The organism is Enterococcus sp. DIV1767, assembly GCF_050542585.1.
GTDB classification, from domain to species: domain Bacteria; phylum Bacillota; class Bacilli; order Lactobacillales; family Enterococcaceae; genus Enterococcus_D; species Enterococcus_D innesii.
The window spans coordinates 2,879,638-2,937,308 of record NZ_CP172936.1; the positions used below are offsets into that span (position 1 = coordinate 2,879,638).

52 protein-coding genes and 2 other annotated features (2 of these 54 only partly in view) are annotated in these 57,671 nt (G+C 43.4%); of the genes, 16 read left to right on the plus strand and 36 right to left on the minus strand.

All coding sequences use genetic code 11. The features are described from left to right. The 6 genes from IGI78_RS13580 to pfkB form a co-directional block, all read right to left on the minus strand. A protein-coding gene (locus IGI78_RS13580; protein ID WP_195266160.1) for a BglG family transcription antiterminator crosses the window boundary here: on the minus strand, positions 1-1,686 show its 5' portion. The gene continues 177 nt to the left of window position 1, outside the view; only the first 1,686 of its 1,863 coding nucleotides appear in the window; it begins with the start codon at positions 1,684-1,686; its stop codon lies beyond the left edge, outside the window. 15 nt (positions 1,687-1,701) lie between these two features. After that, on the minus strand, positions 1,702-2,502 hold the full coding sequence (locus IGI78_RS13585) for an SDR family oxidoreductase (protein WP_081119282.1): 801 nt from the start codon (positions 2,500-2,502) through the stop codon (positions 1,702-1,704). 567 nt (positions 2,503-3,069) lie between these two features. Then, positions 3,070-4,047, minus strand: a complete 978-nt coding sequence (gene lacD, locus IGI78_RS13590) for a tagatose-bisphosphate aldolase (RefSeq protein WP_195266161.1) — start codon at positions 4,045-4,047, stop codon at positions 3,070-3,072. Positions 4,048-4,051: 4 nt separating this feature from the next. Then, positions 4,052-4,501, minus strand: coding sequence for a PTS sugar transporter subunit IIA (locus tag IGI78_RS13595; protein ID WP_195266162.1), 450 nt, complete (start codon positions 4,499-4,501; stop codon positions 4,052-4,054). Beyond that, on the minus strand, positions 4,498-5,904 hold the full coding sequence (locus IGI78_RS13600; protein ID WP_195266163.1) for a PTS fructose transporter subunit IIC: 1,407 nt from the start codon (positions 5,902-5,904) through the stop codon (positions 4,498-4,500). The genes IGI78_RS13595 and IGI78_RS13600 overlap by 4 nt, the downstream gene beginning before the upstream one ends. Beyond that, a complete protein-coding gene (gene pfkB, locus IGI78_RS13605) occupies positions 5,901-6,839 on the minus strand; it encodes a 1-phosphofructokinase (protein WP_195266164.1) in 939 nt (312 codons plus the stop codon). The genes IGI78_RS13600 and pfkB overlap by 4 nt, the downstream gene beginning before the upstream one ends. Before the next feature lie 154 nt (positions 6,840-6,993). Between pfkB and IGI78_RS13610 the strand changes: the two genes are divergently transcribed. Continuing rightward, positions 6,994-7,743 carry a MurR/RpiR family transcriptional regulator gene (locus IGI78_RS13610; protein WP_081119287.1) on the plus strand — a complete coding sequence of 250 codons (750 nt, stop codon included), beginning with the start codon at positions 6,994-6,996 and terminating at the stop codon, positions 7,741-7,743. Between the two features lie 159 nt (positions 7,744-7,902). On the opposite strand, the gene IGI78_RS13615 is transcribed toward IGI78_RS13610, so the two are convergent. The 6 genes from IGI78_RS13615 to IGI78_RS13640 form a co-directional block, all read right to left on the minus strand. Continuing rightward, complete coding sequence (locus IGI78_RS13615; protein WP_195266165.1) at positions 7,903-8,841, minus strand: 2-dehydropantoate 2-reductase; 939 nt, start codon at positions 8,839-8,841, stop codon at positions 7,903-7,905. Between the two features lie 266 nt (positions 8,842-9,107). Beyond that, positions 9,108-10,070 carry a rhodanese-related sulfurtransferase gene (locus tag IGI78_RS13620; RefSeq protein WP_005228186.1) on the minus strand — a complete coding sequence of 321 codons (963 nt, stop codon included), beginning with the start codon at positions 10,068-10,070 and terminating at the stop codon, positions 9,108-9,110. Positions 10,071-10,177: 107 nt separating this feature from the next. Further along, positions 10,178-10,927 carry an alpha/beta fold hydrolase gene (locus IGI78_RS13625; RefSeq protein ID WP_010749998.1) on the minus strand — a complete coding sequence of 250 codons (750 nt, stop codon included), beginning with the start codon at positions 10,925-10,927 and terminating at the stop codon, positions 10,178-10,180. 99 nt (positions 10,928-11,026) lie between these two features. Then, positions 11,027-11,899, minus strand: coding sequence for a fructokinase ScrK (gene scrK, locus IGI78_RS13630; RefSeq protein WP_010749999.1), 873 nt, complete (start codon positions 11,897-11,899; stop codon positions 11,027-11,029). Positions 11,900-11,918: 19 nt separating this feature from the next. Further along, positions 11,919-12,416 carry an LURP-one-related/scramblase family protein gene (locus IGI78_RS13635; protein ID WP_195266166.1) on the minus strand — a complete coding sequence of 166 codons (498 nt, stop codon included), beginning with the start codon at positions 12,414-12,416 and terminating at the stop codon, positions 11,919-11,921. A gap of 3 nt (positions 12,417-12,419) precedes the next feature. Then, a complete protein-coding gene (locus tag IGI78_RS13640; protein ID WP_005228179.1) occupies positions 12,420-13,295 on the minus strand; it encodes an SPFH domain-containing protein in 876 nt (291 codons plus the stop codon). A 165-nt stretch (positions 13,296-13,460) separates the two neighbouring features. On the opposite strand from IGI78_RS13640, the gene IGI78_RS13645 reads away from it, so the two are divergent. Then, positions 13,461-13,817, plus strand: coding sequence for a hypothetical protein (locus IGI78_RS13645; protein WP_005228172.1), 357 nt, complete (start codon positions 13,461-13,463; stop codon positions 13,815-13,817). A 39-nt stretch (positions 13,818-13,856) separates the two neighbouring features. Here IGI78_RS13645 and queG read toward each other — a convergent pair whose 3' ends face one another. Further along, positions 13,857-15,032 (minus strand): tRNA epoxyqueuosine(34) reductase QueG, encoded by a 1,176-nt coding sequence (gene queG, locus IGI78_RS13650; protein ID WP_195266167.1) that lies wholly within the window; start codon positions 15,030-15,032, stop codon positions 13,857-13,859. Between the two features lie 258 nt (positions 15,033-15,290). Between queG and IGI78_RS13655 the strand changes: the two genes are divergently transcribed. From IGI78_RS13655 to dhaL, 4 genes are all read left to right on the plus strand, one after another. Continuing rightward, positions 15,291-17,615 (plus strand): HAD-IC family P-type ATPase, encoded by a 2,325-nt coding sequence (locus IGI78_RS13655; protein WP_195266169.1) that lies wholly within the window; start codon positions 15,291-15,293, stop codon positions 17,613-17,615. Between the two features lie 204 nt (positions 17,616-17,819). Further along, positions 17,820-18,224 carry a dihydroxyacetone kinase phosphoryl donor subunit DhaM gene (gene dhaM / locus IGI78_RS13660; RefSeq protein ID WP_005228160.1) on the plus strand — a complete coding sequence of 135 codons (405 nt, stop codon included), beginning with the start codon at positions 17,820-17,822 and terminating at the stop codon, positions 18,222-18,224. After that, positions 18,221-19,204 carry a dihydroxyacetone kinase subunit DhaK gene (gene dhaK / locus IGI78_RS13665; RefSeq protein WP_010750002.1) on the plus strand — a complete coding sequence of 328 codons (984 nt, stop codon included), beginning with the start codon at positions 18,221-18,223 and terminating at the stop codon, positions 19,202-19,204. The genes dhaM and dhaK overlap by 4 nt, the downstream gene beginning before the upstream one ends. 14 nt (positions 19,205-19,218) lie before the next feature. Further along, the gene (dhaL, locus tag IGI78_RS13670) at positions 19,219-19,824 is read left to right on the plus strand and encodes a dihydroxyacetone kinase subunit DhaL (protein WP_195266171.1); all 606 of its coding nucleotides are present in this window, start codon (positions 19,219-19,221) and stop codon (positions 19,822-19,824) included. 77 nt (positions 19,825-19,901) lie between these two features. On the opposite strand, the gene IGI78_RS13675 is transcribed toward dhaL, so the two are convergent. From IGI78_RS13675 to hisS, 4 genes are all read right to left on the minus strand, one after another. Further along, a complete protein-coding gene (locus IGI78_RS13675) occupies positions 19,902-21,770 on the minus strand; it encodes an acyltransferase family protein (RefSeq protein WP_096741702.1) in 1,869 nt (622 codons plus the stop codon). A gap of 198 nt (positions 21,771-21,968) precedes the next feature. Further along, positions 21,969-22,844 carry a YitT family protein gene (locus IGI78_RS13680; RefSeq protein ID WP_010750004.1) on the minus strand — a complete coding sequence of 292 codons (876 nt, stop codon included), beginning with the start codon at positions 22,842-22,844 and terminating at the stop codon, positions 21,969-21,971. 155 nt (positions 22,845-22,999) lie between these two features. Then, positions 23,000-24,775: an aspartate--tRNA ligase gene (aspS, locus tag IGI78_RS13685; RefSeq protein WP_195266172.1), complete on the minus strand. Its 1,776-nt coding sequence runs from the start codon at positions 24,773-24,775 to the stop codon at positions 23,000-23,002. 11 nt (positions 24,776-24,786) lie between these two features. Next, the gene (gene hisS, locus IGI78_RS13690; RefSeq protein WP_034857522.1) at positions 24,787-26,085 is read right to left on the minus strand and encodes a histidine--tRNA ligase; all 1,299 of its coding nucleotides are present in this window, start codon (positions 26,083-26,085) and stop codon (positions 24,787-24,789) included. Between the two features lie 316 nt (positions 26,086-26,401). Then, positions 26,402-26,606: a binding site (T-box leader), on the minus strand. A 189-nt stretch (positions 26,607-26,795) separates the two neighbouring features. On the opposite strand from hisS, the gene IGI78_RS13695 reads away from it, so the two are divergent. Together IGI78_RS13695 and IGI78_RS13700 are read left to right on the plus strand one after the other, a co-directional pair. Continuing rightward, on the plus strand, positions 26,796-27,230 hold the full coding sequence (locus IGI78_RS13695) for an acyl-CoA thioesterase (protein WP_008379539.1): 435 nt from the start codon (positions 26,796-26,798) through the stop codon (positions 27,228-27,230). Positions 27,231-27,320: 90 nt separating this feature from the next. Continuing rightward, on the plus strand, positions 27,321-27,491 hold the full coding sequence (locus IGI78_RS13700) for a hypothetical protein (RefSeq protein ID WP_008379536.1): 171 nt from the start codon (positions 27,321-27,323) through the stop codon (positions 27,489-27,491). Between the two features lie 68 nt (positions 27,492-27,559). Here IGI78_RS13700 and IGI78_RS13705 read toward each other — a convergent pair whose 3' ends face one another. The 6 genes from IGI78_RS13705 to IGI78_RS13730 form a co-directional block, all read right to left on the minus strand. Continuing rightward, positions 27,560-28,198, minus strand: coding sequence for a PepSY domain-containing protein (locus IGI78_RS13705; protein ID WP_430618085.1), 639 nt, complete (start codon positions 28,196-28,198; stop codon positions 27,560-27,562). A gap of 107 nt (positions 28,199-28,305) precedes the next feature. Next, positions 28,306-29,664, minus strand: coding sequence for a sensor histidine kinase (locus tag IGI78_RS13710; RefSeq protein WP_195266174.1), 1,359 nt, complete (start codon positions 29,662-29,664; stop codon positions 28,306-28,308). Continuing rightward, positions 29,654-30,361, minus strand: coding sequence for a response regulator transcription factor (locus IGI78_RS13715; RefSeq protein WP_244353106.1), 708 nt, complete (start codon positions 30,359-30,361; stop codon positions 29,654-29,656). The genes IGI78_RS13710 and IGI78_RS13715 overlap by 11 nt, the downstream gene beginning before the upstream one ends. A 140-nt stretch (positions 30,362-30,501) precedes the next feature. Further along, positions 30,502-31,938: an ABC transporter ATP-binding protein gene (locus IGI78_RS13720; protein ID WP_195266178.1), complete on the minus strand. Its 1,437-nt coding sequence runs from the start codon at positions 31,936-31,938 to the stop codon at positions 30,502-30,504. Then, the gene (locus IGI78_RS13725; RefSeq protein WP_142964538.1) at positions 31,935-32,636 is read right to left on the minus strand and encodes an energy-coupling factor transporter transmembrane component T; all 702 of its coding nucleotides are present in this window, start codon (positions 32,634-32,636) and stop codon (positions 31,935-31,937) included. Before IGI78_RS13725 ends, IGI78_RS13720 begins: the two co-directional genes overlap by 4 nt. Continuing rightward, on the minus strand, positions 32,633-33,232 hold the full coding sequence (locus IGI78_RS13730) for an MptD family putative ECF transporter S component (protein WP_087628020.1): 600 nt from the start codon (positions 33,230-33,232) through the stop codon (positions 32,633-32,635). Before IGI78_RS13730 ends, IGI78_RS13725 begins: the two co-directional genes overlap by 4 nt. Before the next feature lie 552 nt (positions 33,233-33,784). On the opposite strand from IGI78_RS13730, the gene IGI78_RS13735 reads away from it, so the two are divergent. Then, a complete protein-coding gene (locus IGI78_RS13735) occupies positions 33,785-34,360 on the plus strand; it encodes a helix-turn-helix transcriptional regulator (RefSeq protein ID WP_252708868.1) in 576 nt (191 codons plus the stop codon). Between the two features lie 25 nt (positions 34,361-34,385). On the opposite strand, the gene IGI78_RS13740 is transcribed toward IGI78_RS13735, so the two are convergent. The 5 genes from IGI78_RS13740 to nox all read right to left on the minus strand — a co-directional run bounded on the left by IGI78_RS13740 (position 34,386) and on the right by nox (position 39,010). Next, complete coding sequence (locus IGI78_RS13740) at positions 34,386-36,005, minus strand: ABC transporter ATP-binding protein (RefSeq protein WP_195266182.1); 1,620 nt, start codon at positions 36,003-36,005, stop codon at positions 34,386-34,388. A 194-nt stretch (positions 36,006-36,199) separates the two neighbouring features. Continuing rightward, positions 36,200-36,559, minus strand: coding sequence for a 50S ribosomal protein L20 (gene rplT, locus IGI78_RS13745; protein WP_010749133.1), 360 nt, complete (start codon positions 36,557-36,559; stop codon positions 36,200-36,202). Between the two features lie 63 nt (positions 36,560-36,622). Beyond that, positions 36,623-36,823: a 50S ribosomal protein L35 gene (gene rpmI, locus IGI78_RS13750; protein WP_003128650.1), complete on the minus strand. Its 201-nt coding sequence runs from the start codon at positions 36,821-36,823 to the stop codon at positions 36,623-36,625. A gap of 60 nt (positions 36,824-36,883) precedes the next feature. Further along, positions 36,884-37,405, minus strand: coding sequence for a translation initiation factor IF-3 (infC, locus tag IGI78_RS13755; protein ID WP_005228103.1), 522 nt, complete (start codon positions 37,403-37,405; stop codon positions 36,884-36,886). Positions 37,406-37,452: 47 nt separating this feature from the next. Further along, positions 37,453-37,576 (minus strand) — a sequence feature (ribosomal protein L20 leader region). 99 nt (positions 37,577-37,675) lie between these two features. Beyond that, complete coding sequence (nox, locus tag IGI78_RS13760; RefSeq protein WP_368255450.1) at positions 37,676-39,010, minus strand: H2O-forming NADH oxidase; 1,335 nt, start codon at positions 39,008-39,010, stop codon at positions 37,676-37,678. A 333-nt stretch (positions 39,011-39,343) separates the two neighbouring features. On the opposite strand from nox, the gene IGI78_RS13765 reads away from it, so the two are divergent. Then, complete coding sequence (locus IGI78_RS13765) at positions 39,344-39,979, plus strand: pentapeptide repeat-containing protein (RefSeq protein WP_430618089.1); 636 nt, start codon at positions 39,344-39,346, stop codon at positions 39,977-39,979. Here IGI78_RS13765 and IGI78_RS13770 read toward each other — a convergent pair. After that, positions 39,976-40,881, minus strand: coding sequence for a magnesium transporter CorA family protein (locus tag IGI78_RS13770; RefSeq protein ID WP_086291675.1), 906 nt, complete (start codon positions 40,879-40,881; stop codon positions 39,976-39,978). The genes IGI78_RS13765 and IGI78_RS13770 overlap by 4 nt on opposite strands. A 90-nt stretch (positions 40,882-40,971) precedes the next feature. Further along, entirely contained in the window at positions 40,972-41,616 is a 645-nt protein-coding gene (locus IGI78_RS13775) for a deoxynucleoside kinase (protein WP_008379503.1), read from the minus strand. 305 nt (positions 41,617-41,921) lie between these two features. Here IGI78_RS13775 and mvk point away from each other — a divergent pair, with 305 nt between their 5' ends. From mvk to IGI78_RS13800, 5 genes are all read left to right on the plus strand, one after another. Further along, positions 41,922-42,854 carry a mevalonate kinase gene (gene mvk, locus IGI78_RS13780; RefSeq protein WP_015510390.1) on the plus strand — a complete coding sequence of 311 codons (933 nt, stop codon included), beginning with the start codon at positions 41,922-41,924 and terminating at the stop codon, positions 42,852-42,854. Continuing rightward, positions 42,847-43,845 (plus strand): diphosphomevalonate decarboxylase, encoded by a 999-nt coding sequence (gene mvaD, locus IGI78_RS13785; protein ID WP_195266183.1) that lies wholly within the window; start codon positions 42,847-42,849, stop codon positions 43,843-43,845. The genes mvk and mvaD overlap by 8 nt, the downstream gene beginning before the upstream one ends. A 36-nt stretch (positions 43,846-43,881) precedes the next feature. Beyond that, positions 43,882-44,964, plus strand: coding sequence for a phosphomevalonate kinase (locus tag IGI78_RS13790; RefSeq protein WP_016609860.1), 1,083 nt, complete (start codon positions 43,882-43,884; stop codon positions 44,962-44,964). Next, complete coding sequence (fni, locus tag IGI78_RS13795) at positions 44,961-46,001, plus strand: type 2 isopentenyl-diphosphate Delta-isomerase (protein ID WP_096741741.1); 1,041 nt, start codon at positions 44,961-44,963, stop codon at positions 45,999-46,001. Before IGI78_RS13790 ends, fni begins: the two co-directional genes overlap by 4 nt. Positions 46,002-46,295: 294 nt before the next feature. Next, positions 46,296-48,218, plus strand: a complete 1,923-nt coding sequence (locus tag IGI78_RS13800; protein WP_195266184.1) for a heavy metal translocating P-type ATPase — start codon at positions 46,296-46,298, stop codon at positions 48,216-48,218. Positions 48,219-48,300: 82 nt separating this feature from the next. Here IGI78_RS13800 and celB read toward each other — a convergent pair whose 3' ends face one another. From celB to rpsO, 4 genes are all read right to left on the minus strand, one after another. Further along, on the minus strand, positions 48,301-49,641 hold the full coding sequence (gene celB / locus IGI78_RS13805) for a PTS cellobiose transporter subunit IIC (RefSeq protein ID WP_195266185.1): 1,341 nt from the start codon (positions 49,639-49,641) through the stop codon (positions 48,301-48,303). A 2-nt stretch (positions 49,642-49,643) separates the two neighbouring features. After that, on the minus strand, positions 49,644-51,044 hold the full coding sequence (locus IGI78_RS13810) for a glycoside hydrolase family 1 protein (protein ID WP_077452225.1): 1,401 nt from the start codon (positions 51,042-51,044) through the stop codon (positions 49,644-49,646). A gap of 218 nt (positions 51,045-51,262) precedes the next feature. Next, complete coding sequence (pnp, locus tag IGI78_RS13815; protein ID WP_229045639.1) at positions 51,263-53,380, minus strand: polyribonucleotide nucleotidyltransferase; 2,118 nt, start codon at positions 53,378-53,380, stop codon at positions 51,263-51,265. 557 nt (positions 53,381-53,937) lie between these two features. Continuing rightward, positions 53,938-54,207, minus strand: coding sequence for a 30S ribosomal protein S15 (gene rpsO / locus IGI78_RS13820; protein WP_005228072.1), 270 nt, complete (start codon positions 54,205-54,207; stop codon positions 53,938-53,940). A 216-nt stretch (positions 54,208-54,423) separates the two neighbouring features. On the opposite strand from rpsO, the gene IGI78_RS13825 reads away from it, so the two are divergent. Continuing rightward, entirely contained in the window at positions 54,424-55,284 is an 861-nt protein-coding gene (locus IGI78_RS13825; RefSeq protein ID WP_005228070.1) for a MurR/RpiR family transcriptional regulator, read from the plus strand. Positions 55,285-55,356: 72 nt separating this feature from the next. On the opposite strand, the gene IGI78_RS13830 is transcribed toward IGI78_RS13825, so the two are convergent. Next, positions 55,357-56,742, minus strand: a complete 1,386-nt coding sequence (locus IGI78_RS13830; protein ID WP_195266187.1) for a glycoside hydrolase family 1 protein — start codon at positions 56,740-56,742, stop codon at positions 55,357-55,359. After that, positions 56,739-57,671, minus strand: the 3' end of a protein-coding gene (locus IGI78_RS13835; protein ID WP_430618090.1) for a glycoside hydrolase family 3 N-terminal domain-containing protein. 1,323 nt of this gene lie beyond the right edge of the window; 933 of the gene's 2,256 nt are visible here — the last part of the coding sequence; the start codon falls outside the window, past its right edge; the stop codon is at positions 56,739-56,741. Before IGI78_RS13835 ends, IGI78_RS13830 begins: the two co-directional genes overlap by 4 nt.

Consider the following 57,671-nt stretch of genomic DNA (forward strand, 5'->3'; position numbering starts at 1 on the left):
CAGTTTGATATTGCCCTCAGGAGTAACCAATTTCCTTTTGAACACACCTATCGACAGAACGATTTTATCTGTTTGATCATTGATCGCATGGGGAAAACCAATCTCAGAATCAAAAATCGTCGCATGTTTTTCCTCTCTTTGTCTGATTCGTTCCAAAAAGCACTCATCTACTATATGCTCCTTTGTTAATTCGGCGATCATTGACTCAACATTCTTTTGATAGGTCAAGTCAGGATCTAAGTGGTTAAAGTGTAAGAGGATCGACTGCTTCCCTACTGACTGCAAGCGTTCGGCTTTTTCCCACTCATTGCGCAACCAATGATCGTCAAATAAGTTGGTCAATTTAATGATTGGACTTTTCACTTGTTCTAAATTTTTTAATGGAATCGTCGTAAAAATAGCGAAGTAATCGGTCAGATTTTCCTGCTGATAGGCTTCCTCTGATAAATGGGTGATGCGAATATCATTGCCTAAGACTCGTTCCAATTGACGACGAATGATCATTGCCGTACCTCTGCCACTGTGACAAACTACAGCAATTTGCTTTTTGGCTGGTTCGTTTTGTTGGCTTTTCAAAGCAAGTTCAAAATAAAGTGCTAGATAACTGATTTCGACTGTGGGTATGGTTCGACCAACCACTTCTTCAATCTCTTGTAGACCGACTTTGGCTAATTCATAGGCAAAGGGATATTGTCGCTCGATTTCGCCGTAAAACAAATCGCTTAATTTTGCTTGGACCACGATTCGGTTGATCATATACTTTAAGTGTTCTTTCATTTCTAAAAATAAAACTTTCTCATTGATATCCAAAACGAGCGTGCGATGGATACGCTTTAGCATTGCTTTAAAGTACTGTTCGACTGCTGTCGGGACAACTGTACGCTCAATTAAGGAATTTGCAGATAAATTTAACGGGAACCAGAGAAAGTCTTGTTCTGTTTGACTTAAAGTCACTCGGTATTTGGTCTCTAGATGATAGATCAACTGCTCGATTTGTTCTTCTTCTTTGATGAAATTTGTATAACAATTCGGTATCGTCTCTAAATAATTCCCTTCAATGATCCTTTTCATGGAAATAGAAATCACTTTATACAGTAAACGACCATAATACTGCGGAATCCCTGAGAGAGAAATGATTTTTTGGATCATTGCTTGTGTATCGTTTTCTAAATAATTTTCATAAAAATAATCTTGTACATAATAGATGTAAAGCAAACGCAGATTAAATTCACTTCCTTTAATCTGAATTCCTCTGTTTGGCGTTCCGACTACTTCTGTATCAAAAGGCTTGAGTAGCTTTTTTAGCATCCGAAAATCATTATAGACAGTACTCCTACTGATCCCTAGCGCTTCAGACAGATCGTCAATTAAAATAAATGACTTTTCCTCGATCAATTGTTTTAGGATAAATGCCACCCGTTTACTCGCTGAGTTAAAATCGGTTTCTTTTTTTAACTTTCCAGCCAAAATGAGTTCAAATTCTTCAGCATCTTCTACCTCAATCGAATAGCTCTTTTTCCTTTGCACGATTTTCGCAATACCAATTAGTTCTTCATTAAGCAGATCAATACTACTCTTTACTGTTTTTGAACTACTGCTCAACTTTTTCTGTAAATCAATGATTGAAATATCCTTATGAGTTATTAACAAGTCTAAGATTTGATACCATCGATTTACGAATGCCATTTTATCCCCCTATTTCTATCCCCTAGTTTTTCCTCCCGCTACATTTGTTGTCACTCCTGTAATATAACTGGATCGGTCAGACAGGTAATAGCAGACCAAGTCAGCTACTTCTGTCAATTTGCCACTCCGACCTAGAGGAATTGTACTCGTTTTTGTGTATCCTTCTCGCAGTTTTTTAACTGTCGTCCCTCTTGTGTAAGCCAATGCCTCCTCATAGGCAGGCGTTCTCAAACCTGTTTCTTCCATGATACCGGGTGCAATCCCCACCACTCGAACATTTGATTTTCCTAATTCTTTTGCCCATGATCTTGTATAGCTATTGAGTGCCGCTTTGGTAGCAGCATATGCACTTTGCCCTTCAGATCCTTCAAGCCCTGATTCTGATGACATATTGATGATGACTCCAGATTTTTTATTGACCAATTCTCGGGCTACTGTTTGCGTCATTAGGAAAACGCCCTTTTGATTGATTGCACTCATCTTGTCAAAAATAGGATCTGATAATTCATATTTCCCATGAGGGTCTTTCTTATCTACTAAAAGACGTGGAATATTGATCCCTGCATTGTTCACTAAACCATCGACAGTTCCAAACCGCTCAATGACCTTTTCTACACCTGACTCCACCTCTTCCCTTATTGAAATATCCGTTTCAACAAACAACAAATTGTCATGTTGTTGCGTAGCTTCTGTAAGGTCAAAGTTTGCCACATTCACCCCTTGCTCTAATAAACTTTCAACAATCCTCTTTCCGATTCCTGAAGAACCCCCTGTTACGATCACGGTTTTTCCAGCTATATTTAACCAGTCTTTCATACGTTCCCTCCTACAATTTGATTACGCTTTCAGTATAAGCGTTGACCAATAATAATTAAGACAGGATTTTTTCAAAGATCTGGAAAAAAAGTGTACGAATTCACTGAATAATCTTCAGACCGTTTGCCTTATAAAACAATGCAATTTTATTTTGCAGCCGAAAGAATCATGTTGAAGCGAGTTCTATTCTATCCTATCTTCTCCTTAGATGGAGTCATCCGCTCTTTTTTTAAAGGACGGTTTGTGAAGACGACTTAATTAATTGCTCTCGATTTTTCCACAACAAAGCCACTCCAATAACAAGCAGTCAAAGAAAGAAAAACTCCTACCTTTTTCTTCCACAAAAAAAGCTTAGGAAAATTCCCTAAGCTAATTGAAACGATTGAAATTAGAGTGTATTAAAAGGCGGAGATTGGTTAGTACGCTCCTTAAGAATGACCCAAATCGTTGACTTTTTCAAATAAAGACTTCGGCGAAAGTCAATCTCAGATATCCGTTTAACCGTCTGGAAGCCAGCATATGTTGACACCTTATTTCCCCAAGTTCAGATATTCCCATTGAAAGAAATCATTCAGTTGTTGCCTGACAAGAAGAAGCTGTTTCCATTAGCACTTCATTCAATGTTTCGATGTTTTTTCTACCGTCTGTTTGCATCCATTGTCTTGCAGCAGCTTCTCCTTTAGTGGCAAATACCTTAACACCATCTGCCCAAGTTGCTCGCCCGCATAATACACCATTGAAGGTTGAACCAGCTGCTTTGGCAAAGCGGAGAGTTTCTTGAAAAAGCTCCGCACTGACGCCCCCGCTAAGAAAAATAAATGGACAAGCAGCCATCTGGCTTTGTTCTTTAAAGAATGCTGCAGCCTCTTTTTGTGTATAGACAACCTCATTCCCGAACCCTTCAACAAACTTCATATTGACAGGAACTTCTACTTTCAAAACAGCCACGTTATAGCGCGGCTCTGCAAAAACCTTCATCATTTGATTGACTTTATGTGGTTTGACCGTTGCGTATTCTTTCGATGTGTTATCCGAAATGGTCGCATCATAGGAGACTAGCTCTAAGAAAAAGGGCAGCCCTTCCGCCAGACATTCAGAACCGATTCGTTCTATATAAGCTTTCTTTTGATCGTTGATCGCATCGCTTTCGTCTAAATCATAGTAGAGTAAAAACTTACAGGCATCTGCTCCTGCCTCTTTGAGCTTCTTGACTGACCAATAATTTAACGAGTCTGGGAGTCTCCCTGGCGTCGTTGCGTCATACCCCGTTTTTTCATAAGCCATCAAAAGACCAGTTTGCTGAGCGCGTTGTTTTGCTGCCGGAAGTCCGTATTCTGGATCCAATAAAATAGCCGATGCATAGGGTGTTAGTTCTTCAGAGACGATGGTTTTAAATTGCTCGATAGCTACATCCGACACTTCTTTTTTATATTGACTTAGCATCCGCTTTAATGCGCCTCTTTGATCGATCGCTAATGCACTGATGATTCCTTTTGAATTACAAAGTTTTGTTACTGCTATCGGTTGCTTCATTGTCGTAGTCATTTTTTCAATTCCCTTCTAGATACTGATTCATTACTTGTAGTAAAGCTGTTTTAGAAGTAGTTGCTTGGATCGCTTTTTTAAAATCTTCTTTCATCAACATCCTTGCCACTTGAGATAAAATCGTAAGGTGGGTACTCCCAGCTTCATTCTCTGGTATAAACATAGCGATGATCGTATGGATTTTTTGTCCGTCTAAACTGTCCCAATCGATTGCTTCTCTAAGTTTGATTACACTAATAAATGGTCGTCTAATAACGCTGCTCTTCGCATGAGGAATGGCAAAACCATCCATCATGCCTGTAGAGCCTTGTTCTTCTCGAAGGATAAATGCTGCTTCCACTTCTGAAGCATCCGTAGCATCGTCTTGTCTCCGACTTTCTTTTGCTAGAAATGATAGAGCTTCTGCTTTATTTTTTAAGAGGGAATCGACAAAAATATATTCTTCCGTAATCATGCTTTCACGTCCATTCTCTGTTTGGCAACTTTTCTTTTTTGAACCAATCCTAGCAACAAACCACCTGCGATTGATCCTGCCAAAATCGCACTTACCCATAAAAGACCATGAGTAACAACGGGTAATACCAGAAAGCCACCATGAGGTGCAGGCACTTGCACTTTGAAGAGATAGGTCAGTACAGCAGCAATCGAAGAACCAAGCATCATGATCGGTAACACTCTCAGCGGGTCTTTCGCCGCAAAAGGAATCGCTCCTTCTGTAATATGTGTTGAGCCTAAGATAAAATTGACTAATCCAGCATTTTTTTCATTTGCATCAAAATACTTCCCAAAGAATAAAACGGCAAAACCTGTGATCAATGGTGGGGCAATGCACGCTGCCGAAACTCCTGCCATGAAACTAGTATTTCCTTGTGCCAATAAAGCAGTACCTGTTACATAAGCTGCTTTATTGATTGGTCCTCCCATATCGAATGCACACATACAGCCAACAATAATTCCTAATACAAAGGGACTAGAGTTTTCGAAACCAGCTAAGAAGGACATCATTGCTTCGTTGATCGTTGCCATTGGCCCTGACACAAAGTCCATAATCAATCCTGTAATCAAGACTCCTAAAACGGGATAAAGAAAAATTGCTTTCAAACCATCTAATGATTTAGGTAAAAGAACCAATGCCTTCATCAGCCCTAGCACGACATATCCGGCTAAGAAACCTGAAACGATCCCACCTAAAAAGCCAGTGCCGCCGTCTGCCGCGATCAAGCCCCCAACAAACCCAACCACTAGTCCTGGTCGTTTCGCGATACTCTCCGCAATAAATGCTGATAGGATCGGGACCATCATACTCATAGCAAAACCACCGATTCCATTGAGTCGCGCAGCAAATTCGTTGTACTGAGCGTTAGTTGGATCAGCCGAATAAATCCCCCAAAGAAATGAAATAGCAATCAAGACTCCCCCACTGACCACAAACGGTAACATATGGGAGACACCATTCATTAAGTTTTTGTAGATCGTATGTCCAATCCCGCTGACGGCTACTTCTTCTTTATTGGTCGGAACAGATTGCTTCGGCTGTTTGATTTTCCCTGCACCCTCTAAGGCATCAGCGATCAATTGATCCGCATTGCGAATGCCCGAAGCTACCGGGACATCAATGATTTTTTTGCCTGCAAAACGTTCGGCTTGAACATCTTTATCAGCCGCGATAATGACTGCGTCGGCAGCTTCGATCTCTTCAGCAGTCAACGCATTTTCAATCCCAATCTGTCCATGAGTCTCTACTTTGATCGAAATGCCTCGCTTCTTAGCGGCTTGCTCTAATGCTTCTTGTGCCATATACGTATGCGCGATCCCCGTCGGACATCCCGTCGCAGCTACTATCTGAAATTTTGTCATTTATGGACTTCCTTTCTATGAACATGTATTTGCGCTTCCAATTCAGGGATATCTAAAAAGTCAGTCAATCCCTTTTTAAAAGCAGTTGAACTTCCCGCAGCAATACTTCTTTTCAATGTATGAAAAACCGCCTCCTTGCGAACCATCCCAGCAATAAAGGTCCCTAATAAGCTATCTCCCGCACAGGCTGTATTTACCACTTTGCCTTTTGGGGCATTAGCGATCAGACAAGTTGCTTCATTTAAAAAAATCCCCCCCTCACTTCCTAAAGACAGCAACACATTTTGCGCTCCTTCTGCAATTAACATTTGACCGTATTTCTGATAATCTTCGGGTGCGATCGTGGCGACATCAAACAGTGTCGCTAACTCCTCTTCATTTGGTTTGATTAAGTAAGGACGATACTGCAAACATTCCCGAACTTCCTTATAACTAGTATCAATAATCAGCTTGACTTCTCGTTCCTGACAGATTTTACTGATCTCAATCAAAACCGTCGGCTGAACACCTTTTGGCAAACTCCCAGAAACACAGAGAAAATCACCTGGAACAAGAGTCTTGATTTTTGCTAACAATCGTTCCACATTTTCTGGACTGATCGCTGGTCCTTGATTGACCAATTTATATTCTTTGTTTTCTTCGTTGACTTGTGTAAAGACATTGATCCTGGTCATTCCATTAACCGCTACAAAATCGTTCTTGATGTGCTTTTCGCTTAAAAAATCTTCAATATATTTTCCTGTAAAGCCACCGCTAAATCCTAAAGCAGTGCTGGGAATACCTAGCATTTTCAAAATAAGAGAAACGTTCACCCCTTTGCCATTGGCTTGGATCTCATCATCTAGTGTACGATTGACAACTTGAGGCAAAAGCTGTTCTGTTTCAATAAATAAGTCAATCGCTAAATTCATCGTGCATGTGTAAATCGTTCCCATAATTGTTCCTCCTTGCTGTACCTTAAGTATGCACTGTTTCTGAATGTACATGTTTTCTAAAACGATCCATTCTGTTGAAAACATTTTCAATCTTGTTTGATTCCATTTGATTTTCAGATACAATCACACTAAAATAGCGATAAGAGGTGGCAAGATGGACAACAAATTAAGTGAAGCAGAACTATTTTTATGGAATTACATTACGCAAAACCTTTCAGAAATTCCGAGCCTTTCGATTATCAAACTAAGTGAACTGGCAAATGTTTCAACGACAACGATCGTCCGAACCATGAAGAAAAAGGGCTATGAGGGCTACACCTCTTTTAAACATCATTTAAAAGAGCAATCGAATATAACCTTGAATTTTTCAAACGTGGAAATGGTGGATGAAGAGATCCGTCGCTCCATTATTAAAAATGAACAAGAAGTCATTCGTACCTTAAATATGCTGGATACGGGCACTATTGAAGATGCGATCCAAAAAATATACAACGCGAAACGAATCGTTATTTTTGCACGGGGCTTTTCAGAATTGATTGGGGAAGAAATGAAGACAAAATTTCAACTGGTGGATAAATATTGTGAGTTGTACACTGATCCCAATATTATCACTACGATCAGTAAGCGTTTGCATAAAGAAGATACTGTGATTTTTGTTTCATTAAATGGGGAAACCGAAGAATTAGTCATCGCGGCTCAAAATTGTTACGATAAAGAAATCGGATCGCTTTTGATCACCGCCTCAAAAGAAAGCCGCTTGCTGGAATTAGTCGAGCTTTCTTTGATTGGCTTCAAATCAGAAATTTCCTTTTTCCCTGATTATGAAGTCCGCTCACGACTGCCCTTATCGGTCATTGCTCGAATCTTGTTGGATTCTTATGCGATTCGTATCAAGAAAAAATAAGCAGACTCACTCGAAATCAATAAAAAAAGTCTTTTCGCCCTCATAGTGTTTCTTCTATGAGTGAGCGAAAAGACTTTTTTGCTGAATGATTTGGATGCAGTCTCTTGATATCGCTACTGACTGCTAGCGATTTTACGAGTTATTACTTTCGCAGAAGTGTTATTCTGCTGCTAAAATATCTTCCTTAGCATGGATCATTTGAGTCAAAAAGTCGCAATAAGGCGTTGGCACTTGGTACTTGCGGCCTTTTCGTGAGATTGCGCCATTGATATAATCGATTTCGGTTTTACGATGATTATTGATCAAATCTTGATACATGGATGGATAGTGCATTCCGATGCCTTCTGGATCATAGGTTTCTTCAATATGGTGGACTACTTCGGATACATCCAGTTCAACAGATTCATGAGCAGCAACTGCCGCAAATTCTTCCACGATCGTTTGGACCATCGCACGCGCCGCTGAGGTTTGACCGAATTGGGCAATATTCACATTTAAAATCGAACACAAGCCATTTAGGGTGCCGTTGACACAGGCTTTGCGATAGATGGAGTAACGGATGTTCTCAGAATAAGACGCATTCAACCCAGCATCAGCCAAGACTGCCGCCAATTGACGGGCATCTTCTTCTTTCCCCGGTTCGATATTTTGCAGTTCTACAGAACCATCCCCAAACAAGCGAACGTTACCAGGACCAATCAAGTCCGCCGTCCAAATGGTATTTCCTAAAAAGATTTTATCCGTGCTGACATATTTTTCAATCGTGTCCTCATGACCGATCCCGTTTAATAAGCATAAGACTTTCGTTTGCTCTCCGATCATCGGTTTGATCGTTTGCATCATTTGATCCAGTTGCATCGCTTTAGTAAAGACCAGGATCAAGTCTGCTTGTACAGTCGTTGGGATCTCATTTTGCGAATAGATCGAAAAAGGGACTGCGATCTCTTCACCGTTTAAGTTCGCTCGTAATCCGTGTTCACGGATCGCTTCGATATGCGCAGGCCAGCCGTCGATTAACGTGACGTCATTTCCGCCTCTTTTTAGCATAATAGCAAAACGGCTGCCCATAGCACCTGCACCAGCAATAACAATTTTCATCTGAATTCCTCTTTCCTCTTCCACAATTAGGTATAGTTTACTCTAAAATCGTGAAATATGCGAGAGCCTTGCGTTTTTTCTCGATAGGAAAGAAAAAAGAACAATTGGAATAGTTAGATTTTTCAGATAATTAAAAAACAATCGTTTCCAATTCTGTCCATTCAAAAAAGCCGCACGGAAGGTGGAAAAACTGACTGAGCTAAGCCAGTTTTCGGACTCACGCGCGACTTTTTTAATCATTCATTTCCTGTGAAACAGTTGTCGGTTTAGGCAGTGACTGTTTCATTTTTTGTTGCAAAGTTTTTTAACCGTTCAGCTTTTTCTGTTTCTGTGATCCCATGTTGCTCCACATAACGGTTGTGTTCGTGGATGGCACAATCATAGCTGCAGGCACCTAAATGGGCAGCCTGATTTTCCTCAGAAGTTAAGAATTGGCGATTGCATTCTGGGTTGGCACAGTTTACATAGCGCTCGCAAGGTGTCCCATCAAACCAGTCGCGGCCGATGACTTTTTTATCTACATGATTGATTTCCACACTGATGCGTTCATCAAAGACGTACATTTTCCCATCCCAAAGCTCGCCTTGAACTTCTGGGTCATTCCCATAAGCAAAGATACCGCCATGGAGTTGGGCCACATCTTCAAAGCCTTCTCGCAGCAACCAGCCTGAGAATTTTTCACAACGGATACCACCAGTACAATAAGTAACGACTTTTTTATCCATGAATTTTTCTTTATTATCGATGATCCATTGCGGCAACTCACGGAAGCTGCGGATATCGGGACGAACGGCTCCTCGGAAATGGCCTAAATCATATTCATAATCGTTACGGGCATCGATCACCACGGTATCTTCATCTAACAACGCTTCTTTGAACGCTTTAGGATCTAAATATTTTCCAGTCATTTCTAATGGATCGATGTCGTCTTCAAGGTTCAATGAAACCAATTCTTTACGCGGACGAACGAATAGCTTTTTAAACGCATGTTCTTCTACTTCGTCAATCTTATAAAAAATCCCTTTAAAACGGGGATCAGCTTCCATTTTTTCCATATAGCGATCCGTTGCTTCAACCGTTCCAGAAAGTGTGCCATTGATCCCTTCATTGGCTACTAAAATACGGCCCTTGATGCCAATTTCTTTTCCAAATGCTAAATGCTCCTTGGCGAAGCTTTCCGGATCTTCAATTGTTGTATATTTATAAAATAATAAAACGCGGTATGTCAAACCAATTCCTCCTTTTTTTGCACCCTACAGTATAGGTTATCACGTGACAAAAAACGAGTTTTATGCTTGTACCTTTTCACACAATCTTTTTCCTTGCGCAAACAGTGTCATGGATTGGTTTGATTGAGCTCTGCCACGAAAAAAGCTGTGACTTGATCCATCGTTTCTCCACGTACCAGATGGCGTTCTTCTCGCGAGATAAACTGCAAATTTGCTTCTGGATTTTCTGCCACAAAGGCTTCCACATCACCATAAGGAATTTTCTCGTCTTGGGTACCATGCCAAAACAAAAGGGGACGCTGTCCTAATTTCTCTGGTTGAGAAGACAGGTCGTAAGCATCCATCCAGCTTAAAAGCTGACCATAATCCTCGGGTACAAAGAACCCAGCAGCGCCAGCGTGCATTTGGATGCGGTCACGGTATTTCAACATGGAAGGAGAACCCATGATACAAGCTGCCGCTGTGATTTCTGGATGCTGGCACAATAAACCGCACGTGGTCATCCCTCCCATGGAGACTCCGCCAACTGCGATTTGACCGTTGACCAAACCAAGGTTTTCAAAAAAATCGACTAAGTAAGAAAACTCAAATAGATTGGTTTGGATACTTTGCCAAAAAGTTAAAGAAGGAATCTCCGATAGCTGGGTCTTGCGCTCCCCATGATTGGCTGCATCTGGCAAGACCACCCGAAAACCTTCTCTAGCCAACTTTCTGCCTTGTGTCAACACTAATTCTTTACTCGTCTGCCAGCCATGATAGTAAATAATCAATGGCAGCGGCTCATAAATCATTTCTTCTGGTACGACTTCTAAGACCGGAATATTTCCAATTTTTCTTTTTCGAACAGCTAATTTCATTCTTTTCCACCTCAGCTTAAGTATACAAAAAGTCGCCAAAAGCGCCACTGATACGCTGTAAAAAAAGATCATACCCGAAGAGTATGATCCCTTTTTCGTTTATGAATGTAAGACCGCTTCTCGAGCCAATGCCAAACAACCGAGGGTTCCAGCGTTGTCTTCCAATGCTGGGGTCACGATATATTTGCTTAACTCAGGTGTTTCGACATACCCATTGACCAATTTTGCAAATGCGTCGTGGACGTTTTGCAGCATATGGCGTTGTTTCATCACACCACCGCCAAAAATGATCACATCTGGAGAAAACATCAAGGTTGTATTGTAGGCACATTGAGCAATATAGGAGGCTTCGATTTCCCAATAAGGATCATCTTCTGCAACCTCTTGACCTTTTTTCCCTAAGCGTTTTTCGATGGCGGGTCCAGCGGCCATCCCTTCTAAACAGTTGCCATGAAATGGACAGCTGCCAGCAAAGTCATCTTTTGGATGAGGGACGACCAGCATATGCCCCATTTCTGGATGACTAAACCCTTCGATAAAGCGCCCTTCTTGTAAGGCACCGCCGCCAACACCTGTACCGATCGTATAGTAAACGACACTGCTCAATCCTTTGCCACTACCGAAGACATACTCACCGTAGGCAGCCGCATTGACATCTGTTGTCCAAGAAATCGGGATCGGAAATTCTTTTTTCATGGTACCGATGAAATCAAAATTTTGCCATGCCAATTTCGGGGTCGAGGTAATGTACCCATAAGTGGCAGAATCGCGATGGATATCGATAGGCCCAAATGAGCCAATCCCAATCCCTGCTAAATCTGCTTGGTATTGTTTGAAGAAACCAATGACTAAAGGCATTGTTTCCTCAGGTGTCGTTGTCGGAAAGCTCACTCTTTCCTTGATCGTCATTTCTTCATCGCCAATGGCGCACACAAATTTTGTGCCGCCTGCTTCAATCGAACCATATAACATGCACATCGCTCCTTTTTTTCTAACTACTTGCTGAACTTGACGCTGCGGCATCATCTGCTTTGACGCGATCGATGGCTACCACTAATGCAATGATCAGGTCATCTAGATCTTCTTCATAGATCACAACTTCATAGGTATCGCCCCAAGAGATCCATTTTTTGTGGATCTCTGCGATCCGTTTGCCGTTGCGGTTGACCACAAAATCCATATCCCACCAATTGCCGTCCACATCGATGCCTTCTGCACTGATGGAATAGCGGGCTTTAAAAAATGTGAAATGTTTTTCTAAAACGATCGCTTCTTGGCCGTGGACTTCCACAAAAAATTTCGGTAATAAACTGAACACTTTTTTGGTGATCTCCGCGATCGGTCGCTGCTTCTCATTGAAGATCGTAAAACTTTTCGGGATCTTAAAAAAACTGCCTTCGACATAATAGCGAGGGTTTTGTAAATCATCAGTGACGGTAAATTTTTCACCGATGCTGAAAACCTTCTGTTTGATGTAAAGTTTCTTCAAATGCTACACTCCTTTCTCTTTGACATCGCCCGTATTGATCACCGGCTGCGTGCCTTTATCGGTAATGATCGACACCAATAAATTATTGATCAATTGGACTTTGCGGTCATCTGTGAAATTGATGTCCTGCCCGTCTTCGATTTGTTCTAACGCCATTTGTGTCATGGAGACGGCCCCTTCAACAATGATTTGTCGTGCAGATAAAATCGCTTTGGCTTGTTGGCGCTGCAGCATCGCACTAGCGATCTCAGTCGCATACGCCAAATGGTTTAAGCGAGTCTCCAAGACTTCGACCCCGGCAACAGCCAATCGTTCTTGCAATTCTTTTGCCAGTTCTTCTGAAACTTCATTGGTATTGCCTCGCAACGTCAGATCATCGTCATTGAACGTGTCATACGGGTATTGCGTCGCAATATGACGAATCGCTGTTTCACTTTGGATCTCAATGAAATCTTGGTAATAATCGACATCAAACAATGCTTTAGCGGTATCTACGACTTTAAAAACCACCACCGCCGAGATCTCGATCGGGTTTCCGTCTGAATCATTGACCTTCAACAGCGAACTGTTAAAGTTGCGGACTTTCAATGAAACATTGATTTTTTGGGTTAAGGGGGTTGTCACGAACAAGCCGTTGTCTTTAATGGTCCCTAAATACTGCCCAAAAAAGAGGATCGCTTTGGCTTGGTTGGGCTGTACGATCGTTAACGAACTAAGGAAAAGAAACGAAACGATCCATAAGAGAATGCTGAGAACGATTTCGAGAACGCTCTCATTTACGAACCCATGATAAAACAAATAACCACCGCCAACTAATAACCCGATCAGCACAACCAGTGCTAAATACCCATTCACATGAAATGTCTGTTTTTCTGTCATTTTTATTCCTTCCCTTCTTGCTCTTATCTTACCTTGGTTAAAGCCGCGGTGCAAATGTTCTTGCGCATATCAGGAACGATTCCCAATCAAGCTATTTTGTTTTCTGCAACTTTCCCGTTACAATTAAGGTAGGACAAAATTTTTCTCAAAAAAGGGGTAATTCTTATGGCACAAAAAATTGACTTAGAAACGAGTAAATGGTCGTTGGAATCGATCATTAAAACGGTCGGCACCGATCTTTCCTCTGTTGTAGAGGTACAAAACAAAGATGGCATTGACGTTGTAGTGATCTCGAAAGACGAGTGGCAACATCTTTTGGAATTACTCGATGCACGTCATGCAGAAGGCTATCGGTTGGAACAAGAGCTTCCTGAAGAAATTTTAGTTGACGTTGCCGATACCGACAACCAATACACCGAAGAAGGCGAGTTAGAAATGGAGCTGCCTGAGCGTGTGCATCCAGCACCCGATTTCGAACTCGATTCAGAAGAAATCGTTGAAAGTGATGACGTACTAGATTAAACAAAAAAGCAAAACGGCCACGGGCACGTTTTGCTTTTTTTATATCTCTTTTTCCTGCTTTTTGGTAATGACTGCTTGCAATCGTTCGATGGCAGGCTGCAATTCTTGTAGCGCCTCTTCTTCGGGTTCTAACTCTGCGCACCGTTGCAGTCGCTCTAACCACATCTCTGGTTCTTTGACGCCCAACTGGCCAATTGCCCAATAAGCCGTTCCTCGAATCACTGGGCGCACGTCTTCTGTCGCACAGCGCCAAATCGCTGGCAAGGCACTGCGGTCTCCCACATTGGCTAAGGCGATGATGGCATTACGCTGCAGCGGTTTTTTCCCCCGCCAAGAGCCAGATAGATGGCCAAATTGTTCTTTGAAGGCTTTGTTTGATAAAGACAGCATCGGTTGCAGTTTTGGATAAACGGTATCGACTTCAGGCTCCATCTCTTGATGAAAATGGAAGTCTTTCCCCCGATTATAAGGGCAGACCAGCTGACAAATATCGCAACCGTAAATCACGTTATGCATCTTTTTGCGGTACTCTTCTGGCATCATGCCCTTCGTCTGGGTTTGATAGGACAAACAGCGCTGGGCATTCATCCGACCATCGCCCAATAACGCTTTGGTGGGGCAAGCCGTAACACAACGCATGCAATCCCCACAACCAAACGGGACCTCTTCATCCGGTTCAAGAGAGATATTAGTGACGATCTCCCCGAGATAAACAAACGAACCAAATTCCTCTGTGATCAGCAAGCCATTACGACCGATAAAGCCAAGACCCGCCCGCTGCGCTGCCGCCACATCCACCAATTCCCCTGTATCGACTTGCGGTGCGAAACGCCATTCGACTTGTTCTTCCATCGTTTGTGCTTGTTCTTTGATAAAGGCGATCAAGCGATCCAACCGTTCTCGCAAAATATCATGGTAATCGATGCCCCACGAAGCCCGGGCAAACATGCCACGCTTTTCATCCCGGGGGACTTTCTCTTTGATTTTTGTCGGATAAGCTAAAGCGATCGCAATGATCGTTTGCGGATTTTCAAATGTCCGTTCAGGATAGATCCGCTCTTCGATCACGGGATGCTCAAAACCAGAGGTATGGCCTTTGGCTTTTTGTTCCCGCAAGGAAGGCTCCAATGCCAAAAACGGCTCCGCTGAAGCAAACCCGATCTTGTCGATGCCAAGCCGCTTGCTTTCTGCAATAATTTTTTCTTTTAAAGACATGCTCGCTACCCTCTTTTGTCCGCTAAGCATCTGCTTCTCGGCTTTTTCTCTTCCCCTATTATACGTAAGCACTTGAAAAAAGTCGATGGTGCGGTTTGTTCCCCCGTTTTTTTCTTTCTTTAAAAGAACACGTGTTGATTGTTTAAGATTTTAATTAATTTTATCGTTATTTTCCTCGCAACGATTGCATTGCCTTTTTCGAATGCTAGACTAGATAAAGGAATCAGAAAGAAATGAACAAATGAAATGGAGATGCTTATGACTCAATTACCCACCGGCTTGACTGCAGCAGAAGTCGCCAAGAAAACCCAAGAGGGGTTGCACAATGATTATGAAACAAAAACCAGTAAATCAACTGCTGCGATCATCAAAGACAATTTACTGACATTATTCAATTTTCTCAATCTATTGATTGGCGTTTTTTTATTTGCCGTAGGCGCCTATTCCAACATGTTCTACTTAGCGATTATTTTTGTGAATATCACCATTGGGATCAGCCAAGAATTGCACGCGCGTAATTTAGTAAAAAAACTCTCACTTGTTTCACCGCAAACGGTACGAGTGATTCGAGATGCCCAAATCCATGAGATTTCAGCCAAAGAATTGGTCTTAGAGGACGTAGTTATTCTTGGTGCTGGGGACCAAATCCCCGCTGATATGACGGTGCTTTCTGGACTAGTCGAAGTCAATGAAGCGATGCTGACTGGTGAAGCCGATCTGGTTGTCAAAGAAGCAGGTGCTTCCTTACTCTCAGGAAGTTTCATCGTCAGCGGTGAAGTGACAGGAAAAGTCATTCATGTCGGTGCAGAAAACTACGCAGCGAAACTAAGCAATGAGGCGAAGGTCCACAAACCGATCCGCTCTGAGCTGCTTGCTTCGATCCGTAGTGTATCCAAATTCACCAGCTATGTGATCGTTCCTTTAGGGGTGATTTTGTTCTTCCAAGCCTTTATGATGCGAGATGCTGGGATCAAGGAATCCGTCGTCGTTTCTGCCGCTGCCTTATTAGGAATGTTACCAAAAGGACTTGTCCTGCTGATCAGTATCGCCTTGACGACAGGTGTCATTAAATTGGCCAAAAAACGGATTTTGGTCCAAGACATGTATGCCGTTGAAACCTTAGCGCATGTCGATACCCTTTGTCTGGATAAGACGGGGACGTTGACGGAAGGCCATATGGTTCTCGAATCGATCGTTCCTCTCCAAGTCGACAGCGACCCTAACATGCTCTTAGGGAATTATTTGGCAGCCAGCACAGATAACAATTTGACGATGCAAGCATTGCGTCAAGGCTGCCCTGAGCTAACGGATCATCAGCCGATCGAAGTCGCTGCCTTTTCTTCACAGCGCAAATGGGGTGCTGTAGCTTTTGAACATCTAGGAAATGTCTATCTTGGCGCACCTGAAAAAGTCGCTGGCTCTGCTGCCTTGCCGCAAGTCAAAGAAGCGCAAGAAGCAGGTCTGCGGGTGTTGATTTTAGCTGTAGAGACCGATCCAAAAGCGCCAGCATCCTTTGACCCAAGCAATGCACAAGCGGTGGCAGTCTTGATTTTATCTGATATCATCCGCCAAAACGCTGAAGAAACCTTGGCTTACTTAGCCGATCAAGGCATCGATCTAAAGGTGATCTCTGGCGATAATCCAATAGCTGTCGCAGCGATCGCCCATCGTGCAGGTCTTGCGAATGCCGATCAAGCCATCGATCTTTCTACCTTAACGACCGAAGCAGAAGTCCGAGAAGCTGCGACACGCTATACGGTCTTTGGTCGTGTGACCCCTGAACAAAAGAAACTGCTTGTCCAAGAATTAAAAGCCAATCAACGGACCGTTGCTATGACGGGCGATGGCGTCAATGACGTGTTGGCGCTGCGGGAAGCCGATGTTAGTATTGCGATGGCTGCTGGCGACAGTGCGGCTCGTCAAATCGCTAACTTTGTCTTATTGGATTCTGACTTTACTACGTTGCCAGATGTTTTATTTGAAGGACGCCGCGTCGTCAATAACGTCACCAAAGCGTCGGGGATCTTCTTTATCAAGACGATTTACAGCTTCTTGCTCTCTTTGGTTTGTATCCTGACATCCAGCGCCTTTCCGTTCTTGCCAATCCAAATCACATTGATCGACTTAGCAATTGAAGGCTATCCTTCTTTCTTCCTTTCCTTTGAAGAAAACAAAGCACCGATCAAGGGGCGCTACTTGCCGACGGTCTTGCTCAATGCGTTGCCAAACGCCCTGTTGGTGTTAGTCAATTACTTTGCGATCCGCTTTTTACAAACCGACTACGGTTGGTCGCAATTTGATACGACGACCTTGTTGTACTATTTGTTGATCGGGATCAGTTGTATCGCTGTGATTCGCGCTTGCTTGCCATTAAATCCATTGCGATTGTTCTTAGCGATTACCACTACCGTGGGGATCTATGTCGCAGCAATGCTTTTCCACGGATTGCTGGAAGTCGGTTTCTTGACCGCCGTAACATTGCCTTACTTCCTTGGCATGATGGCATTGAACATCTGCCTGTACGTGGGGCTTTCTTTCCTAACGAAGCGCTTTTCAGCCAAAGTGCTCGTTAAACAATCCTAATTGATTTTGCAGCATCGCTCTTTCTTGCTTTGTCCAGAAAGACGATGCTGTTTTTTTGTCCTCTCCATAGGTGCAACCATACAAGAAGAAAGAAATTTGGTATACTGAACCTGTAGGCGGTTTCAACAAGGACGGTGTTTCTTTGGAAAAGGCAGCCCCCTTGTCAAACAGCCAAATTTAATCAGAAAGTGTTGGTGAAATTGGATGAAAAAAAGTATTTTACTCGTTTCTCACAGTCAGCAACTCACCGAAGGATTAAAACAGATGATCGAAGAAATGGCTGACGGCGAGTCAGTCACGATCTATTCTTTAGGCGGGACAGCAGAAGGAGAGCTGGGTTCTGACGCCACGAAAATCGTGGATGCCGTCAACGAATCCGCAGACGCTGAACTGATCTTAGTCTTTGCCGATCTAGGCAGTGCCGTTTTGAATGCCGAACTTGCATACGACATGCTGGAACCTCAGCAACAAGAACGCTATCACCTGATCGACGCGCCGCTGGTGGAAGGTGCCTTTGCTGCAGCGATCACCGCTGGTTTCAGTGATGATTTGGCACAAATCGTTGCAGAAGCAAAAAAAGCAGCCGAGAAAGGATGGCATGAAGCATGAAAAAAATCATTAATGATCCCTCAATGATCGTAGAAGAAATGTTGGCTGGTATCGTAGGCAGTTATCCTGAACTGGTCCATCAAGTCGCCGACTCACGGGTGATCGCTAAGAATAATCAAAAAGAACAAGTCGGTCTTGTTTCTGGTGGTGGGAGCGGACATGAGCCGGCCCATGCTGGCTTTGTCGGTGATGGGATGCTTAGCGCCGCCGTTTTAGGCGATGTCTTCACCTCCCCGACCCCCGACCAGATTTTGACGGCTATCCAAGATTCTGATCAAGGACAAGGCGTCTTGCTGATCGTCAAAAACTATACTGGCGATATCTTGAACTTTGAGATGGCCAAAGATATGGCAGAAATGGAAGAGATCACGACGGAGATCGTGGTCGTGGATGATGATATCGCTGTTGAAAATAGCACCTATACTGCTGGCAAACGAGGAGTTGCCGGTACGGTCTTAGTCCACAAGATTTTAGGCGCAGCTGCTCGTAATGGTGCCAGCTTAAGCGAATTAAAAACACTGGGCGATGCCTTGGTTGCATCGATCAAAACCATCGGGGTCGCATTAAAAGCGGCAACAGTTCCTGAAGTTGGGAAACCAGGTTTTGACTTAGCCGATGATGAGATCGAGTATGGCGTGGGCATCCACGGCGAACCTGGTTACCGTCGTGAAAAACTGAAACCCTCACGTGAACTAGCACAAGAGTTGGTGGAAAAAATCTTAGCGGATTATGAAAAGACCCCAGAAAAAGTCGGTGTCTTGATCAACGGTATGGGTGGTACGCCGCAAATGGAGCTGTTCGTTTTTGCCAATGATGTCGCGAAATTACTCGCAGAAAAAGACATCCCTGTCTCCTTCCATAAAGTCGGCAATTTCATGACTTCCATCGATATGCAGGGACTTTCACTGACCTTGATCGACTTCAGCGAAACGGATCACACCGATGCGTTAAATGAAGCCGTCACAACAATAGCCTGGTAAAGGAGCGAATAGAGATGCAATTGACAACAGAAACGGTGCAAGCATGGTTAGATACCTTCACAAAAGAAATCGAAGCAAACAAAGCCTATTTGAGCGATTTAGATACACCGATCGGCGACGGGGACCATGGCAACAATATGGCACGCGGCGTAGCTGCTTATCAAGAAGCTTATGCCAAACAACAGCCAACGACGATCAGTGATACCTTTAAAGTCTTCTCGATGGCAATGATCTCAAAAGTCGGCGGCGCTTCGGGTCCCCTTTATGGTTCGGCGTTTATGAATATGACCAAAGCAACGAAGGAACTAGAAACGATCGACTCCTTTGAACAATTAGGTACGATCGTTGAAGAAGGCTTGGCGGGCATCAAAATGCGGGGAAAAGCTGAGTTTGAAGACAAAACGATGATCGATGTTTGGCAACCTGTCGCAGAAGCCTTGAAAAAAGGTGAATTGACCAAAGACACGATCGAAGCAGCGAAAGAACATACCAAAGAACTTGTTGCTAAAAAAGGCCGTGCCTCTTATGTTGGTGAACGTGCCATCGGTCATATCGATCCCGGATCAGCTTCTAGTGCGATTTTGTTTGACTCACTGTTAACGGTGATAGAAAAAGATTAAAAAACGATGCTCTTTCAAAGCACCGTTTAAGACAAAAGACAAACCTTATGATTGCATAAGGTTTGTCTTTTTCTTGCCTATTCCTCTTGTAAAATCGTTTGGGCAACTAGCTTCACGTATTGATCCATGCCATCTGGATTTGGATGGACCCGATCTTCATAAAACCAGGACTCTTGGTCATTACTCAAATCATACCAATCGATCAAGGTCATATTGTCGTATTTTTCCGCCATGCGCTCCAACATCCGATTGACTTCATTTTGCCAACGCTGTGTCGGTACCCGCACATTGATCCAGTAGACTTTGCGATCACCGATCTCATTCATAAAGCTGTCAAATTGGGCTTCTGTAAAGGAACCATTCGTCCCTAGCCCCACAAGGACGGTATCCCGTAAAAGATTTTTTTCTTTCAAGTCTTTGATCAATTCAGGGCTCGCATACAGCTGGCGCCCAACATCCCCATCAACTACCGCTTGGGTAAAGACTTCTTTCAAGTCAGCCGTTGCATCCAGCATCACAGAATCACCAAAAGCCGTGATTTCAAGAGATTCTGCTTTTTTCACTTGGGCTGCTGTTAGATCATACTTTTCCATGATATTTTTTTCATCTTCACTCGTGTTCGCCTCATCGTCCGTTTCATTGCCTTCAGCGTTCGCATTCTTTTGCGATTGCTCAGCCGCTTTTTTATTGGCCGCAATGTTGTCTCTCAACTGCTGCTGCTGGGCATCGACATAATTCGTCGGTGCAGTCACGACGCCAAACAAAGCAACGAGGGTAATGAGTAAGCTGGGCACTAACCACGGTTTTTTCCAACTAAAAATTGGTTTACTGAACCAACCGCGGACCGTTCTGAATGTATCTTTGTACTGGAATTTACGCATTGGGTTTTCAATAAACCGATAGGACAATTCACTGATAAACAAGATCAAGAATAGTTCCACTAACGTGTGCATCAGCACGTTCTCACCGATATTTCCCACTTTTGCTTCGTAAAATATCATCACTGGAAATTGATACAAATAGATCCCATAACTGCGCTTGCCGATATAACTGAAAATCGGATTACTCAATACCCGATTCAAACTGGCTCCGGGATGAGCGGTGACTGCCACAAGAATCGTACATAAGATACTGATCAAGAACATGCCGCCATAATAGACAAAGGTCAAATGATCATCTAAGAAAAAGAACGCTGCGATCAGACCAGCCAAGGAAGCAAAACCAGAGATATTTAAGACCCGTTTGGCTTTTTGCGGTATCTCTTTCTTCAAATGGGTACTTGGCCAAATGAATGCTAAGGCACTCCCCATCCAGATCGAAAAGAGCCGCGTATCCGTTCCATAATAGACCCGTGTTGGATCAGCGCCTGGTGTGTAAAGGACCGCTAACAGAATTGCCGATAAAATCGTGACTGCGGCAGTAAATTTAAAGGCGCGATGCCTCTGCTTGCCGATTTTCATCAACAAAATAAACACTAAAGGCCAAATCAGATAGTTCTGTCCCTCCACAGCCAGTGACCACAGATGGGTAAAGGGGGATTCATTGCCGAACCGATCAAAATAGGATAACCCATGATTGATCTGCCACCAGTTGTTATAATACAGCAGCGAGCTAACAAAAACCCCGCGCAAATTATTCAGCAGGTTTCGCTGGAACAACGTGATATACGCTGCTGAGATAAGCAGCATCACCACCATTCCTGGATAGAGCCGTTTCATCCGCCGAACATAAAAATCTTTGACTTTGATTTTGCCGTTTTGATCCCACTCTTGCCTCAGCAAGTCAGTGATTAAATAACCTGATACGACAAAGAATACTGGAACTCCTAAATACCCGCCTCGCATATGAGTAGGTAGTAAATGATATAAAATAACGCCGATGACTGCCAAGGTTCGAATGCCGTCGAACCCGGTAATATAGCGGCTTGTACTTAAACGTTTGTTCATTCTCCAACCACTTTTCTCTAATTGATCCAATTGTTTCATAAAAAAACAATTTCAGCATGAACGCTATTGATTCCATACTCTCATAATTTACCAGAAATCCCCCATATAAAGCTAGCAACATCTGCTATATTTCAAAAAAATTAATTTTTGGCGAAAAAAAAGTACTTCTATAAAGAAATACTTTTTTCAACTCCTTTTTTACAGTTCTTCTTCATAAAACCGACCCAAAATCTGGACATTTTCCGCAATACTAACAAAGGCTTTTGGATCGGCTTCTTTCATAGCACTGCGCAGCATCGGCAGTTCAAAGCGTGTGACTACCGTCAGCAAAACCGTTTGTTTGTCATGCTTGTAAGCTCCTTCGGCTTCATTGATGATGGTAATGCCTCGCCGCATATGTTTTTGGATCGTTTGAATGACTTCTTCTGGGTTGCGAGTGATGATCGTCACCTGCATTTTCTTTTGTTTCGTAAAGACCGCATCCGTCACTTTTCCACTGACAAAAATCGCGATCGCACTATACAACGCATATTGCCAGCCAAACAAGATTCCGGCGGCGAACAAAATAACAATGTTAAAGAAAATCGATATCGAGCCGATCGTCTTCCCTGTCCGTTTGCGGATGGCAATGCTGACAAAATCCAGCCCTCCGGAAGAAAGACCATTCTTCAAGGCATAGCCGATCCCCACTCCATTGATGGCACCACCGAAAATCGCACAGATCATCGGGTCCGTCGTGACGGTTTCTTCTGGCAAAATTTGCACGAATAAGGATGTCAATAAAACAGTGATTCCAGTAAAGATCGTAAATTTGTGGCCGATCTTAAACCAGCCAAGAAAAAATAATGGCACATTCAACAATAATAGCGCAAGAGATAAGGGGATATAAAATCCGAGCCCTTCTCTTGAGATCGTGGTGATGATCTGAGCGACACCCGTAATGCCGCTGGAATAAATATTGCCCGGCTGATAGAAAAAATTGACCGCAATCGATGCCAGCAGTGCGTACACGATCGAGAATGAAAGTTTGTTGGCATATTCCGGATGAGGGAGCCATTTAAACAGAGGAGTCATTGCATTTCATAGCCTCACTTTTTTGATTTGCCTTTATTATACTTCAGCTCATAAAAAAAGAAACGAGCAATGAAAGAAATGGGTGAATTCTCATGAACTTTTTTCATTCATTCACCAATTTCTATTTCATCACTCATTTCATCATGATTTAACGCTTATTCGTTTTCTTCAACCGTTGTTACATCGATGTTCAAGTCAAACAACTGCATTGGCGAAACGGTACTTGGCGCTTGTGACATTGGATCAGCTGCTTTCCCATTTTTAGGGAAGGCAATGACTTCGCGAATGTTTTCTTCACCAGCCAAGAGCATCACTAATCGGTCTAACCCAAGGGCGATGCCGCCATGTGGTGGGAAACCATAATCCAAAGCATCCAATAAGAAGCCAAATTGATTTTGCATCTCGCGACGTGAGAAGCCTAGCGCTTCAAACATTTGCTCTTGCACCTCGCGTGTATGGATACGCAATGATCCGCCACCTAGCTCGTAACCGTTTAGCACGATATCGTAGGCTTGCGCATAGACTTTTGAAGGGTCTGTCGTTAACAACGGCAGATCGCTTTCTTTTGGCAATGTGAACGGATGGTGAGCAGAAACATAGCGGCCTGCTTCTTCATCGTATTCAAATTGCGGCCAGTCAGTAACCCATAGGAAGTTGAATTTGCTCTCGTCGATCAAGCCTAATTCTTTTCCTAATTTACTACGGATCGCACCTAACGTTGCTGAAACGATCTCAAAGGAATCGGCACCAAACATCAGAATATCGCCAACTTCCGCATTGGCTGCTGCAATGATCGCGTCGGTCGCTTCCGTCAAGAATTTAGCGATCGGTCCTTTCAATCCATCTTCTTCAACTTTGACCCAGGCCAATCCTTTGGCACCAAATTGACCAGCGTAATGACCTAGATTGTCCATGTCTTTTCTGGAGTATTTGTCTGCAGCCCCTTTGGCGTTCAAGACTTTCACAACGCCGCCTTTTTCAAGAGCCATTTGGAAGACTTTAAAATCAACGTCTTTCACAACTTCTGATAAGTCGATAAGCTCCATGTCAAACCGTGTATCTGGTTTGTCACTGCCGTAGCGTCCCATTGCCTCATCATAGGTCATCCGTGGGAATGGCAAGGTAACTTCGATGCCTTTGACTTCTCGCATCACTTTTGCCAATAGCTCTTCCGTATAGGTTTGAATTTCTTCTGCCGTCAAGAAAGAGGTTTCGATATCGACTTGGGTAAATTCTGGTTGACGGTCGCCCCGCAAATCTTCGTCACGGAAGCAACGTACGATTTGATAGTAGCGATCGAAGCCAGCACCCATCAATAACTGTTTAAAAATTTGTGGTGATTGCGGCAACGCATAGAAATGACCTGGATAGATCCGTGAAGGAACCAAATAATCCCGCGCACCCTCTGGTGTTGATTTTCCTAGATAAGGTGTTTCGATATCCAAGAAGTCGTTCGTATCTAAGAAATTGCGGATCGCTTGCGTCGTTTTCGCCCGCATCACGATGTTGTTCGTCATTTTTGGACGACGCAAGTCTAAATAACGATATTTCATGCGAATCTCATCGCCAACGGTTTGATCATCTTCAATCAAGAAGGCTGGTGTTTTTGCAGTGTTTAAAATCGTGATTTCGCTGATCATCACTTCATAGGCACCTGTCACCATTTTCGGATTGATGGCTTCTGGTGCACGATTGATGACTTGACCTGTTACTTCTAACACATATTCACTGCGGCATTTGTCCGCGATTTCCCAGGCTTCTTTCGAAACCTCAGGATTGAAGACGATTTGCACGATCCCTTCTCGGTCGCGCAAGTCAATAAAGATCACGCCCCCTAAGTCACGGCGCTTTTGCACCCAGCCTTTTAGCGTTACTGTCTGGTTTAAATGGGTCTCATTTACTAACCCGCAATATACTGTACGTTTTGTCATTCTTTTTCTCCTCACTCAAACATTTTGGTTGTCATTTCATCGTAAATCTCATCGAAGCGGGCATAAAGATCCGCTAACGGAAATTGTTTTTCTTCACGGCTTGCCATGGATTTGATATTGATCACTTGTTCTGCTAATTCTGTTTCGCCTAGAGTCAGAACCAACCGTGCTCCTTGTTTATCAGCAGATTTAAACTGGGCTTTGGCTTTACGATCCATGAAATCACGATCGGCAGAAAAACCGAAATTACGAATCGCTTGCACGACTTTCAACGCTTCTAAATTGGTTTCTTGTCCCAAACCAACCACATACGCATCTAACTCATTCAAAGCAGGAATCACAACTTCTTCGGCTTCCATAGTGATCAATAAACGTTCGATCCCTAAAGCAAAACCAAAACCAGGTGTTTCTGGTCCGCCTAGCTCTTCCACTAAATGATTGTAACGACCGCCGGCACAGATGGTGGCTTGCGCCCCCATTTTTGGTGCCTCACTCATAATCTCAAAAATCGTGTGGGTATAATAATCCAACCCGCGCACCATATTTGAATCAATCTCATAAGGGATCTCCAACGCATCCAGCATATTCGTTACAGTTTCAAAATGTGCCTTGGCATCTGGTGTTAAGTAGTCTAGGATCGATGGTGCATCCGCCACAAATTTTTGGTCACGCTTATCTTTACTGTCAAGGACCCGCAAAGGATTTTCATGCAAGCGGCGTTTTGAATCCTCACTAAGCTCCGCTTCATGGGGCGCTAGATAGTCGATCAACGCTTGCCGATAGTTTTGGCGTGTCTCTTTGTCACCTAATGAATTGATGACCAAGCGCAATTGACTCAGTCCTAATTGACGATAAAAATCCATTGCCATCGCCATTGTTTCAACATCGGTCGCTGGATTTGCTGAACCGAAAACTTCGACACCGATTTGGTGGAATTGACGCAAACGGCCTTTTTGCGGACGTTCATAACGGAACATTGGTCCCATGTAAAACACTTTATAAGGCTTCGTATGTTCTGGTCCGAATAGTTTGTTTTCGACATAAGAACGAGCGATCGGTGCAGTGCCTTCTGGACGCAACGTCACATGACGCTCTCCTTTATCGTAGAAATCATACATTTCTTTTGAAACGATATCCGTTGTGTCCCCGACACTGCGGGCGATCACTTCAAAGTGCTCAAAAATCGGCGTCCGAATCTCGTTGAATTGGTAATCGCGAAACACTAAACGTGCTGTTTCTTCCACAAATTGCCATTTTTCGGATTCTCCTGGCAAAATATCGTTGGTTCCTTTTGGACGTTGGTAACTCATCGTATGCATCCTCCTATTTGTTTCATGGTTGCCCATGTTCTTTGCTTTCATTACTTGTTTGCTTATTCACCTAATGTTTGTTGCTCGTTGATGTGGGTGGGTTGTTCTCGTGTTTGGCTTTTGGGTTATTGCGCTTTTAGTGGTTGGTTGCTGCTGGTCATCATCTATTCTGTCTTGCTCCAAAAGACAATCCCAGTGATTCCTAGTTTGGTTACTACGCTCCCTGTGGTCGCCTAGTACTGTTCATCATCTATTCTGTCTTGCTCCGCAAGCCAATCATAGTGATTCACAGCAAAAAACTCGCCCTTGTTTTTTATACAAGGGCGAGTTTTGATTACACGCGGTACCACCTAAATTCGAGAAATGTTCTTCTCCTCTCGATTAACGCTCGGTCACGGAACAGCTTTTCTTCTGTTCATCTCCAGATTGTCTTTCCTTTACACGTCCTAAACTGCTTTCAGCCGGGGCAGTTTTCTCTTTTAAGGAGTAGAATAAAGTACTCGATCCTTCACTGATTTTTGATATTATCTATAAACTACAAGAAAGCTATGAAAAAGTCAAGGTGTTTCACTGTCTTTTTCATTCCGCTGCTCTCTAGTAGCATTTTCTCTAGTGGTCAACACAAAGAAGCTCTCCTTCTGTTTGCTTTTCTTCCTTTTTGCGTTATGCTGAATAACGAAGGTTTTGTTTCTATGAAAGGAGCTGTTTTTATGTCTTTATATTCAGGCTATATCCGTCAACCACACTACTATGAGACCGATCAAATGGCGATCATCCATCACGCCAATTATATCCGCTGGTTTGAAGAAGCCCGAGTGGAATTACTCGCGTTTTTGGATTTACCGTATCATACCATCGAAGAAGCGGGCTTGATCGTTCCCGTGCTGGAAGTCAGTGCGCAATACAAAACGATGATTCGTTACGAAGATGAGGTGCGAATCGATGTTTTGGTCGACAAATATACTGGCACGCGTTTGGATTTTCGCTATGAGATCTACAAAACTAGCGATGGTCAGTTGGCAACGACGGGGACTTCAAAGCATTGTTTTTTAGCAAAAGAGACCAATCGCATCGTGCAGCTGAAGCGTAGTTTTCCTGAAATCCATCAACGATTTGCTGATTATGCTGCCCTGTCAGGAGAATAATCAATTCTGATCACTCATTTAAGTCAAAATCCTTGCTTTTTGAAACGGCTTTCGTATAATCAAAAGTAATTTCAGGGAAGGATGATGGCGATGTACGTGATTAAAGTTTTGCATGGTTACATTGGCAAAGATGGTCGTCGCACTCGTGAAAAAATTCCAGACAAGTTATGGGTCTTTGAAGATCGGAAGCAGTCCGAAGCATTTGCAGATAAAATTGGTGGTCGCGTCAAACCGTTAACTGAAGTCAAACAGCATACGTAAAAAAATAAGCCGTTATCGTCTTTTGCTCATAGACGATAGCGGCTTATCTTTTTTACTGCGAAACAGGATTAGTCATCCAATTCGGTTTCTAGTACTTCACCTGTTTGGGCATTGATTTTCACATCTATTTGTTTGTTGCCATCTTCTACCTTGACTTCCCAATAGGTTACATTCATTTCTTTGTCTAATGACCAATCTGTTGCTTGACCACCGCCAGCTTCTTTCACGGCGATATCAGAAATTTCTTCCAATGAAAGCAAGTTGGTTAGGTCCAATTGATCGGCATCTTTTTTGACACCGTTTTGTTCATCGGCATCCAATTTTTCCGTTCTTTCTTCAGAAGTTTCTTTGGTTTCTGCATCGATCTTTAATTCAAACTCATTCGTGTCATCCACGCCTTCTACTTGGTAGAAGTAATTGCCAAAAGAAGTATCCAAATCAATCGAAGTGATCGCTGCATCTGGGTATTTGTCTTGGAATATTTGGATCGCTTCTTCTACGGTCACCGTAGGTAAGCCGCCGTTGGCGATCGCTGCACTGCTTGAAGAGCTGTCTGTTGCTTGTGACGACGTTGTTTCACTTGATGAGGCAACTGCTGTGCTTGAGCTGCTGTTTTGCGCAGGTTCTGAATTTCCAGTGTTGTTTTGTGTACATCCTGCCAATAATCCCAATGCGGCAATTCCGAATAAAATAGTTGTTTTTTTCATGTTTCATTCCTCCAATTGTTTGTGTATTCCCTTTTTCTATATATTTAGAATAACAAGTTCCTCATGAAAAAGAATCAAAAATGCTTGAAGAAAATCTAAAAAAATCTTCATCTTTCTCTTTCATTTGGAAAGGCAAGTTTAAAGATACTGCCTTGCGGTTGATTGTCTGTCACGGTAATTTTGGCATGATACTTGTCTGCCAGCTGTTTTACCAATGAAAGCCCGATGCCTGAACCAGCAATCTGGCTAGAACGAGAATCTTCTACCCGATAGAACCGTTCAAAAATCAAGGCTTTCTTATCATCGGGAATCCCAATGCCAAAATCGGCGACGGTTAAAGACAACTGCCTTTGCTCTTGCGTCAAGGTCACATGAATCGGCTGATCGGCAGGTGAATACTTCGCGGCATTTTCTAATAGGTTTTGGATGATTTGCTGGAAGTCACGTTTATGTCCACGTTTCATACATTGGTTCTCCACAAAATATTCAATTGATTGCGGAACGATCGTCGCTTGTTTTTCACACTCTTCTCGGACGATCTGGGAAACATCAACAAGGGTCATTTCATCTTGGGATTGATTTTTTTCTAGGTCCAACAATTGATTGCTCAATGTTTCCAAACGCTTCGACTCTTTGTCGATAAACGCCATTGAGGAAGGAATGACTTCGGGATGTTTGGTTCCACGCCGCTGGATCAATTGGACATGTCCGCGAATCGCAGCTAAAGGTGTTCGCAGCTCATGGGAAGCATCGGCAACGAACCGTTTTTCCCGTTCGATCGTCTCTCGCTGTTCTTTCAATAATTTATTAAAGGCCAATGCCACCGAACGAATCTCGATGGGCTCTTCAGAAACCGTCAGTTCTCCTGTTCGGCTTTGTTCAATGGCAGCAATTTCTTGCGCCATGCCGGTAAGTTTCTGACTCCATTTCCCGACACTCCAATAAATCAGCAGGCTGCCAATCACAACAGCGATCAGATTCAAGAAACTGCTGATCATAAAGAGGCCATAGGCTAATTCCACACTATCCTCCCCATTGATAGCGATCGTCACCTGATCCCCATCGACTTCTTGGGTTTTCGTGTAATAGATGCCATCCTCTGTAAAAACGATGTCTTCGAGAAATGGCATCACTCGCCCTTGATTGATATCGGCAAAAATCTCTTCCGCATCTTCTGATGAAACGACACTGCCATCGGCTAAGATCACTTGCAGGGCGTCTTCTTCATCTGCCGAAACATAGGCATTGACGAGAGTGTCCCAAGCATCCCCTGATGCCTCGCCTTTTTCGATGGCTTCAAGGATGTTGCTGGCACGATTTTCAATATGTTCAAACAAATAACCTACGGACAATAGAATAAACAGCAGATTGAAGAGAATCAACAGACCAAAGAGTATCAAGGAAAAGCGGCTCGTCAATTGAAACTGGGCTGTTTTTCTACGTTGGTTGACTGACTTATTCTTCATGGTCGGTCCTCAAGACATAGCCTAATCCTCGAACGGTTGCGATCATTTTGCCTTTGCCGCAAACATCTAGCTTGTTCCGCAGTGTACGGATATAGACATCTACAACATTCGTTTGACCGTCGTATTCATAACCCCAAATCTCATTCAATAGGTCATCTCTTGTTTTGACGACTTCCGGCTCTTTCATTAGTTCATATAAAATCCCAAATTCTTTGGGCGTCAATTCGATGGTCTCTCCAGCAATTTGAACCAAGTGCTTGGCGATGTCCATCATCAACTCCCCCGCCACTAATTGGTTTTGCTGGTTCTTTTGTTGTTTGGCTTCTCTTTGCAGCCGCCGCTCGATCACCCGAATTCTGGCAAACAGTTCTTCGATTTCAAAAGGTTTCGTTAAATAATCATCTAATCCGACATCAAGCCCCGTCACCACATCGGCGGTTTGATTTCTGGCGGTCATCATCAAAATCGGGATGTCGCTTTCTTTGCGTATCCGCCGCGCCACTGTGATGCCATCATAGATTGGCAGCATCCAATCCAATAAAATCAGATCAAAGGCATTTGCTTGCTGATTGAACAAGGTCAATGCCTCTTGCCCATCTTTGGCCCAGACCGTGTCATATCCCTCAAAAGTCAATTCGGTCTGGATAAAACTGGCTAAACTTTCTTCGTCTTCTACTAGCAAGATCTTCAAAGCCATATGCGCCCCTCCTCCTGTTTTGCTTCTATCATAACGGATTTTTTCGAAACTTCCTAACTGATTGAAAGAAAAAAACATGAAGATTTTTTCATGTTCGACCAAAAAAAGACGGCACGAACCAAGGTTCACTCCGTCTTTCGTTATTCCATTTTTTTTGCTAGCTGATACGTGCCAACAAGTTCTCCTTTTTCGAGTTGAAGCACGTAAGGACATGTTTCAACTAAAAACTCACGATCATGACTGATCACGGCTAATAAATCAACTTCTTTAGCGACTGTTCGCAACAGTTTTGCGACTTCCTCCATTTGCTGCAAATCTAACCCACTCGTTGGTTCATCGAAAAACAACAGGCGTTTACCAGAAAGCAGGGCACTGCCGATGGCAACTCGTTGTTTTTCCCCACCCGACAAGCTTTGCGGATGTCGGGCAAGGAGTGGTGTTAAGTGCAACAATGAGACAATTTCTTCAAAACGAGCTGGGTTTTGGGCTTTGATCAGCAACTCTTTTTCCACCGTTTCAAAAAACAGCTGCAAGTTGACATCCTGCATCACAAGAAAACTTTCCTGCAGCAGCTGCTTTTGGGTCCGCTTTTGTCCATTGATGGTAAATACTGCTTCTGGGCATTTTTTCAATCCTGACAGGACTTGCACCAACGTACTTTTGCCAGCACCATTTGGTCCAACGATCCCCACAGCTTGCTTCGTCGGCAATAGTAGTTCAGGCAAGTTGAGCGCCCAATTTCTGCTGTTTGCCGAGCGTTTTGATTGCTTGATCTGCAGATGCGTTGCCGTTAATCCAGATTTTTCTGGCAAAGATTCTCGGCAGTGCTGAGTTTCCAATGCCGCCTCACCTACTTTTCGCAATCCCAACTCGTGAATTGCCTCCTCTGATAGTGACAAAAGCTGAGCTGCTGGATAAGACGCCCGCAATCGTCCTGCTTCTAATAGACAGAAGCGATCTGCCAGTGGCGCCAAATACGCCAAGCGGTGTTCGGCGATCACAATGGTTTTCCCTTGTTGTTTTAAAGAAGCCAATCCTTGAGTCAACTTTTGGATCGCTTCTTGATCCAAATTACTGGAAGGCTCATCCAATAAGAACACATCATGGGGCAACATCGTTGCTGCAGCGAGAGCAATCAGCTGCTTCTCCCCACCAGATAGGTCAAAGACACTAGCATCAAGCAATGGGGTCAGGGAAAACTGCTGTGCTACTTCGGTGATTCGCTGCCGAATGTTTTCTGGTGCGACGCCCGCATTTTCCATCGAAAAAGCCAACTCCGAATAGACATCCGTGGTGAAAAATTGAGTCTTGGGGTTTTGAAAGACGACGCCAATCGTCTGGGCATAATGGGAGAAATCGGCAACTGGCAAGTCTGTTTCGCCTACACGGATCTTCCCTTGCACTTCGGCAGGATACAGCTCAGGGATCAAGCCATTCAAAACATTGAGCAGGGTCGATTTGCCGCTGCCACTAGCGCCGCACAAAACGATGACTTCCCCAGCTGCGACCGTCAAAGAGAGCTCAGATAATACGGTTCGATTTTCTCGTTTCACTGACACTTGTTCTAATGTGATCATCCAAGCCACATCCTTTTCACGATAAAACCGCCTAATGCTAAAAAGACCAAGCCATCCCACCAGCGCAGCTTCAGTTCGTGGACGGTGGTATGGGGAGTTTCTGATGCTAACCCGCGAACCAGGGCCGTAGCGGACAGTTCGGTTGCGGTCTTTTCAGCCGACATCAGTAATGGGATCAAAAAATACTCCGCACTTTGCAGTGGATGAAGCAAGATCGATCCTGCCGACAGCGAGATGCCGCGAAAGCGCATCGCTTGGCGAATACTTTTGAAATCTTGTACCAATGTGGGGAAAAAACGAAATAAGACTGCCAGCGGGACTAATAATACGTTGGGCACGTGCATTTTTTGCAGCGCAGCCATCCACTCACTGTTTTTCGTCCCGCTAATGGCAAAAGCCGCCGCCATGATCGTTGGCAATAAGCGGCGATAACCGACGGAAAAGAAATCCAGCAACACGATTAGTACGTGGTTGCCTTGGCGAAACAAAAAACTATCTGCCATTGTCAGCAAGACAAACACGCCATAGAGCAGCAAGCCTTTTTTCCAAAAGCCGCTGACTATAAATAGCAGCAGCAAGAAAGTGACAAAGGCAAACTCATCGATCCAGCTGATGGTCACCATCATAGTAAAACTAGCAAAGAGAATCACCGCTAATTTGCTGCGGGGATCAAACCTTGTTTTCGACACATTCCTCACCCTTTATGCGATTGGATCGTTGGTTGAAAATGTTTTTCCATCAAGCGACTGCCGATACCTAAACCAGCCACCGCACCAATCAAAACCGCCAATGCACAAAGCCCTAACATCAAATTGGAGGTATGAGCAAACACGCCGGCAATGTAGGTTTCATCTTTTCCGCGAGCCACTAATGAATCGATGTAGGCATTTTTCATAAACCACAGGGGTAAGATCGGACCCATCAAGCCAAAACTAAAGACGATATAACTCGCCAGTACGCGAACGTTTCCTTTGAGCTTTGTTTTGTATTGGATCAAATCAGCTGCTAAGGCACAAATCATATTGGGCAAAAAGGCCAATGGAAAATGTCCTGAAATCAAAAAAAAGAGCCCTACCACGGTACCCATAATGGTGATTGCGCCAAATTTCGGTACTTTACTCAATAAAATCAGATAGATAATGCCAGAAAACAAAGCGGTGACTGCTGGAATAAATAAATTATGAAAACCTGGTATCACAAAACGCAAAATCAATAGACAGATGCTCATTAAAAGAAAATAGATCGCTGTATAGATCCCTACTGCAATTAAATCTTGAACCTTTAGTTTTTTCACTGCGTATACGCTCCTTCTTGCAAGCAATCAATGAAAAAACCGTTGCTGCTTGCTTGTACAAACTTATTTTTACAAAGCCTCAGTATAGCATAAAGCAGACGTTTTTATGGGGTGATATGCTTACCAACAGTCGATTTTCTTCTAAAACAGAACCAACAAATAGAGGTGTCTTCTGAATGGCTCCATTTCAACACACAGGTACCTTTAAAGAATCACTAATGGAAAAATGAATCTTTCACACGCTTAGTTGTTTTCTCCTCTTCCCATCTTTGCGAAATTAATGAATAATAGACAAGGACAAACACTTAAAATCAGCAAAGACTCGCCATCTTTTTTCTTTTTTTTAGAAACCAGCAGGTATGTCTATAAAAAAACAATAACCAAGTTGACCGTCGCTTGTTAACGGAAGAAAATCAACGCTGTACTGCTATGTAAACACCCCAAACCCAACTGTAAAAACATTTTGACACTTGATTTCAAGGCATTGTCAAAGACATTTGATCGTTAGAATGCAGACATTGGCCTAAACTAATGGTAGAAGGAGCGGATAAAATGAACTTAAGCAAACAAATAAAAAAACATCGTGAACGATTAAGTCTCTCTCAGGAAGGGCTGGCAGAAAAACTCTATGTCTCCCGACAAACGATCTCCAATTGGGAGAATGAAAAAAGCTATCCTGATGTTCACAATTTATTATTGCTCAGTGTTCTATTTGATGTTTCTTTAGATGAATTAGTCAAAGGGGATGTTGAACAAATGAAAGAAACGATTGAGAAAACAGAAATGGATCGTTACACAAAAATGATGCTGCTTTTTATACTATTGACCGCACTCTCTGTTGGTCCTGCTCTTTATTTACCCGGATACTGGTGGATTGTCCCGCCTCTATGTTTTTGGCTCGTCTCCATGTATGCCGCATTAAAGATCGAAAAAATCAAGAAAACCCAAAATATCAAAACGTATAAAGAGATCGTTGCCTTCATGGAAAATCAAGACCTCGATGCCATTAGGATAAAGCGCGACGTCAAAAAAGATTTCTTTTCAACAGCAGTCATCGTCGTGGTCTTTACCTTGATCGTCGGCATCATCGCATGCCTTAGTACACTGCCGCATTTACTGATGCGCTGACAAAAAATACAGGGTGTAGCTGCTTTTATGATGAAGCCGCTACAACCTGTGTTTTTTTCAATTCAATGATCTCATCCGCATAAATCAAATTTTTCGGGCGATGGGTGATCATAATGACTAGTTTATTTTTCAATTGGTCTTTGATCGCTGCAAAAAGCTTTTCTTCTGTTGTTTCGTCTAAAGCAGATGTGGCTTCATCAAGAACAATGACTTCTGCGTCTGAGAAAAACAATCGGGCAAAAGCGATTCGCTGTTTTTCCCCACCAGAAAGGTTGGCTCCTTTTTCTCCAATTTCAGCAGACAGTCCTCCCATGAGTCCCTGATAGAATACGCCTAATTGACATTTTTCTAATACCGTTATGATTTCCTCGTCTGCGATTTCCTTATCAAAAATAATATTCTCTTTCAACGTTCCTTGGAAGATTGGCGCATCTTGCGATAGATAAAAGATATGCTCATAGAAATCATTTAAGTTGTAAGCAGCTAAATTTTTGTGATTGATCAGGATCGCACCGGTCGTCGGCTGATACAAGCCTAAAATCGTTTTGACCAGCGTTGATTTTCCTGCGCCGCTTTCTCCTACTAACCCATAAATCGCTCCCCGCTTCAGCTCCAGTGTGCTATTGGTTAAGATTTGCTTTTCTTGAAGTGTGACGGATAGATCCTTAACTGTGATGCAGTTGATGGTCTCAGACAATGCATCGCCTTGTGTTAATGCTTTGTCCTCTGGCAGATAGAAAAATTCGTTTAACCGTGCAAAGGCAACTTTATCTAAGTTGTATTGAACAAAAATCACGTTAAATATTGCAACAGGCGTGTAGATTCGATCCACATAAATAATCAGTGCTGCTAAACCGCCCAAACTGACCGTAATCTGATTTGTAAATGCCAGTACCACAATTGCGACTTTGATCAATGCGACTAAAACTGCAAAAAAACCAAAGAAAAACTCATGGATCATCGTCATTTTTGTCAAACGTTCTGTTGTGTCAGCAGACATGTTTTTATATTGTGCGATCTCTTTTTCAAACCGTTTATTGATCCGAAACGTGACCATTTCCGTTAGTCCGCGAATAAAGGTGCTGTTCATGGCTTCTTCTGAAACTAGCGCACGTTCTTTGAGAGAGCGTAAAACTTTCAAAAGCAGATTGGTCACGATAAACACCACTAGATAGCCCACAAGGATCGCTGGAATCAACCTTTTATCGATCATAGCAATAAAAGCTAAGTTAAACAGTGTTTCGGGAAGCAATTCTTTAAACAAGCGTCCATAAAAATTCAAATGGATATTTCTGCCCGCCGCTGCTCCCGCTTCGGTTTTCTGTAAGAGTGCTCCAGAGCCGATTTGCAAGTATTCGGAATAGGCAATCTTGCTGATTTTTACTAAAGCTTGTTCTTTGAGATAGAAATACATGCTGTTGTGCAATGTTGTTTTTGGTTTCTGCTCGAGATAGGACAAAAGTGGTACCAGTACTAGCGTTAACCCATAGATAAAAACAACTGGCCAATCAAGTGTCTTGCCAAATGAATCGAGTAGTTTTTGAAAATAAAAGACATTCGCGGCACTCAAAAATGAGACTGCAATTCCAATCCCAATATATACCATCAATCCTTTTTTAAAATGCCGCCATAAATCAATTGCCATCGTACGCTCCTTTTGCTGCAGTGTTCGTGAAAAAATCGTGAGACAAATAAAACAAACGCTTTCAAAAGTATAATCTATTTTTCGCTTAATGGAAAGAAACATATGAAAGATAGTGAGAAACCCTTCTTCGGTCATCGAGAAAAAACAAAAAACCCCGCTCAAAGAGCGGGGCTAACGTTGTTCCCAACGATTGATTATTTGTTTAAAGCGTCTTTTGCTTGGTCAGCTAATGCAGTAAATGCTGCTGCATCGTTTACAGCCAAGTCAGCTAACATTTTGCGGTTGATGTCGATTTCAGCTAATTTCAAGCCGTGCATCAATTTTGAGTAGCTTAAGCCATTCATACGAGCCGCTGCGTTGATACGAGCGATCCACAATTTGCGGAAGTCGCGTTTCTTTTGACGACGATCGCGGTATGCGTAGTTGTATGAATTCATTACTTGTTCTTTTGCTGTTTTAAATAGAGTGTGTTTAGAACCGTAGTAACCTTTTGCTAATTTAAGCACTTTTTTACGACGTTTACGAGTTACTGTTCCACCTTTAACACGTGCCATGTATAATTCCTCCTAATATGAAAATCGATAATTGTTTGTATACGTGAAGCTTGGGTTACGCAATTATTTCATGCGTGCTAGTTGTTGACGGATACGTTTGTAATCGCCAGCTGAAACCATTGAAGCTTTACGCAATTGACGACGTTGTTTTTTTGTTTTGCCGTGGAAACGGTGACTGGTAAAGGCACGGAAGCGTTTCAATCCGCCGCCGCCAGTGCGTTTTACGCGTTTTGCTAATCCGCGGTGTGTTTTTTGTTTTGGCATAACTAATTTCCTCCTCAAAATCTTTCGTTATCTGACTTTAAACTGAAACTCAGTGAGTCATTATTTATCGTTTTTTGGTGCTAATACTAAGAACATACTGCGGCCATCCATTTTTGGCTTTTGCTCAACAGTTGCCAAATCAGCAGTTTCTTCCGCCAAACGATCTAACACTTTCTGACCAATTTCTTTATGGGTAATGGCACGGCCTTTGAAACGGATCGAAGCTTTCACTTTGTCCCCTTTTTCAAGGAATTTACGTGCATTACGCAATTTTGTGTTGAAATCATTGACGTCGATCGTTGGACTTAAACGAACCTCTTTAATGTTGATTACTTTTTGTTTCTTACGAGCTTCACGGTCTTTTTTCTGTTGCTCAAAGCGGAATTTCCCGTAATCCATAATTCTTGCTACTGGCGGCTTAGCATTTGGTGCCACCAATACCACATCAAGGTTTGCTCGTTCTGCAATTTGCAATGCTTCAGCTTTACTCTTTACACCAAGTTGTTCGCCGTTTTGATCAATCAAACGCAATTCACGTGCACGAATGCCGTCGTTTACCATCATATCCTTTGCTATGGTCATTCACCTCCGAGTTTTTTGAGAGAAAGAAAAGCTTGTCGATTCGAAATCAGACAATAAAAAAACGAGTTCTTCACGAACCCGCACGTACTCCACACAAATAAATGGTAGGAATCCTATTCTGCCCAGCGATATCTTCACTCAGGCGAGAAGCGGGTGCTTCTGCTTTTATTTCTCAACTTTTATAGTATACTGCTTTTCCCTCTTATTGTCAACAGTTTTCATGATTGTTTCAAAAAAAAGCCAGAGCATACGCTCCGACTTTTGTGTTTCTTATTCTGCTTTCAACGCAGCCATCGTGATGTAGTTGTATGGTTGGTTGAAGTGAGGCAAGAAGAAGATATCTAATAGCTTCATCTTGTCGATCGTTACGCCTTCTTCGATCGCTAGTGAGAACATGTGGATGCCCATTGCGATTTCAGATGTACGTGACGCCATTTGTGCACCAACGATGCGGCGTGTTTCTTCTTCATAGACGATGCGGATCTTAACTGTCGCATTTTCTTTCATGAAGCCTGGTTTTTGGGTATCTTCGTAATCAGAGTATTTCACTTTCATGCCATTACGTTCGGCAGCTTCGACTGACAAGCCCGTTGAAACCATGTTGTAGCCGAAGATCGAAATCCCGTTTGATCCTTGAACACCCGTTGATTCTAAAGAAGTTCCGCCGATATTATGGGCAGCGACGATCCCTGAACGTACGGCATTCGTTGCTAATGCGATATACGTTGTTTGTTGCAAAGCATTTGAGTACACAGTTGCACAGTCACCGACTGCGTAAACATCTGCATCGCTTGTCCGTTGATGGCGGTCCACTAAGTACGCGCCGTTAGCAAACAATTCCAAATGATCTTTGCCTAGCTCGTTGTTTGGTAAGAAACCGATCGCGTTGATCACTAGATCAACTGGGTATTCGCCGTTGTCTGTTACAACTGCTTCTACTTTCTCTGTTCCTTTGTATTCACGTGCTAATTCACCGAAATGCAATTCAATGCCATTGTCAGCTAAGTTTTTGTCCATATCATCTGTGAACCATTTGTCGTAGTAGTTTGGCAATGCCCGTGTCGCTGCATCAAAAAGCAACACATTTTTGCCACGGCGTTTTGCTGCTTCAGCAATTTCAACACCGATGTAACCAGCACCGATAACGGCAACGTTTTTCACGTCTTCTGAGGCTAACTCTTTATCAACCGTTTGTCCGTCTTGGAATTTTTTCAAGAAATGGATGTTTTTCAAGTCACGTCCAGGTACTTTTGGTGAAATCGGAACAGAACCAGTTGCGATGACAACTTTGTCATAAGATTCAACGATCGTTTCACCTTCACTGGTCACAGCGTGTACTTCTTTTTTCTCAAAATCGATATGGTCAACCACTGTTTCCATATGGATTTTTGCACCTTTTGCTTCAAAATCTTCACGTTTTGTATAGAACAAGCCTTCGTATGAATCGATTTGACGTCCAACCCATAAAGCAGTCCCACAACCTAGGTAGCTTAAGTTTGTATTACGGTCGATCATTACGACCTCTTGGTCTTTGTAGTTATCTAATAGTGTATTGGCAGCAGCAATCCCCGCGTGGTTTGCACCGATAATAACTGTTTTTGTCATGGAAAATTTCCTCCTTTTGTTTACATTGTCATTATAGCTCGCTTGTGAATTTGAAAACTATCAACTTTTTCGCAATTTTAAAAATTTGTGACAGTTTTTCGTTGATATACGTCACTTTCAGCGGGTTAAGTTTCTATATCAAAATTATTTTCGTCTTGCAAGCAAAAAGATTGTGAAAAAATATGTATTCAAAATCAAAGATTTTCCTTGTTATAAAAGCATTCTGCAAACCGATTGAATAAATTTCACAATACCCCACCGCTTTTTCGCAACTATTGCGGCAGCGATCCGCCGTGTTATACTGAAGAGAAAAACAGATAGGATGGAATCTTGATGAAGAAAAAAATCGTATTGCCACTACTGCCCTTATTGTCGGCATTAGAGCCACAGGATTTTTATTTAGAAGAAGAACTGCTTTTCGAAGGTGCTTTCTTCGAAGGCGGTGAATATAGCTATGATGCTTGCAAAAACCTCATCTTGAAGCAATGTCATTTCAAGAAAGTGACGATGCAAAAAACACGCTTGAGTCAATGGGAATGCCAAAACGTTCTTTTTGAGAATTGCGATTTTTCTAATCTGGAATGTTTTGGCGCTAGCTTTCATCGGGTTCACTTTAAACAATGTAAATTGACTGGTACGAATTTTGCGGAAAGCTATTTCCGTGACTGTACCTTTGAAGATTGCGTGGCGAACTTTGCTTCTTTTAGCAATACCAATTTACGGACGATGCTGTTTCGTCAGTGCCAACTAAACGACAGTGAGTTTTATGAGATGGATTGGAAACACTTATCGCTACAAGAAAACCAGTTGAACAATAGCAACTGGTTTCACACAAAATTAGCAACTCTAGATTTTCGGACCAATCAATTTCAAAAGATCGCGTTGTCCTTTGAACAATTGCGGGGACTAACAGTCGATCAAGAACAAGCCTTGGTCATCGCCGCCGGTCTAGGTTTGGTGATCGACTAACGAATTCTGCGCCATAAAGCAATCAACATCCAGACGGATAACACTAAACTAATCAGCAAGGCAATGCCCCAACCGAAAATACTATTGGTAAAAGGCAGCGGAACATTCATGCCAAAGAAACTGGTGACGATGGAAGGCACAGTCAATAAGAGGGACCAAACAGTCAAAAACTTCATGGTATCATTCAAGTTATTGTTTAACAGATTATTGTAGGTTCCAGATAGTTGCTCTAAAATTTGAAAAGCCAGCAACGTCATTTCCACTGCCTGTTTGGCTTCGATCAGGGCATCATCCAGCTGTTCCCGCTCGTCATCATCCATCAAACGATAAATGGATAACGCTTTGATCTGCTCCAAGAGGACCGCATTTTGTTTCGTAGCAGAGACTAAAAAAACCAGTCCAACTTCCAAATCAGACATTTGCAGCAGGTTTTTATTGGTGGTTTTTTCCCGTAGTCGCTGATTCAAGCGAATCCGCTCACTATTGACTTCTTCGACTAGCGGAAAAAACGTGCCAGAAATCAAGAATAAGCTTTGAAACAAAAAATGAATGGGCGTTTGCAGCGGGTTTTGCAGGATCAAGCGCTCCATCATTGGAATCACATAACGGGTATTGTGGGATGCAAAAGTAAAGAGTTGCTTCCTTTTTAAAATAAACGTCATCGGGCTGGTCTCAAAATGATTGTCACGCTTTTCTTGCTGAGGTACATTGAAAACCAGCAGCAATGCTTCCTCTTCGGCATCATATTCGACCCGTGCGCGTTCATTTTTATCTAAAGAGTACGTAAGCATCTCGTCAGACAAATGATATTGTTTTTGCAGTGCCATCACGCTTTTTGCGTCTTGTTGGTCGACTTGAATCCATTCATAGTTTCCGTCATAAAAGACATGTTTGTTTTCCACAATCCATCCTCCACTCTTGCTTTCATCTATTATAAAAGAAAACAGCCAGAAGCCCAATCAAAGGACTTTCCTGGCTGTATCGGCTATTACTTATTTACGGGCGTCTTTCAAGGCCTCTTCCACCATTGTTAAAACGGCCTGTGCCGCTTGTGGGTCTTCGACAAAATTGAATTGATCGCCATCGATCTGGATTTTTGGACTCTCATTGTATTCTTCGTACCACTGATCATAGCGTTTGTTCAACTCTTTGTAGTAGTCGTATAACGAAGGATCAAAGGTCAATTGTTCGTATTCCCGTCCGCGTTTTTCAATACGCTCCAACATCGTTTCAAAAGAAACGCGAATATGCACTAAAAGATCTGGATGCTTTTTGTGGGCTGCATACGGCAGCTCTTCCAACATATTGGCTAACAATTCATCATAGACTTTGACTTCGGTATCGGTTGCTCGCCCAAGGTCCGCATTTAAATGGAACAACAGTGAATCCTCATAAATGGAACGGTCCAAGACGTTATTGTCGTCTTTCATGGCTTGCTTGATACTTTCAAATCGTTTATTTAAGAAATAGATTTGCAGTAAAAACGCATATTTATTTGGATCTGCATAAAATAATGGTAACACTTCATTGTCATCGATCGATTCATAAAAGGCTTGACTGCCAAAATGATTGGCGATCAATGCGGTCAAACTTGATTTACCGGCACCAATCGTTCCTGCTAATACGATCACGCTCATATCCCCCAACTCACTCATCACTAAATATTGTATGTTGCCTTTGCGATACCAACTATACAATACTATATCTTGTGCCGTCAACTGAAACTTTCGAAGCACAGATCAAGATTTTTTTCAATAAAAGTTTAAAGATTTTTGCTTTTTTTTGAAATCTCATACGGAATGCTTAACGAAAGAGCCTTCTTCTAGTAAAATAGGAAAGGATCTTTAATTAAATTGTGTTTTCGTCAGGAGATAGTTACAATTGACTGACAAACGATAAATGAATCATGTGGGGTAAGCTCCCTAGAGAAATGAGGAAAATAATGTCAATTGGTACTGGCATAGCTACAGGAAAAATCATCTTAATGGGTGAACATTCAGTTGTTTACGGTGAACCAGCAATTGCTTTCCCTTTTGCGGGAGCAAAAGTACAAGTCGAGATCACAGCAAATGAAACAAACACCTTGATTTCAAGTTACTATCACGGTCTGCTTGAAGAAGTCCCCAGCCACTTAAAAAATGTCAAAGACTTGCTGCATCGTCTGCAACAAGATTTCCACACGGGTCCTTTTGCAACCTCCATCGTCAGCACCATCCCTTCTGAACGGGGAATGGGTTCTAGCGCGGCGGTCGCTGTTGCACTGACTCGCGCTTTTTTTGATTGGATCAAAAAAGACTTTACAAAAGAAGAATTGATGACCTATGTCAACTTTTCTGAAAAAATCGCTCACGGCAATCCTAGCGGGATCGATGCTGCGGCAGCCAGTGGGACAGATGCCATTTACTTTATCAAAGGGCATCCCATCACTTCGTTTCCCCTCACGATCGACGGTTATTTGCTCGTCGCTGATACTGGCATCAAAGGGCAAACGAGAGAAGCTGTCAAAAGTGTCGCCCATCTTTTTGAAACCAGCAAGCAGCTGGCTAGTCAAGCGATCCAGCGTTTAGGGATCGAAACCAAAAGAGCCAAAGAGGCCATCATAGCCAATCAATTAGAAATATTAGGCGAAAGCATGAACAATGCCCATCAGGCACTGCAGCAGTTAGGGGTCAGCAATCAGCAACTGGATCAGTTGGTTTCCTCAGCATTGGCACACGGGGCTTATGGGGCGAAGCTGACCGGCGGGGGCCGGGGCGGCTGTATGATCGCACTAACCAAAACGAAGGAACAGGCTGAGAACATCAGCCGTATTTTATTGTCCGATGGCGCTCGTGCGGCATGGATACAAGGATTAGGAGTTTATGAACATGTATAAGGGAAAGGCTCGTGCCTACACGAATATCGCATTGATCAAGTATTGGGGAAAACAAGACGAAACCTTCATTTTACCGATGAACAATAGTTTGTCCCTGACCCTCGATGCTTTTTACACAGAAACAACGGTGGCTTTTTCACCCGATTTTACGCAGGATCGCTTTACGCTGGATGGCGTAGTGCAAACAGACGCTGCCACCAAAAAAGTTGCGGACTTTTTGGATCTGGTACGAAAAAAAGCGGACTGCCCGTGGTATGCCACGGTGGAAAGTCAAAATTTTGTTCCAACCGCTGCCGGACTTGCCTCTTCTGCCAGTGGATTAGCGGCATTGGCGGGTGCCTGTAGTGAAGCATTGGACTTAAACTTGTCGGAGCAAGAGTTATCCCGTTTGGCCCGTCGCGGTTCTGGTTCGGCGTGTCGGAGTATCTACGGCGGCTTTGCTGAATGGCATCAAGGTACCGATGAGACTTCTTTTGCCACCCAAGTGACGTCGAATGGCTGGGAAGAAGAATTGAGTATGATCTTTATTTTGATCAACGCACAAGCCAAAGAAGTCTCCAGTCGTGAGGGGATGCGCCGAACCGTTGAAACCTCGAGCTTTTATCCGGGTTGGCTTACTGCCACTGCGACCGATCTCGTGAAAATGAAACAAGCGATTGCCGAGAAAGACTTTACTGCTTTAGGTGAAACGACCGAGGCCAACGCCTTGAAAATGCATGGAACGACCTTAGCCGCCGAACCACCTTTTACTTATTGGTCTTCTGAATCTTTAAGAGCTATGGAATGTGTCCGAATGCTGCGAAAAAAAGGATTGGCTTGCTATTTCACGATGGATGCTGGTCCCAATGTCAAAGTTTTATGCCAAAAACAAGAAGAACAAATGATTTTACGTGAATTAAGTGCTCACTTTGCCTCAGAACAATTAGTAACTGCTCACGCGGGTAAAGGATTAGCCTTTTTACCGGTGGAAGAATCTTCCGCCATCAACTAAGAAGCCATTAAGAAGCCATCGATTAGGAGTGTCGAAATGATTGAACTATCCGTTCCCGGAAAACTATTTATTGCTGGTGAATACGCGGTTGTCGAACCTGGTCATCCTGCAATCATCGTTGCCGTTGACCAATTTATCACGGTCACTGTTGAAGAGGCCCGTAAAAACGGCAGCATCCAGTCTGCCCAATACAGCGACCTGCCGATTCGCTGGACGCGTCGCAAAGGCGAATTAGTCTTAGACCACCGGGATAACCCGTTCCACTATATTTTGGCAGCCATTCGTCTGACGGAAAAATATGCCCAAGAAAAAGGCATCCCCCTTTCCTTTTACGATTTAAAAGTGACCAGTGAACTGGATAACTCGAACGGTCGCAAATATGGCCTCGGTTCCAGCGGTGCCGTGACTGTTGCCACGGTCAAAGCATTGAATCTGTACTATCAAATGGAAATGGATCGGTTGACCCAATTCAAAATTGCGGCTCTTGCCCATCTCGCTGTTCAAGGCAATGGGTCGTGCGGTGATATTGCGGCCTCTTGCTATGGCGGCTGGATCGCTTTTTCAACCTTCGATCACGACTGGGTCTTAGCCAAACAAAAAGACCATACCTTAACAGAATTGATCGCTTTCGATTGGCCAGGATTATCGATCCGTCCCTTGACGGTTCCGAAATCGCTTCGACTGCTGATTGGCTGGACAGGCTCTCCAGCCTCCACCTCTGACTTAGTGGATCAAGTCTATCAATCCAAAGAAGAAAAAGAAAACGCCTATGCGGCCTTTTTAGCAGCCAGCAAAGACTGCGTCAATCGATTGATCGACGGCTTCTTAAATGAAGACAGTCGCACGATCAAAAAAATGATCACGGAAAATCGAAAGCTCCTGCGGGAGTTGTCTGCACTGACTGGTGTACCGATTGAAACCCCCGCACTTAAAAAGCTTTGTGATCTAGCAGAAAATTATTGTGGCGCAGCCAAATCTTCCGGTGCCGGCGGCGGCGATTGCGGCATCGTGATCGTTGACCAGAAAACCGGTATTTTACCATTGATGAGTGCGTGGGAAAAAGCCGAGATCACCCCCTTGCCGCTGCATGTTTACCATTACCGGGAGGACCTATCATGAATCGAAAAGATGAACATGTTTCCTTAGCAAAAGCGTTCCATAAAGAACACAGCAACGATTTTGATGCAGTTCGCTTGGTCCACCAATCATTTCCACAAATTGATGTGGCTGATGTGTCGATTGCGACAACTGTCTTTGATCGCTCATTTTCCAGCCCTTTTTTCATCAATGCCATGACGGGCGGCAGTGAAAAAACCTTAAAAATCAACCAAGAGTTAGCAGAGATCGCACAAGCCTGTGAGTTGATGATGGCAACCGGCTCCGTTTCGGCTGCCTTAAAAGACCCAAGTGTCGCCGACTCTTTCCGTATCGTCCGTAAAGCCAATCCTGACGGCTTCTTATTAGCCAATATTGGCGCGGGCAGTCCCGTTGAAAATGCACAACGGGCAGTGGAATTGTTTGGTGCCGATGCCTTGCAGATCCATCTTAATGCACCGCAAGAATTAGTGATGCCCGAAGGTGATCGTCAATTTAGCCAATGGCTGTCCTTATTGGAAAAAACGATTGCTTCCGTTGCCGTTCCGATTGTCGTCAAAGAGGTCGGCTTTGGGATGTCCCGTGAAACGATCCAGCAGTTACTGGCGATCGGCGTACAAACCATTGATGTTGCTGGCAGCGGCGGCACAAGTTTTACTCAAATCGAAAATGCTCGCCGGAAAAAACGTGAATTGGCGTATCTAGATACCTTCGGCCAATCCACCGTGATTTCCTTGCTGGAAGCAAACGAGATCCAACAACCCTTTACCCGCATCGCTTCAGGCGGGGTTCGAGATGCTTACGATATCTTCAAAGCACTTTGCCTTGGTGCAGATAGTGTAGGACTATCAGCCACGATCCTCGTGCTGCTTTTGTCAAAAGGCAAAGAAGAAACCATCGCCACCTTACAATCATGGAAGGAACAGCTACAGCTGCTCTACACTATGGCAGGACAGACAAGTACCAAAGACCTCACCAAGGTCCAGCTGATTTTTTCTGGCGCTGTCAAAGAGTGGTGTGAAGCACGTCAAATTCCCTTAGCAAAGTATAGTTTGCGTTAAGCGATCCAATCGCTGACTACCACATCAAATAAGTAAAAGCAGTATAATTCGTTTTTTATTGTACTGCTTTTTTTGTGCGCTTTTCTTTATAATAGAGAATTCTCCATTTAACATTTGGATATCAACGTTATTTAATCGCTACTTGATAATCACTTTCATTATCAGGTACGTTGTTTTTTTACCATCTTGTTTTCGAATGTGCTATGCTCAAGTTGAGGGAGGAACAATCGATTATTTCTTGAGAAAAGGATCGGTTTTTCATTCCTAGACTACATTCAAAAGGAGGCGTTTCTTATGAGTAAATCAGAATCGTCGGCTGTTTTTTCAACGATCGCTTGTTTGCTATTGATGGCAACTGGCTTTCTTATGGCATCTTTTTCCATTCCTTATAGCTTTGTCCCTTATCTGTTAGCGATTCTTGCTGGTGGTTGGAAACAAACCTGGGAAGGCACGCAAGAATTGGTGCACGACAAACGGTTGAACGTCGATCTATTGATGGCATTAGCCGCCATTGGTGCCTGTATCATTGGTCATTGGTTTGAAGGGGCGATGCTGACCTTTATCTTTTGTTTGAGCGGTGCCCTTGAGGAATATACGACCAACAAAAGTACGCGAGAAATTAGTTCATTAATGGCACTGCAACCAACGACTGCCTTAAAAATGATTGAAAGTGGCGAGCTCGTCGAAGTACCAGTAGAAGCCCTTCAGTTAAAAGATACGATTATGGTGGCAAAAGGCAGTGCGATCCCGATCGACGGTATCGTGATCCAAGGAAACAGCAGCGTTGATGAGGCGGCCATCAGTGGCGAATCCATTCCTGTCGAGAAACGTTTAGGCAGTGAAGTCTTTAGCGGAACCATCAACCTCGGGCAGCCATTGTACATTGAAGTTACCCAAACGAGTGAAAACACCCGCTTTGCAAAAATCATTCAATTGGTGGAAGAAGCACAGCAAATGCCAAGTCAAACGGCGACCCTGATTGAAAAAATCGAACGGATCTATGTGCCGATCGTCTTGATCGCCGTCCCGCTAATGATCGTTTTGTGTACGTTTTTCACGAATTGGGGGTTCCAAGAAAGCTTTTATCGCGGCATGGTCTTACTGGTGGTGGCATCTCCTTGTGCCTTAGTCGCCTCTGCTACTCCTGCGACCTTAGCAGCCATTTCTCACGCTGCTCGTTTAGGCGTTTTATGTAAAGGCGGACAAGCCTTGGATGCCTTTGCCAATGTCAAAGCGATCGCTTTTGACAAAACCGGAACGCTGACTCGCGGTAAACCTGCTGTCACTGATGTCCATCTGTTGCTGGATGAACCCTTTATTCCCCAACTGATCGTCGGGATGGAAAAACAATCAAATCACCCATTGGCTGAGTCGATCTTGGCGTATTTTCATGATGAAAAGCCGTTGGAATTAGCCGTGGAAGAACAAGCGGGAGTCGGTCTAGCCGCCACTTACCAAGCTGCCCATTGGACGATTGGAAAAGAAGTCGATCTAACCTCTGTTGCTGCCAGTGAGCAAACCCGCATCCAAGAATTAAAAGCAGCCGGAAAAACCTTGATTTATATCAATCGTGACCGTGTATTAGCAGGATATTTAGCGCTATTGGATCAGCCCCGTCCTGAAGCTCGTGAAAGTCTTGCCTACTTCAATGAGCAGGGGATTCACACGACGATGCTGACGGGTGATCATTTAGGTACTGCCAAAGTGATCGCCGCAGAAATCGGCTTGTCTGACTACGAAAGTGATTGCCTGCCTGATGAGAAAACCACTCGTATCAAAGAAATGAAAGAAACCTACCAAATCAATGCGATGGTCGGTGATGGGATCAATGATGCTCCAGCCTTAGCGACCGCAAGTGTAGGGATCGCGATGGGCGAAGGAACAGATGTCGCAATGGATGTGGCGGACATCGTCTTGATGAAAAATGATTTGCTGCGTTTGGTCGACAGTCACCGTTTGGCTAAGAAATTACAGCGGATCATCAAACAAAACATCGTCTTTTCTATCAGTGTCATCTTGTTGCTGATCGCTTCAAACTTCCTTGAATTTCTCACGCTACCTCTAGGGGTCGTGGGTCATGAAGGAAGCACGATCTTAGTTATCTTAAACGGGTTGCGTATGCTTTTGCCATTACACAAAGAAACACCCCAGCAAGCCAAACCAACCCGCAAAGATTGCGATGATTGTGTCTTGTATCAACAGTCTTTGCATACGTGACCACTATTTGCACTAGCAAAAACGCCCATTGTTGGCACTTCACTAGAAGTCCATCAACGGGCGTTTTGCTGTTTTTTCCTATTTATGCGTGATTGGCAAGTTGCTCCGTGTAGAGTTTGCCATCGTACATCTTAAAGAATGGATAATAGCAGAGAATGGAAACCCCTAAGTTGATCAAAGCGATCAGGATGGCTCGGAAATCACCGCCGGTTCCTAAAAACGCCCCAATTCCGACTGGTGAAATCCAGGGAATTCCCGTAATGACTTTATCGACAAAGCCAAACGAGCTAGCAAAGTAAGCAATCGTCACGTTGATCATAGGGGTTATGATAAAGGGGATGATCAAATACGGATTGTAGACGATCGGTGCCCCGAAGATCACTGGTTCATTGATGTTAAAAAGCCCCGGTAAGATCGCTGCTTTTCCTAAGACTTTGAGCTGTTGTGATTTTGCCACAAACAGCATCAATAAAACCAATCCAAGTGTACTTCCTGCGCCGCCCATAAAAATATACATGTTCACGAAATCCCCAGCAAAAATATTATTGGCACCATCGATATTTTCAGTTAGAGCCACCAACAGGATGGGATTGATGAAACTATTTTTAATAACTGCCGTCCCATGAACCCCCACTGCCCATAAGAGGTGGATAAGGAGCATAATCACGATGATTCCTAACCAAGAACCCGTCAACTCTTTCACGAATTCAAAGGGTTTGGATAGCAATCCGTGAAGATCCGTGTGGAAAGCCGCCAGTACTCCATTGATCACGACCATCAAAAAGGCAATCAAAATCGCTGGGATCAATGACGCAAATGCTTTGCTGACTCCATCAGGAACTCCTTCAGGCATCTGGATGGTGATCTTTCTTTTTACACAAAAACGATAGACTGACGTAGCAATTACTGCGGTGATAATCCCGATGAAGATCCCTACTCCACTGAAGCGAGTGATCCAACCGCCTAAAGCGACCCCATTGTAAACAATGGCGGTTTCGCTTTCTGATTGTAGCAATTGTGCAGTACCATCTGTGATATCGACTTGAATGATCGTCATTAAAAAAGCAAACAAACTTAATAACGCTCCTACAAAACTGCTCATAGTCAAATGCTCTTCTTTATGATAAATCTCAGTTAAATAATACCCTGTTGCTAAACAATAAAAAACAGCAATCGAACCGACAGACATGGTAGTTACGACACTATAAAGCGGCGAAAATCGTAAAATCGTTTGTTCGAAAAAGCTAGCCAGTGGCGGAATGATTTGTGGTAAATTATTAATGATCAAAAAAATCGATCCGACGATCGTAAAAGGGACCGTAATGATCCCTGCTTGCATGATTGCGCGAATAAAGCGTAAATTCGCCAACTTATTCAAAGGCGGCATCAAACGCGTTTCTAAAAAGGTAAAAACACTTGTCATCGTTACTCCTCCAACGAAGGGATTGCCCCTTCTTCAATCAGCTTTTGATACCAATAAAAGCTGTCTTTTCTCACTCGTTTTTGTTCTTTTTCCTCTGCATCATTGCGATCTACGTAAATAAAACCATACCGTTTTCGAATCCCTTCATGCACACTAATCAAATCAATGGCAGACCACGGGCTATATCCGATCAGATCCACCCCAGCATTGATCGCGGCTAAGCATTGATTGATATGCTGCGACAAATAATCGATACGGTACGGATCATGAACCGTGCCATCTGCTTCTAGATGGTCTTCGGCCCCTAAGCCATTTTCGGTAATGATGATCGGTAAGTGGTAACGATCATAGAGTGTTTGCAACGTCGTTTTCAGCCCCAAGGGATCGATGGTCCAATTGAAGGCATTTTTCTTCAAGAACGTATTGGTGAACCCTTTGTAAAAACCACGCTCCATAATGTCTTCGCTTTGCTGATCACTGATGCCGTTTTTCATGTCCCCAGCTTCCGTCGGCTGCTCCACTGTCACCGTGGTGTAGAAGTTCATTGCGACAAAGTCAGGCAGAGCCTGTTTCATCAACGCCTCATCTTCCGGACCAAAGTCGATCGTGAGGCCGTTTTGGTTCAAATAATCTTGAAAGACCGTATTGTAACGACCGAAGCAGGCGAAATCAAGGTACGCCCAGTTCCGGACACTGTTGAAATACAGCGCTGCTTGGTTGTCTTCTGGTCGACTAGTCGCCGCATAGACCAACGAAATATTCGGCACCGGTCCGATTTTGCCATTCGGTACGATTTCATGACACGCTTCGAAAGCATATTTTTCAGCGATCATCAGGTGATGAAATTGCTGGTATTTTTCTGATAATGGAATCTTTTTCCCTAATATTTTTTGATCCACCAACAGCATGATATTTGGTTCATTGATCGTCAGCCAGTGCGTCACTCGATCCCCATAGGCTGTAAACAGCGTTTTGGCGTATGCGGCAAATGCCTCAACGGTGCTGCGTTTTGTCCAGCCGCCTTCGTCTTCCAATGCTTGCGGCAAGTCAAAATGGTTCAACGTTACAAAGGGCTGAATGCCGTGTTTCAGCAATTCATCAATGACATCGCTGTAATGATCCAATCCTTTTTGATTAATAGTACCGCGCCCTTCTGGAAAAATTCGCGACCAAGCGATCGAAAAACGGAAAATTTTGATCCCCATTTCTGCTAACAAGGCGATATCCTCTTTGTACTGGTGGTAATGGTCGACAGCCACAGTAAAATCCGCGATCATGTGGTTGTCTCTTGGACGAGTATCTTGGACACTCAGCCCCTTGCCGTCGGTTTGATACGCCCCTTCGGTTTGGTGAGCGGAAATCGATGCTCCCCATAAAAAATCAGTTGGAAATGTTTGTTTCATATCGTACTCCTTATCCTAAATAAGATGCGTTTAACATCTTAGAATTATTGCTTGCATGGCAAAGACAATATTCTGAATTATCTCTTATTTTTCGCACTAAAGCAAAAAATAACTCCTGTCAAGTAAGACCCTTTTGAAGATGTGCTACTTAGACAAAAAAAAGCAAAGTCTAGTTTCCTAGACTTTGCTTTTCAATGCGATAATTTAGAAATAGCAGCTTATTTTTGCTCTGCTTTATCTTCGTTCAATAGTGCTTTTCTTGAAAGGTTCACACGGCCTTGTTTGTCGATTTCTGTGACCTTCACTAAGATTTCGTCGCCTTCTTTGACAACGTCTTCTACTTTGTTGACCCGTTCGTTCGCAAGTTGTGAAATATGAACTAAGCCGTCTTTGCCTTTGATCAAGTTGACAAACGCACCGAATTTTTCAATACGGACAACTTTCCCAAGGTACACTTCGCCAACTTTTACTTCTTTCGTCAATTCTTCAATGATCTTGATGGCTTTTTGGATCATTTCTGCATCAGCAGAAGCAATCGAAACTTTTCCGTCTTGATCGATATCGATTTTCACGCCAGTTTCATCAATGATGCCATTGATGGTGTCGCCGCCTTTACCGATTACATCTTTGATCTTCGCAGGATCGATTTGGATCATTTCGATCTTCGGTGCGTATTGGCTTAACTCTTCACGAGGAGCAGCCAATGTTGATGTCAATTCATTTAAGATTTCCATCCGCGCTTTTTTCGCTTGATCTAATGCTTCTGTCAAGATTTGTTCAGTGATCCCTTGAATCTTGATATCCATTTGTAACGCAGTGATCCCATCTTTGGTTCCAGCAACTTTAAAGTCCATATCGCCAAGGTGATCTTCTAAGCCTTGGATATCCGTTAAGATCGTGTAGTTTTCACCATCAGATACAAGTCCCATTGCGATACCTGCAACTGGTGCTTTGATTGGCACCCCTGCATCCATCAATGCTAAGGTTCCTGCACAAATACTTGCTTGAGAAGAAGAACCATTTGATTCTAATACTTCTGCAACAAGACGGATTGTGTAAGGGAAGTCTGTTTCATCAGGAATCACTTGTGCTAAGGCACGTTCGCCTAATGCACCATGACCGATTTCACGACGCCCTGGTGAGCCAGCACGACCAGTCGAACCAACAGAAAATTGAGGGAAGTTGTAATGGTGGATGAATCGTTTTGATTCTTCAACCCCTAATCCATCAATGATTTGGTGTTCACCTAAAGGTGCCAACGTACAAGCAGACAATGCTTGAGTTTGTCCCCGAGTAAATAGACCAGAACCATGAACACGTGGCAATAAGCCAACTTCTGATGCCAATGGACGGATTTCGTCTAATTGACGGCCATCCGGACGAATCTTGTCGATGGTGATCAATTCGCGAACCACATCTTTTTCAAGATCTTCTGCGATTTGTTTCACTTCTTTCAAGAATTGTGCTTCCTCTTCATGTCCAGCAAATTTTTCTGCATATACTTCTTTCACTGTGTCTTTGACTTTATCGATCTCGTCTTCACGAGCCAATTTTTCTTCCGTCATAACAGCAGTTTTCATTGTTTGGTAGTAGCCGTCGAAAATTTCTTTTTTCAAGTCAGCATCTACTTGTAACAATTTGACTTCCATTTTTGGTTTGCCCACAGCTGCGACAACTTCTTCTTGGAAGGCAACCAATTCTTTGATAGCATCAAAACCGAATAATAACGCACCTAACATGTCTTCTTCAGAAACTTCTTTCGCTCCTGATTCAACCATGTTGATGGCTTTTTTCGTTCCAGCTACTGTCAATTCGATATCGGTTTGTTCTGCTTGTTCTACTGTTGGATTCAAGACGTATTCGCCATTGACCCGACCGACATCGACACCAGCGATCGGTCCGTCAAACGGGATATCTGAAATAGATAACGCTAAAGAAGAACCTAACATTGCTGCCATTGCAGGCGTACAATCTTGTTCAACACTCATTACGATGTTTGTAACTTGTACTTCGTTACGGAAGCCTTCCGCAAACATTGGACGGATCGGACGGTCGATCAAGCGGGCAGTCAAGGTTGCTTCCGTACTTGGACGTCCTTCACGTTTGATAAAGCCACCAGGTACTTTCCCTACGGCATACATTTTTTCTTCGTAATTGATCGTTAATGGGAAAAAGTCGGTATCTTTTGCTTCCTTAGATGCAACCGCTGCACTTAGGACAACCGTATCGCCATAACGAACCAATACAGCTCCGTTTGCTTGCTTGGCTAATTGGCCAACTTCTACTTCTAATGGGCGGCCGCCCCAAGTTGTTTTGAATACTTGTTTTTCTGTCATGTTCTGCTCCTTTTCATCGGATCCCAGCAAGTCACTACTAAACAAATGAAAAAATCGGAATGGCGTTCCGCTGCTTTCATTTGGTTAGTAGGATGCTGCTTACAAGGACCCAAAATTCTTTTTGGCTGCGCTTTTTGATTCACCAGTCAAAAGGCCGCTATTTCGGTGTTTCACTTTTAGATGGCTCGAGCTTACCTGTCAGACTGCATCAGCTGTTTTAGCCGACAATGCAGTCGCAGTGATTCCGCTGCTTGGTCACTACGCTCGCTGCTCTCGCCTAGTAGGTTTCATCATCTGCTCTGTGCGGCTTGCGCCGCTCAGTCGCAGTGATTCCACTGCTTGGTCACTACGCTCGTTGCTCTCGCCTAGTACTATTCATCATCTGCTCTGTGCGGCTTGCGCCGCCCAGTCGCAGTGATTCCGCTGCTTGGTCACTACGCTCGCTGCTCTCGCCTAGTACTATTCATCATCTGCTCTGTGCGGCTTGCGCCGCCCAGTCGCAGTGATTCATAGCAAAAAAGTGAGATTCGGGTTGAACCTCACTTTTCTTTGTTTGATTAACGACGTAATCCTAAAGCTTGGATTAATTCGCGGTAACGTTGTACGTCTTTTTGACGTAGGTAAGCTAATAAGTTACGACGATGTCCAACTTTTTTCATCAACCCACGGTATGAATGGTGGTCTTTTTTGTGCATACGTGCATGTTCGTTCAAATGGTTGATTTCTTCTGTTAAAACAGCGATTTGAACTTCTGGAGAACCAGTATCTCCTTCATGACGTGCAAATTTGTTGATGATTTCGTTTTTGCGTTCTTTTGAAATTGCCATGTTTTTCACCTCTTTTTCTTTTTCCCCTGCGACTGAGTAAAACGTTGGTGATTCGTTAAACCAAGTAACAGGTACTGTGCTTTTCACACGTAATTACTTTACTTGATTCTAAGTAAAAAAGCAAGTTTATCTACCTATTCTTTTCGTTTCTTTTGAAAGCTCCTCCAAAACTTATGTTATACTTAGGATACTACTCTATCTAAAGGAAGTGTAAGGATGAGCGTTCTTTCCCGAATCGAGAGCATGAAAAATGAATTATCGCTTTCTGAGAAGAAACTCTTCGCATTCATGGAGGCCAATCCTGAAAAAGTGCCGTCGATGACTGCGAGTCAATTAGCAGAAGCCACTGGGATCAGTGCACCAACCGTTGTACGTTTTGCGAAAAAAACCGGCTTTGCTAGTTTGACAGATTTAAAAATACAATTATCTGCCGAATCCGGCTTGCGCCACAATGCCAATGAGCATTTAGGTTATGCCGATGTTGAATTAAACGAGCCCTTTCATGCCATCACCTCAAAATTGAGCCACAATGCCCAGGTGACCATGAATGAGACGGCCCAATTATTAGAAGAACAGCTGATGTTGGCTGCCGCTGAACTGATTGCGACTCGTGAACGCATTTTTGTCTGCGGAATCGGTGCCTCCTCTTTGATCGCACAAGATATCCAACAAAAATGGACTCGTTTAGGCAAGATCGTCGTGTTTGAAAATGACTACAATCTCTTGTTGCCGCAACTTGTCAAAAACGAGAAAAAAAGTCTGGTCTGGGTCATTTCCAACAGTGGACACACGCCTGAGATGGTTCACTTAGCCGAAATCGCTAAAAATCTTGGCGTTCCGATCCTGTCACTCACCCGCTTTGGCAGCAACCCGTTGACGAAGTTGGCGGATGTTCCCCTGCAAGTGTCCCGTTCCAAAGAAGCCAACCAGCGGAGTGCCGCTACCAATTCAATCATCGCCCACCTATTAGCGGTCGATGTCCTTTTCTATGTCTTTTTAAGTAAAAATGAAAAGCTGGCACGCAATATCTACGCGTCACGCCAAGCCATCGCTGATTTTCGTGAGAAGTATTTGTAAAATGTTCATACCCAAAAGAAATCCGCAGGAACATGTTCCTGCGGTATTTTTGCTTCTAATCGGACACTTTGATCAATCAATGGCATTTTTAGCAGCTACTTCTGCCAACCAAAAACTGGACGCTTTGGGATAACGCTCGAAGTTATTCTTCAAATCTACTCGATAAAAACCATAGCGGTTTTTATAAGCGTTCAACCAGCTCCAGCAATCCATAAAGGTCCACATATGGTAGCCGAAACAAGGTGACCCATCTTCGATCGCGCGATGCAGCTGACGCAAATGGTCTTCAACAAAGGTAATCCGATACGTATCATTGACTTGCCCCGTGGCATCCATGAACCGTTCTTCCTCTGACACCCCCATGCCATTTTCGGAAATAAACCATGGCATGTTTTGATAGTCATTCTTCAGACGCATCGCAATATCGTAGATCCCTTCTGGATAGATTTCCCAGCCACGATGAGGATTGATTTTTTTCTCTGGCCAATCGTACCCACGAAACAACTGACGCGGCTCAAAGGGACCGGATGCTGCCTTCTGCGGAAGTGGTGCCTGGATCCGCAACGGTTGATAATAATTGCAACCGATAAAATCTACGGTATTTTCACGAAAAACTTCCGCATCTGCTGCCTCATATTCAGGGGTCAATTGATGCTCCTTGAACAAGCTCGTTAGTTTTTCAGGAAATTGTCCATAAACGACACAGTCCAAAAAACTGCGAATATACAAGAGGTCCGCCCATTCAGCGGCTTCTCGATCAGCCGCTTCTTGGCTTTTTGGATAAACAGGTGACAAATTCAAAATGATACAGATTTCTCCATCAGGAAGTGCGAGTTTACGAAACTCAGCAACCGCCTTCGCATGAGCTAGCAAAGTATGATAACCCACTTGGATCGCCCGCTTGAAATCACGCACTTGCGGCCAATGAGCATCTCCGTAATACCCACATTCAATATGCACCAATGGTTCATTAAAGGTCGCCCATTTTTTCACTAAATCGCCGAATTGTTCAAAAGCAGTTTTTGCATAAAATGCAAAATGGTCAACGGATTCCCTGGCTTCCCAGCCTCCTTTCTCCATCAGCCACCAAGGCATGTCAAAATGAAACAAATTAATGATCGGTTCGATGCCTTGATCCAGCATTTCCTGAAAATATGCCCGATAAAACTTTACTGCCGTCTGATTCAATGTTTTTCCGTCTGGTAATAAGCGGGTCCATGCAATCGATGTCCGATAGGAATTTAAGTTCATGGCCTTCATGTTTGCCACGTCTTCACGGTATTGATAGTAGGTATTTGAAGTGTCGCTTGGTCCGACACCATCGTAAAAGCGTGACGGCTCTAACTCAAACCATTTGTCCCATGTAGAGGGACTTTTGCCGTCAACAGCCGCAGCCCCCTCGGTTTGCGGTGCTGACGCGGCCGCTCCCCATAAAAAGTTTTTTGGAAAGTGAATCATTCTTTTGCTCCTTTCTTAGTTACCTGCCACGTACGGTCAGGGTTGGATCGTTGAAATAAAAATCGATACTGCTGACCTGCTGTTTCGACTTCCAGACAAAACGATGCAGTATCTTTTAAAGAAATTGCCAGCTGCTGCAATGATGCTTCATCGATCACGAGTTGAAAAGCTACTTGCCCTTGATTAGGCACCCATACTTTTTGAAAGCCACACAGGACTTTTTTCCTCGGCACATATGCTTTTGTGTACTCTTTTAGATAACATTGAATGACTTCTTTGCCAGAAACTGCCGAATGATTTTCGAGTGTGCCGCTAACGATAATGCCTTCACCTGCATATTCAGCCGAAACCGCGCTGCAAGTAAAAGAGGCATAACTAAGACCATAACCAAAAGAATATACTGGTGCGCCGTTTTGATCGAGGTAGTCTTTTTGAAACGCTGTGTTGCGATAATTATAACAGACTGGCAGCTGTCCAACCGTATCAGGAATAGAAACTGCTAATTTCCCACTAGGAACCGTTTCGCCAAAAAGAATCCGAGCAATCGCTTCCCCTCCATATTGGCCGGGATAGCCAGCGTAAAGCAGTCCATCGAACAAGTCTTGCAAAGGTGCTAAGCAATGCGGTCGACCGGAAATCACGATCCCAATCAGCGGCTTTTGACTCTTCTTCAACGCAAACAGTAAATCCAACTGGCATTGCGGCAAATCGAGGGTAGCCAAGTCGATGTTTTCTCCACTGGTCATTTCCTGAGATCCCCTTAAGGCGGCACCGTTTTTGTCAAAATCCGTTGTGAAATCACGGGCACTGGAGCCGCCGATCGTCACTAAGATGACATCCGCTTTTTCTGCAATCTGACAGGCTTGCCTTCGTTGAGCCAGTTTGCCACTAGAGATTTCGCAGCCTTTCTCGTAGAAGAAGTCAGCTTG

Bases quoted from the DNA above. Each gene is read 5' to 3' on its own strand.
- fni (WP_096741741.1), top strand. From the start codon at position 44,961: ATGAATCGAAAAGATGAACATGTTTCCTTAGCAAAAGCGTTCCATAAA.
- IGI78_RS13765 (WP_430618089.1), top strand. From the start codon at position 39,344: ATGAAGAAAAAAATCGTATTGCCACTACTGCCCTTATTGTCGGCATTA.
- pnp (WP_229045639.1), bottom strand. From the start codon at position 53,380: ATGACAGAAAAACAAGTATTCAAAACAACTTGGGGCGGCCGCCCATTA.
- IGI78_RS13810 (WP_077452225.1), bottom strand. From the start codon at position 51,044: ATGAAACAAACATTTCCAACTGATTTTTTATGGGGAGCATCGATTTCC.
- infC (WP_005228103.1), bottom strand. From the start codon at position 37,405: ATGACCATAGCAAAGGATATGATGGTAAACGACGGCATTCGTGCACGT.
- hisS (WP_034857522.1), bottom strand. From the start codon at position 26,085: ATGAGTTACCAACGTCCAAAAGGAACCAACGATATTTTGCCAGGAGAA.
- IGI78_RS13680 (WP_010750004.1), bottom strand. From the start codon at position 22,844: ATGACTCCTCTGTTTAAATGGCTCCCTCATCCGGAATATGCCAACAAA.
- IGI78_RS13710 (WP_195266174.1), bottom strand. From the start codon at position 29,664: ATGAAGAATAAGTCAGTCAACCAACGTAGAAAAACAGCCCAGTTTCAA.
- IGI78_RS13675 (WP_096741702.1), bottom strand. From the start codon at position 21,770: ATGAACAAACGTTTAAGTACAAGCCGCTATATTACCGGGTTCGACGGC.
- IGI78_RS13830 (WP_195266187.1), bottom strand. From the start codon at position 56,742: ATGATTCACTTTCCAAAAAACTTTTTATGGGGAGCGGCCGCGTCAGCA.
- IGI78_RS13595 (WP_195266162.1), bottom strand. From the start codon at position 4,501: ATGATTACGGAAGAATATATTTTTGTCGATTCCCTCTTAAAAAATAAA.
- aspS (WP_195266172.1), bottom strand. From the start codon at position 24,775: ATGACAAAACGTACAGTATATTGCGGGTTAGTAAATGAGACCCATTTA.
- IGI78_RS13775 (WP_008379503.1), bottom strand. From the start codon at position 41,616: ATGAGCGTGATCGTATTAGCAGGAACGATTGGTGCCGGTAAATCAAGT.
- IGI78_RS13615 (WP_195266165.1), bottom strand. From the start codon at position 8,841: ATGAAAATTGTTATTGCTGGTGCAGGTGCTATGGGCAGCCGTTTTGCT.
- IGI78_RS13825 (WP_005228070.1), top strand. From the start codon at position 54,424: ATGAGCGTTCTTTCCCGAATCGAGAGCATGAAAAATGAATTATCGCTT.
- IGI78_RS13695 (WP_008379539.1), top strand. From the start codon at position 26,796: ATGTCTTTATATTCAGGCTATATCCGTCAACCACACTACTATGAGACC.
- rpsO (WP_005228072.1), bottom strand. From the start codon at position 54,207: ATGGCAATTTCAAAAGAACGCAAAAACGAAATCATCAACAAATTTGCA.
- rpmI (WP_003128650.1), bottom strand. From the start codon at position 36,823: ATGCCAAAACAAAAAACACACCGCGGATTAGCAAAACGCGTAAAACGC.
- dhaL (WP_195266171.1), top strand. From the start codon at position 19,219: ATGCAATTGACAACAGAAACGGTGCAAGCATGGTTAGATACCTTCACA.
- IGI78_RS13720 (WP_195266178.1), bottom strand. From the start codon at position 31,938: ATGATCACATTAGAACAAGTGTCAGTGAAACGAGAAAATCGAACCGTA.
- mvaD (WP_195266183.1), top strand. From the start codon at position 42,847: ATGTATAAGGGAAAGGCTCGTGCCTACACGAATATCGCATTGATCAAG.
- IGI78_RS13705 (WP_430618085.1), bottom strand. From the start codon at position 28,198: ATGAAAAAAACAACTATTTTATTCGGAATTGCCGCATTGGGATTATTG.
- celB (WP_195266185.1), bottom strand. From the start codon at position 49,641: ATGACAAGTGTTTTTACCTTTTTAGAAACGCGTTTGATGCCGCCTTTG.
- IGI78_RS13740 (WP_195266182.1), bottom strand. From the start codon at position 36,005: ATGGCAATTGATTTATGGCGGCATTTTAAAAAAGGATTGATGGTATAT.
- IGI78_RS13610 (WP_081119287.1), top strand. From the start codon at position 6,994: ATGGACAACAAATTAAGTGAAGCAGAACTATTTTTATGGAATTACATT.
- IGI78_RS13640 (WP_005228179.1), bottom strand. From the start codon at position 13,295: ATGACAGAAAAACAGACATTTCATGTGAATGGGTATTTAGCACTGGTT.
- rplT (WP_010749133.1), bottom strand. From the start codon at position 36,559: ATGGCACGTGTTAAAGGTGGAACAGTAACTCGTAAACGTCGTAAAAAA.
- scrK (WP_010749999.1), bottom strand. From the start codon at position 11,899: ATGTTATATGGTTCGATTGAAGCAGGCGGCACAAAATTTGTGTGCGCC.
- pfkB (WP_195266164.1), bottom strand. From the start codon at position 6,839: ATGGGAACGATTTACACATGCACGATGAATTTAGCGATTGACTTATTT.
- IGI78_RS13800 (WP_195266184.1), top strand. From the start codon at position 46,296: ATGAGTAAATCAGAATCGTCGGCTGTTTTTTCAACGATCGCTTGTTTG.
- IGI78_RS13645 (WP_005228172.1), top strand. From the start codon at position 13,461: ATGGCACAAAAAATTGACTTAGAAACGAGTAAATGGTCGTTGGAATCG.
- nox (WP_368255450.1), bottom strand. From the start codon at position 39,010: ATGACAAAAACAGTTATTATCGGTGCAAACCACGCGGGGATTGCTGCT.
- IGI78_RS13585 (WP_081119282.1), bottom strand. From the start codon at position 2,502: ATGAAAGACTGGTTAAATATAGCTGGAAAAACCGTGATCGTAACAGGG.
- lacD (WP_195266161.1), bottom strand. From the start codon at position 4,047: ATGACTACGACAATGAAGCAACCGATAGCAGTAACAAAACTTTGTAAT.
- IGI78_RS13625 (WP_010749998.1), bottom strand. From the start codon at position 10,927: ATGAAATTAGCTGTTCGAAAAAGAAAAATTGGAAATATTCCGGTCTTA.
- dhaM (WP_005228160.1), top strand. From the start codon at position 17,820: ATGAAAAAAAGTATTTTACTCGTTTCTCACAGTCAGCAACTCACCGAA.
- IGI78_RS13735 (WP_252708868.1), top strand. From the start codon at position 33,785: ATGAACTTAAGCAAACAAATAAAAAAACATCGTGAACGATTAAGTCTC.
- IGI78_RS13790 (WP_016609860.1), top strand. From the start codon at position 43,882: ATGATTGAACTATCCGTTCCCGGAAAACTATTTATTGCTGGTGAATAC.
- queG (WP_195266167.1), bottom strand. From the start codon at position 15,032: ATGTCTTTAAAAGAAAAAATTATTGCAGAAAGCAAGCGGCTTGGCATC.
- mvk (WP_015510390.1), top strand. From the start codon at position 41,922: ATGTCAATTGGTACTGGCATAGCTACAGGAAAAATCATCTTAATGGGT.
- IGI78_RS13655 (WP_195266169.1), top strand. From the start codon at position 15,291: ATGACTCAATTACCCACCGGCTTGACTGCAGCAGAAGTCGCCAAGAAA.
- dhaK (WP_010750002.1), top strand. From the start codon at position 18,221: ATGAAAAAAATCATTAATGATCCCTCAATGATCGTAGAAGAAATGTTG.
- IGI78_RS13715 (WP_244353106.1), bottom strand. From the start codon at position 30,361: ATGGCTTTGAAGATCTTGCTAGTAGAAGACGAAGAAAGTTTAGCCAGT.
- IGI78_RS13600 (WP_195266163.1), bottom strand. From the start codon at position 5,904: ATGACAAAATTTCAGATAGTAGCTGCGACGGGATGTCCGACGGGGATC.
- IGI78_RS13700 (WP_008379536.1), top strand. From the start codon at position 27,321: ATGTACGTGATTAAAGTTTTGCATGGTTACATTGGCAAAGATGGTCGT.